The 56,372-nt window shown below is 71.9% G+C and carries 51 protein-coding genes, 1 pseudogene and 1 riboswitch (2 of these 53 only partly in view); of the genes and pseudogenes, 35 read left to right on the top strand and 17 right to left on the bottom strand.

Annotated elements, in window-relative coordinates; all coding sequences use genetic code 11:
• Window positions 1-232: the 3' portion of a DUF4233 domain-containing protein gene (locus ACQPXB_RS34980; RefSeq protein ID WP_366583892.1), read on the top strand. It extends 173 nt beyond the left edge of the window; only the last 232 of its 405 coding nucleotides appear in the window; its start codon lies off the left edge, out of view; the stop codon is at window positions 230-232.
• 7 nt (window positions 233-239) lie between these two features.
• Here ACQPXB_RS34980 and ACQPXB_RS34975 read toward each other — a convergent pair whose 3' ends face one another.
• A complete protein-coding gene (locus ACQPXB_RS34975) occupies window positions 240-785 on the bottom strand; it encodes a barstar family protein (protein ID WP_432845868.1) in 546 nt (181 codons plus the stop codon).
• Between the two features lie 18 nt (window positions 786-803).
• On the opposite strand from ACQPXB_RS34975, the gene ACQPXB_RS34970 reads away from it, so the two are divergent.
• From ACQPXB_RS34970 to ACQPXB_RS34930, 9 genes are all read left to right on the top strand, one after another.
• Entirely contained in the window at window positions 804-1,328 is a 525-nt protein-coding gene (locus ACQPXB_RS34970) for an SMI1/KNR4 family protein (protein ID WP_432845867.1), read from the top strand.
• A gap of 140 nt (window positions 1,329-1,468) precedes the next feature.
• The gene (locus ACQPXB_RS34965; RefSeq protein ID WP_432845866.1) at window positions 1,469-3,037 is read left to right on the top strand and encodes an alkaline phosphatase D family protein; all 1,569 of its coding nucleotides are present in this window, start codon (window positions 1,469-1,471) and stop codon (window positions 3,035-3,037) included.
• Window positions 3,038-3,107: 70 nt separating this feature from the next.
• On the top strand, window positions 3,108-3,518 hold the full coding sequence (gene ndk / locus ACQPXB_RS34960; protein WP_220242889.1) for a nucleoside-diphosphate kinase: 411 nt from the start codon (window positions 3,108-3,110) through the stop codon (window positions 3,516-3,518).
• Between the two features lie 85 nt (window positions 3,519-3,603).
• Window positions 3,604-4,332 carry a maleylpyruvate isomerase family mycothiol-dependent enzyme gene (locus tag ACQPXB_RS34955; RefSeq protein ID WP_432845865.1) on the top strand — a complete coding sequence of 243 codons (729 nt, stop codon included), beginning with the start codon at window positions 3,604-3,606 and terminating at the stop codon, window positions 4,330-4,332.
• Window positions 4,333-4,461: 129 nt separating this feature from the next.
• A complete protein-coding gene (locus ACQPXB_RS34950; RefSeq protein WP_432856909.1) occupies window positions 4,462-7,803 on the top strand; it encodes a phosphodiester glycosidase family protein in 3,342 nt (1,113 codons plus the stop codon).
• 53 nt (window positions 7,804-7,856) lie between these two features.
• Window positions 7,857-8,798, top strand: a complete 942-nt coding sequence (locus ACQPXB_RS34945; protein WP_366583884.1) for an ABC transporter ATP-binding protein — start codon at window positions 7,857-7,859, stop codon at window positions 8,796-8,798.
• Window positions 8,798-9,601, top strand: a complete 804-nt coding sequence (locus tag ACQPXB_RS34940) for an ABC transporter permease (protein ID WP_432845864.1) — start codon at window positions 8,798-8,800, stop codon at window positions 9,599-9,601. Before ACQPXB_RS34945 ends, ACQPXB_RS34940 begins: the two co-directional genes overlap by 1 nt.
• A complete protein-coding gene (locus ACQPXB_RS34935) occupies window positions 9,601-10,434 on the top strand; it encodes an ABC transporter permease (protein WP_366583882.1) in 834 nt (277 codons plus the stop codon). The genes ACQPXB_RS34940 and ACQPXB_RS34935 overlap by 1 nt, the downstream gene beginning before the upstream one ends.
• Window positions 10,435-10,518: 84 nt before the next feature.
• A complete protein-coding gene (locus ACQPXB_RS34930; protein WP_432845863.1) occupies window positions 10,519-12,459 on the top strand; it encodes a hypothetical protein in 1,941 nt (646 codons plus the stop codon).
• A 55-nt stretch (window positions 12,460-12,514) separates the two neighbouring features.
• Here the strand turns inward: ACQPXB_RS34930 and ACQPXB_RS34925 are convergent, their stop codons facing one another.
• The gene (locus ACQPXB_RS34925) at window positions 12,515-13,477 is read right to left on the bottom strand and encodes a LuxR C-terminal-related transcriptional regulator (RefSeq protein WP_432845862.1); all 963 of its coding nucleotides are present in this window, start codon (window positions 13,475-13,477) and stop codon (window positions 12,515-12,517) included.
• A gap of 77 nt (window positions 13,478-13,554) precedes the next feature.
• Window positions 13,555-14,996, bottom strand: a pseudogene (locus ACQPXB_RS34920) (S8 family peptidase).
• A gap of 507 nt (window positions 14,997-15,503) precedes the next feature.
• Between ACQPXB_RS34920 and ACQPXB_RS34915 the strand changes: the two are divergent.
• The 5 genes from ACQPXB_RS34915 (at window position 15,504) to proB (ending at window position 22,163) form a co-directional block, all read left to right on the top strand.
• The gene (locus ACQPXB_RS34915) at window positions 15,504-18,629 is read left to right on the top strand and encodes a translation initiation factor IF-2 N-terminal domain-containing protein (RefSeq protein WP_432845861.1); all 3,126 of its coding nucleotides are present in this window, start codon (window positions 15,504-15,506) and stop codon (window positions 18,627-18,629) included.
• Window positions 18,630-18,809: 180 nt separating this feature from the next.
• Window positions 18,810-19,124 carry a 50S ribosomal protein L21 gene (rplU, locus tag ACQPXB_RS34910; RefSeq protein ID WP_009081084.1) on the top strand — a complete coding sequence of 105 codons (315 nt, stop codon included), beginning with the start codon at window positions 18,810-18,812 and terminating at the stop codon, window positions 19,122-19,124.
• 41 nt (window positions 19,125-19,165) lie between these two features.
• Complete coding sequence (gene rpmA, locus ACQPXB_RS34905) at window positions 19,166-19,432, top strand: 50S ribosomal protein L27 (RefSeq protein ID WP_220242880.1); 267 nt, start codon at window positions 19,166-19,168, stop codon at window positions 19,430-19,432.
• 116 nt (window positions 19,433-19,548) lie between these two features.
• Window positions 19,549-21,060 carry a GTPase ObgE gene (gene obgE, locus ACQPXB_RS34900; RefSeq protein WP_432845860.1) on the top strand — a complete coding sequence of 504 codons (1,512 nt, stop codon included), beginning with the start codon at window positions 19,549-19,551 and terminating at the stop codon, window positions 21,058-21,060.
• Window positions 21,057-22,163, top strand: a complete 1,107-nt coding sequence (proB, locus tag ACQPXB_RS34895) for a glutamate 5-kinase (protein ID WP_432845859.1) — start codon at window positions 21,057-21,059, stop codon at window positions 22,161-22,163. The genes obgE and proB overlap by 4 nt, the downstream gene beginning before the upstream one ends.
• 48 nt (window positions 22,164-22,211) lie before the next feature.
• On the opposite strand, the gene ACQPXB_RS34890 is transcribed toward proB, so the two are convergent.
• Complete coding sequence (locus ACQPXB_RS34890; protein ID WP_432845858.1) at window positions 22,212-23,189, bottom strand: aldo/keto reductase; 978 nt, start codon at window positions 23,187-23,189, stop codon at window positions 22,212-22,214.
• Between the two features lie 44 nt (window positions 23,190-23,233).
• A complete protein-coding gene (locus ACQPXB_RS34885) occupies window positions 23,234-23,812 on the bottom strand; it encodes a DJ-1/PfpI family protein (protein ID WP_432845857.1) in 579 nt (192 codons plus the stop codon).
• A 91-nt stretch (window positions 23,813-23,903) separates the two neighbouring features.
• Here ACQPXB_RS34885 and ACQPXB_RS34880 point away from each other — a divergent pair, with 91 nt between their 5' ends.
• A complete protein-coding gene (locus tag ACQPXB_RS34880) occupies window positions 23,904-24,467 on the top strand; it encodes a TetR/AcrR family transcriptional regulator (RefSeq protein ID WP_432845856.1) in 564 nt (187 codons plus the stop codon).
• Window positions 24,468-25,142: 675 nt separating this feature from the next.
• Here ACQPXB_RS34880 and ACQPXB_RS34875 read toward each other — a convergent pair.
• A complete protein-coding gene (locus tag ACQPXB_RS34875) occupies window positions 25,143-25,859 on the bottom strand; it encodes an SDR family oxidoreductase (RefSeq protein WP_432845855.1) in 717 nt (238 codons plus the stop codon).
• 58 nt (window positions 25,860-25,917) lie between these two features.
• On the opposite strand from ACQPXB_RS34875, the gene ACQPXB_RS34870 reads away from it, so the two are divergent.
• Window positions 25,918-26,502, top strand: a complete 585-nt coding sequence (locus ACQPXB_RS34870) for a TetR/AcrR family transcriptional regulator (protein WP_432845854.1) — start codon at window positions 25,918-25,920, stop codon at window positions 26,500-26,502.
• Here the strand turns inward: ACQPXB_RS34870 and ACQPXB_RS34865 are convergent.
• On the bottom strand, window positions 26,492-27,106 hold the full coding sequence (locus ACQPXB_RS34865) for a TetR/AcrR family transcriptional regulator (RefSeq protein ID WP_432845853.1): 615 nt from the start codon (window positions 27,104-27,106) through the stop codon (window positions 26,492-26,494). The genes ACQPXB_RS34870 and ACQPXB_RS34865 overlap by 11 nt on opposite strands.
• 90 nt (window positions 27,107-27,196) lie before the next feature.
• Here ACQPXB_RS34865 and ACQPXB_RS34860 point away from each other — a divergent pair, with 90 nt between their 5' ends.
• On the top strand, window positions 27,197-28,390 hold the full coding sequence (locus tag ACQPXB_RS34860; protein WP_432845852.1) for an FAD-dependent oxidoreductase: 1,194 nt from the start codon (window positions 27,197-27,199) through the stop codon (window positions 28,388-28,390).
• A gap of 27 nt (window positions 28,391-28,417) precedes the next feature.
• On the opposite strand, the gene argS is transcribed toward ACQPXB_RS34860, so the two are convergent.
• The 3 genes from argS to ACQPXB_RS34845 form a co-directional block, all read right to left on the bottom strand.
• Window positions 28,418-30,145, bottom strand: a complete 1,728-nt coding sequence (argS, locus tag ACQPXB_RS34855; RefSeq protein ID WP_386952262.1) for an arginine--tRNA ligase — start codon at window positions 30,143-30,145, stop codon at window positions 28,418-28,420.
• Between the two features lie 70 nt (window positions 30,146-30,215).
• Window positions 30,216-31,505: an MFS transporter gene (locus tag ACQPXB_RS34850; protein WP_432845851.1), complete on the bottom strand. Its 1,290-nt coding sequence runs from the start codon at window positions 31,503-31,505 to the stop codon at window positions 30,216-30,218.
• 371 nt (window positions 31,506-31,876) lie between these two features.
• Entirely contained in the window at window positions 31,877-33,985 is a 2,109-nt protein-coding gene (locus tag ACQPXB_RS34845) for a RecQ family ATP-dependent DNA helicase (RefSeq protein WP_432845850.1), read from the bottom strand.
• 322 nt (window positions 33,986-34,307) lie between these two features.
• Between ACQPXB_RS34845 and nadD the strand changes: the two genes are divergently transcribed.
• From nadD to ACQPXB_RS34820, 5 genes are read left to right on the top strand one after another with little or no spacing between them, the layout of a single operon-like run.
• Window positions 34,308-34,907: a nicotinate-nucleotide adenylyltransferase gene (gene nadD, locus ACQPXB_RS34840; RefSeq protein WP_366189846.1), complete on the top strand. Its 600-nt coding sequence runs from the start codon at window positions 34,308-34,310 to the stop codon at window positions 34,905-34,907.
• Window positions 34,908-34,952: 45 nt separating this feature from the next.
• A complete protein-coding gene (gene rsfS / locus ACQPXB_RS34835) occupies window positions 34,953-35,372 on the top strand; it encodes a ribosome silencing factor (protein ID WP_364054799.1) in 420 nt (139 codons plus the stop codon).
• Window positions 35,369-35,983: a histidine phosphatase family protein gene (locus ACQPXB_RS34830; protein ID WP_360600462.1), complete on the top strand. Its 615-nt coding sequence runs from the start codon at window positions 35,369-35,371 to the stop codon at window positions 35,981-35,983. The genes rsfS and ACQPXB_RS34830 overlap by 4 nt, the downstream gene beginning before the upstream one ends.
• A 3-nt stretch (window positions 35,984-35,986) precedes the next feature.
• Complete coding sequence (gene octT, locus ACQPXB_RS34825) at window positions 35,987-36,715, top strand: diglucosylglycerate octanoyltransferase (RefSeq protein ID WP_432845849.1); 729 nt, start codon at window positions 35,987-35,989, stop codon at window positions 36,713-36,715.
• Between the two features lie 4 nt (window positions 36,716-36,719).
• A complete protein-coding gene (locus tag ACQPXB_RS34820) occupies window positions 36,720-37,568 on the top strand; it encodes a DegV family protein (protein WP_366583865.1) in 849 nt (282 codons plus the stop codon).
• Between the two features lie 22 nt (window positions 37,569-37,590).
• On the opposite strand, the gene ACQPXB_RS34815 is transcribed toward ACQPXB_RS34820, so the two are convergent.
• The 3 genes from ACQPXB_RS34815 to ACQPXB_RS34805 are packed head-to-tail and all read right to left on the bottom strand — an operon-like array spanning window position 37,591 to window position 39,479.
• Entirely contained in the window at window positions 37,591-38,154 is a 564-nt protein-coding gene (locus tag ACQPXB_RS34815) for a TetR/AcrR family transcriptional regulator (protein WP_366583864.1), read from the bottom strand.
• A 13-nt stretch (window positions 38,155-38,167) separates the two neighbouring features.
• Window positions 38,168-38,992 (bottom strand): oxidoreductase, encoded by an 825-nt coding sequence (locus ACQPXB_RS34810; RefSeq protein WP_432845848.1) that lies wholly within the window; start codon window positions 38,990-38,992, stop codon window positions 38,168-38,170.
• Between the two features lie 46 nt (window positions 38,993-39,038).
• Window positions 39,039-39,479 carry a nuclear transport factor 2 family protein gene (locus ACQPXB_RS34805; RefSeq protein WP_432845847.1) on the bottom strand — a complete coding sequence of 147 codons (441 nt, stop codon included), beginning with the start codon at window positions 39,477-39,479 and terminating at the stop codon, window positions 39,039-39,041.
• Between the two features lie 182 nt (window positions 39,480-39,661).
• On the opposite strand from ACQPXB_RS34805, the gene ACQPXB_RS34800 reads away from it, so the two are divergent.
• Both ACQPXB_RS34800 and ACQPXB_RS34795 read left to right on the top strand, forming a co-directional pair.
• Window positions 39,662-40,411, top strand: a complete 750-nt coding sequence (locus tag ACQPXB_RS34800; RefSeq protein ID WP_432845846.1) for a helix-hairpin-helix domain-containing protein — start codon at window positions 39,662-39,664, stop codon at window positions 40,409-40,411.
• Entirely contained in the window at window positions 40,411-42,792 is a 2,382-nt protein-coding gene (locus ACQPXB_RS34795; RefSeq protein ID WP_432845845.1) for a ComEC/Rec2 family competence protein, read from the top strand. The genes ACQPXB_RS34800 and ACQPXB_RS34795 overlap by 1 nt, the downstream gene beginning before the upstream one ends.
• A gap of 26 nt (window positions 42,793-42,818) precedes the next feature.
• Here ACQPXB_RS34795 and thrC read toward each other — a convergent pair whose 3' ends face one another.
• Window positions 42,819-44,084, bottom strand: a complete 1,266-nt coding sequence (gene thrC, locus ACQPXB_RS34790; protein ID WP_386952283.1) for a threonine synthase — start codon at window positions 44,082-44,084, stop codon at window positions 42,819-42,821.
• 13 nt (window positions 44,085-44,097) lie between these two features.
• Window positions 44,098-44,231: riboswitch (SAM riboswitch) on the bottom strand.
• Window positions 44,232-44,396: 165 nt separating this feature from the next.
• Here thrC and holA point away from each other — a divergent pair.
• Window positions 44,397-45,368 carry a DNA polymerase III subunit delta gene (gene holA / locus ACQPXB_RS34785; RefSeq protein WP_366583858.1) on the top strand — a complete coding sequence of 324 codons (972 nt, stop codon included), beginning with the start codon at window positions 44,397-44,399 and terminating at the stop codon, window positions 45,366-45,368.
• A gap of 213 nt (window positions 45,369-45,581) precedes the next feature.
• Here the strand turns inward: holA and rpsT are convergent, their stop codons facing one another.
• Window positions 45,582-45,842, bottom strand: a complete 261-nt coding sequence (gene rpsT / locus ACQPXB_RS34780) for a 30S ribosomal protein S20 (RefSeq protein ID WP_220242854.1) — start codon at window positions 45,840-45,842, stop codon at window positions 45,582-45,584.
• Between the two features lie 365 nt (window positions 45,843-46,207).
• Here rpsT and ACQPXB_RS34775 point away from each other — a divergent pair, with 365 nt between their 5' ends.
• Window positions 46,208-47,071 (top strand): EamA family transporter, encoded by an 864-nt coding sequence (locus tag ACQPXB_RS34775; protein ID WP_366583857.1) that lies wholly within the window; start codon window positions 46,208-46,210, stop codon window positions 47,069-47,071.
• 22 nt (window positions 47,072-47,093) lie between these two features.
• The gene (locus tag ACQPXB_RS34770) at window positions 47,094-47,468 is read left to right on the top strand and encodes a VOC family protein (RefSeq protein ID WP_432845844.1); all 375 of its coding nucleotides are present in this window, start codon (window positions 47,094-47,096) and stop codon (window positions 47,466-47,468) included.
• Here the strand turns inward: ACQPXB_RS34770 and ACQPXB_RS34765 are convergent.
• Entirely contained in the window at window positions 47,465-48,061 is a 597-nt protein-coding gene (locus ACQPXB_RS34765; protein WP_432845843.1) for a class I SAM-dependent methyltransferase, read from the bottom strand. The genes ACQPXB_RS34770 and ACQPXB_RS34765 overlap by 4 nt on opposite strands.
• A 117-nt stretch (window positions 48,062-48,178) precedes the next feature.
• Here ACQPXB_RS34765 and lepA point away from each other — a divergent pair, with 117 nt between their 5' ends.
• Entirely contained in the window at window positions 48,179-50,029 is a 1,851-nt protein-coding gene (gene lepA / locus ACQPXB_RS34760; RefSeq protein ID WP_366583854.1) for a translation elongation factor 4, read from the top strand.
• A 46-nt stretch (window positions 50,030-50,075) separates the two neighbouring features.
• Here the strand turns inward: lepA and ACQPXB_RS34755 are convergent, their stop codons facing one another.
• Window positions 50,076-50,522, bottom strand: a complete 447-nt coding sequence (locus ACQPXB_RS34755) for a pyridoxamine 5'-phosphate oxidase family protein (protein WP_432845842.1) — start codon at window positions 50,520-50,522, stop codon at window positions 50,076-50,078.
• A gap of 329 nt (window positions 50,523-50,851) precedes the next feature.
• Here ACQPXB_RS34755 and ACQPXB_RS34750 point away from each other — a divergent pair, with 329 nt between their 5' ends.
• The 6 genes from ACQPXB_RS34750 to ACQPXB_RS34725 form a co-directional block, all read left to right on the top strand.
• A complete protein-coding gene (locus tag ACQPXB_RS34750; protein WP_366583852.1) occupies window positions 50,852-51,616 on the top strand; it encodes a GntR family transcriptional regulator in 765 nt (254 codons plus the stop codon).
• Window positions 51,616-52,560, top strand: coding sequence for an ABC transporter permease (locus ACQPXB_RS34745; RefSeq protein ID WP_366583851.1), 945 nt, complete (start codon window positions 51,616-51,618; stop codon window positions 52,558-52,560). The genes ACQPXB_RS34750 and ACQPXB_RS34745 overlap by 1 nt, the downstream gene beginning before the upstream one ends.
• 56 nt (window positions 52,561-52,616) lie before the next feature.
• Window positions 52,617-53,510 carry an ABC transporter permease gene (locus ACQPXB_RS34740; RefSeq protein ID WP_432845841.1) on the top strand — a complete coding sequence of 298 codons (894 nt, stop codon included), beginning with the start codon at window positions 52,617-52,619 and terminating at the stop codon, window positions 53,508-53,510.
• Window positions 53,507-54,505 carry an ABC transporter ATP-binding protein gene (locus tag ACQPXB_RS34735; RefSeq protein ID WP_432845840.1) on the top strand — a complete coding sequence of 333 codons (999 nt, stop codon included), beginning with the start codon at window positions 53,507-53,509 and terminating at the stop codon, window positions 54,503-54,505. Before ACQPXB_RS34740 ends, ACQPXB_RS34735 begins: the two co-directional genes overlap by 4 nt.
• Window positions 54,505-55,446: an ABC transporter ATP-binding protein gene (locus tag ACQPXB_RS34730; RefSeq protein ID WP_432845839.1), complete on the top strand. Its 942-nt coding sequence runs from the start codon at window positions 54,505-54,507 to the stop codon at window positions 55,444-55,446. Before ACQPXB_RS34735 ends, ACQPXB_RS34730 begins: the two co-directional genes overlap by 1 nt.
• An 85-nt stretch (window positions 55,447-55,531) precedes the next feature.
• A protein-coding gene (locus ACQPXB_RS34725) for an ABC transporter substrate-binding protein (protein WP_366583847.1) crosses the window boundary here: on the top strand, window positions 55,532-56,372 show its 5' portion. It continues 770 nt past the right edge of the window; only the first 841 of its 1,611 coding nucleotides appear in the window; the start codon lies at window positions 55,532-55,534; its stop codon lies off the right edge, out of view.

Below are 56,372 nucleotides of genomic sequence, written 5' to 3'. Positions count from 1 at the left end.
GGCGCTGCTGGTGCTGTGCGGTCTGCTGAAGCACGTGTGGGCTGTGCCCGTGGTGCTGGTGTTGCAGGTGGCGTTGATCGCGATGGCTTTTGTGCTGCCGGCGATTGCGATCATCGGCGTGCTGTTCCTGGCGGCCTTCGTGTGGTTCCTGTACCTGCGCCGCGAAGTGGCACGGCGAATGGCGGCGGGGACGTTGCCGAGTCAGCAGCAGCAGTCTTCGCCGAAGAGTTGACGCTCGGCTAAAGCCCGCGTTTCGAGTTCAGCCACTCCGCGTCGTTCCACAGGACCGACGTCGCCCCGACCGCGGGAAAACTCAGCCGCGGATCATCGGACTGGACCAGGCACATCATCCGATGTCCGACCAGCAGGGCATTGCGCGCTTGGCTCGCGAAAATGTCCAGCAGCGCGTGGGCGAGGTCCTTCTCTACGCCCGCGAACCTGTCGTAGTGCCGCAGCACGAGCACGAACCCGGTCGCCCCGAGGTCGGCGCCGTAGCCACCCGCGGCGACGTCACTCAGAGAGTCGTTGAGGGCGTTGAGGTTGTTGCCGTAGTAGTCGGGCAAGCGAGGTTCAGGTCGATGCCGACGGTCGATGAGGTTGCGACGGCCGTGTCCGGACTGGTGTCGGCGCGGGTCACCGGCTCCGGCCGGACCGTGAACATCGCCGAAGTCGGTTTCGCCCGCGGCACGGTCGAAACGCGCCTCCACGCCCAGTGCCCGCTCCCTGTCCGGAAGCTGAGGATCGCTGACCGGGTCCATTGCCGGTCGCACGCGTTCGGCGAGCATGGCCCGTAAGGTGGGGGCGTGGCCGAGCCCGACGATGTGATGCCCGAAATGCTGGTGGAAGCTCATCGCGAGCCATTCGACCACCGAGATGGCTTGGGCGTGGACTTCGAGCCGTATCCGCAGTTCGAGAGCGAGACCGAAACAGCCGAGTGGTGGCGGGCGTGGACGGGAAACCCGGCCGTCGACGGAGCCGAGTTCCGGGTGTTCGGACAGGACGGCGCCGGCGGGCTGGCTGCGTTCTGGCTCGTGCGCCGTGGCAGGCCGGTTGTGCGGCAGCCGGTGGTGTTCCTCGGGTCCGAAGGGGAGACCGGAGTCGTCGCCGGTGATGTGGATGGATATCTGTGGCTGCTTGCAGGTGGCTTCGGGCCGTATGAAGCGATGTTGTACCCGCACCACGAGCATGAGCCGCGGGTTGATCCCCGCCTGACGCAGATCGCGGAGCGCTGGGCACCGTCCGGGAAGCAGGCCACGTCCGAGGTGATCACCAGTGCTCGGGAGGAGTTCCCGAACTTCGGCGAGATTGTGCGGTCGCAGTGTCGATGAAGTCGCGGCACGGGCAGCGGGTGAGTCACTCCTCGCGAAGTAGTCCGGCCCCCGTCGGACCGCCGCGGCGCTGACCCAGTTCACCGCCGCGTCGCCAGGAGTTGTCCGACCAGCCGTCAGGGCCGGATAGAACGTCCGGCATGACCGAATCGACCCACTCTCGCCGCAGTCTGTTCAAGGCCGGTTTTGCCGCGTCGGCCGTCGTGGGCGGGGCGTTGCTCCTGCCCGAAGGTACGGCAAGTGCCGCGGCCGCCGCGCCGTTGGTGCGCCGGGTGCGGCCGGTGCTCACGCACGGCGTCGCGTCCGGGGACGTCACCACCGGGTCCGGCATCATCTGGTCGCGGGCCGACCGGCCGGCGCGGCTGGTCGCCGAGATCGCGCGCGACGAGTCGTTCCGCCACGCGCGCAGAGTCGCCGGGGACATCGCCACGCCCGACACCGGCGGCACCGGCAAGGTGCGCGTCGCCGGCCTGCAGCCCGGGACCGAGTACCACTACCGCGTCACGGCCGTGGACCTCGACGGCCGCACGTCCAGCGAACCGGTCACCGGCCGGTTCTCCACCGCGCCCGTCGGCCGCAAGAACACGCGCATCCTGTGGAGCGGCGACGTCGCGGGCCAGAACTACGGCATCAACCCCGCGTTCTGCGGCATGACCATCTTCTCCGCCATGGCCGACCGCCACCCGGACCTGTTCCTGCACAGCGGCGACACCGTCTACGCCGACGGCCCGCTCACCGAGACCGTCACCCTGCCCGGCGACGGCGGCACCTGGCGCAACATCGTCACACCGGAGAAGGCGAAGGTCGCCGAAACCCTCGACGAGTACCGCGGCCAGCACGCCTACAACCGCCTCGACAAGAACTTCCTGCGCTTCGCCGCCCAGGTGCCGAGCTACACCCAGTGGGACGACCACGAGGTCCTCAACAACTGGTACCCCGGCGAAATCCTCAACGACCGTCCCGAATACACCGAGAAGCGGCTCAGCGTGCTGGCGCCCCGGGCGTACCAGGCGTTCCACGAGTGGCACCCCATCGACAGCCGCCGGGCGGTGGATGGGCGGGTGTACCGCAGTTTCCGCCACGGCAGCCGCGTGGAGGTGTTCGTGCTCGACATGCGCACCTATCGCAACGCCAACACCGCGGACCAGACCAAGCCCGGCTACATCCTCGGCGACAAGCAGGCCCGCTGGCTCGCCGACGCGCTGGACCGCAGCACGGCGACGTGGAAGATCGTGCAGGCGGACATGCCGATCGGGCTCGTGGTGCCGGACGGCACGGACATCGAGGCCGTCGCCAACAACCGGCCGGGTGCGCCCGGCGGTCGTGAGACCGAGCTGGCGTGGGTGCTGCGCGAGATCTCGCGCCGGAAGGTGCGCAACGTCGTGTGGCTGACCGCCGACGTCCACTACACCGCCGCGCACCACTACTCGCCCGACCGCGCGGCCTTCAAGGACTTCGACCCGTTCTGGGAGTTCGTGTCCGGGCCGCTCAACGCCGGCGCGTTCGGCCCGAACCAGCTCGACCCGACGTTCGGCCCCGAAGCGGTGTTCGTGCACGCGCCGACGACGCAGAACTCCTCGCCCGCGCAAGGGTTCCAGCACTTCGGCGAGCTGAACGTCGACGGTGGCAGCGGCGACCTGCGCGTGGACCTGCGCGACGCCACCGGCAAGTCCCTGTGGTCCAAGACCCTGCACCCGCAGGGCCGCTGACCGCACCGCAACCGACCCCGCGCTAGGCTCGCGCCCGATAACACGAATCCGCACAAGGAGAAACACCGTCGTGACTGAACGCACGCTGGTCCTCGTCAAGCCCGATGGCGTCGCGCGCGGCCTCGTCGGCGAGGTCGTCTCGCGCATCGAGCGCAAGGGCCTGAAGCTGGCCGCCCTCGAGCTGCGCACCGTCGAGCGCTCGCTGGCCGAGGAGCACTACGCCGAGCACAAGGAACGTTCGTTCTTCGGCGACCTGCTGGAGTTCATCACGTCGGGTCCGCTCGTCGCGATCGCCGTGGAGGGGCCGCGCGCCATCGCCGCGTTCCGCCAGCTGGCCGGCGGCACCGACCCGGTCGAGAAGGCCACGCCGGGCACCCTGCGCGGCGACTTCGCGCTGGAGACCCAGTTCAATCTGGTGCACGGCTCCGACTCCCCGGAGTCGGCCGAGCGCGAGCTGAAGCTGTGGTTCCCCGACCTGTGAGCCGGGACTGAAAGCCGGGGCGGGGCCGAGCGGCTCCGCCCCGGCTTTCCCTTCTCCACCAAGTGTTCCGAGGGGCGACACGACCATGCCGACGCTGCCACTGACGGCCCGCGACTACCTCGCGCACCTGCGCGCGCTCACCGCGTCGTTCACCGACCTCGCCCGCTCCGCCGACGTCGGCGTGGCCGTGCCGGCCTGCGCGGGCTGGACGTGGCCCGACCTCGTGACCCACACCGGCAACGTGCACCGCTGGGCCGCCGAGGTCGTGCGCACCGGCGAACCGCGGAAGCAGGCGTTCGAGGAGCCGGCGGCGGGTGACCTCGCCGGCTGGTACGCCGAGAGCGCCGCCCTGCTGCTGGCCGCCCTCGGAGAAGCCGACCCCGAGGATCGGTGCTGGCACTTCTGCGGCACCGCGAAGACGAAGCTGTTCTGGTTCCGCCGTCAGGTCCACGAGACGGCGATGCACCTGGTCGACGCCCACGCGTGCGCGGGCACGACCCCGGTCCTCGATCCGCTCGTGTCGGCCGACGGCATCGACGAGGTCCTCGGCGCGATGTTGCCGAGGATCACCCGCTGGCACGCCGTGCCGCCGCTGCCCGTGCCGCTCACGGTGCGCGCCACCGACACCGGCCACGAGTGGACGGTCGTGCCGGGGGAGCCGCCCGTGCTCGGTGAAGGCGAGGCCGCCGCCACCGTCGAGGCCCCCGCGCAGGACCTGCTGACGCTGCTGTGGAAGCGCGGCGAAGCCACCCCGCGCATCACCGGCGACGAGGAACTGGCCCGCACGTTCCTGAAATCCCCGCTCACCCCCTGACCGAAACCGCCCGTTCTGAGCCATTCAGGCGGCGTTCATCCCGAATCCTTCCGCCGGCCGGGCTGCTCCACTTTGCTGAGCGAAGTTACCAACTCGATACTGGGGTGCCTGGTGAAGAAGTCACGCTCCGTGCTGCTCTGCGCCCTTTGCGCATTGTTCGCCACTGCCGTCACCGCGCCGGCGTACGGCGACCCGCTCGCCGCACCGCTGGGTACGCGGCCGGTGGAGGGCGCGCCCGCTGCGTCGTCGGCCCGCGAAGCCCCGGTCACGGCCGCGGCGACGACCGACGACGGCCTCGAGACCAGCAGCGCCACCTCGGCCATCGCGCCCGGGCTGCAGCTCACGCAGTTCGACCGCTTCGACCCGGCCGGCTGGATCCGCGGCGACACCCTCAGCGTCGACCTCACCAGCAAAGTCCTCGAGCCCACATACCTCAGCCCCGGCACGGTTTCCGCGCGTACGCCGCTGTCGCAGCAGGTCGCGCGCACCGGCGCAGTGGCCGGGGTGAACGGCGACTTCTTCGACATCAACGCCACCGGCGCGCCCGAGGGCGTCGGCATTTCCGACGGGCAGCTGCAGACCGCGCCGGCCGCCGGGCACAACGCCACCGCCGCGATCACCGACGAGGGTCGCGCGAAGCTGGCCGACATCTTCCTCGAAGCGTCGGTGCAGCTGCCGGACGGCCGCAGCGTGCCGGCCACGAACTTCAACAGCCCGGTGCTGGGCAAGGACGCGCTCGGCGTCTACACGCCGCTGTGGGGCGCTTCGGCGCGCGCGACTTCGGTGGCCGGCGCCGCGCGGGTGGCCGAGGTCGAGGTGCGCGACGGCGTGGTCACCCAGGTGCGCGCGCAGCCGGCCGACGGGCCGATCCCCGCGGGCAGCACGCGGCTGCTGGGCCGCGAAGCGGGCGCGGACACCCTCGCCGCGCTGAAGGTCGGCGACCACCTCGGTGTGTCCTACGCACCGCGGTCCGACGCCGGGAAGATCACCGTCGCCGTGGGCGGAAACGAGGCCCTGCTGAAGGACGGTGTGCTGCAGCCGGTCGACGACACCACGCTCGCCCCGCGCACCGGCGTCGGCTTTTCCGCCGACGGCAAGCACCTGTGGCTCATGACCGTCGACGGCCGGCAGGCCGACAGCCGCGGCATGACCGAGGCCGAGCTGGGTCGCCGCCTGAAAGCCCTGGGTGCCGACGACGCCATCAACCTCGACGGCGGCGGCTCCTCCACGCTCCTCGCGCGGGGCGAGGGCGAGGCCGCGCCGAGCGTCCGCAACGCGCCGTCGGACGGCGGGGAACGCCTGGTGCCCAACGGGATCGGCATCAAGACCGTGCCCGGCAGCGGCCGGCTGACCGGCTTCGCCCCGGCGCCCGCGCAGAACACGACGAACGCCACGCGAGTCCTTTCCGGACTGTCGCGCGTGCTCGTCGCCGACGGGCACGACGAGACCGGCGCGGCCGTCGCGGCGCACCCGCGGTGGAGCACGTCGGACCCGGGCCGCGCGACCGTGACGGACAACGTGCTCACCGCCCACGCCGACCGCAAGCACCCGGAAGCGCGCGAAGACGTCTCGGTGGTGGCCCGCGATGGCAAGGCTTCCGGCAAGACGACCATGTCCGTGCTCGGCGCGCCGGTGCGGCTGGGCACGAGTACTTCGCAGGTCGCGCTGTCCGGCGCGGGCGCGCACAGCACGTTCCAGGTCTTCGGCTACGACGCCGACGGCTACGGCACCTGGGTGGAGCCGCGCGACGTGAAGCTCGAGTTCGACCCCGCCGTGGTGGACGTGCGGCCCGCCGCCGACGGGTTCGAGGTCACGGCGAAGACCGCTTCGGGCGCCTCGGCGATCACGGTCCACGCGGGCGGGCTGACCGAGCACCTGGCCGCCTCCGTCGGCACCGAGCCGCAGGTGGCGTCTCCTTTGGACGGTCCGGCGGGCTGGAGCGCCAGCGTGTACCCGGCGGTGGTCGGGGCCGCGTTGTCGCCGGCCGAAGGGCGGGACGGCGGGCAGGGCCTGGCGCTCGACTACCGGCTCACCGGCACCACGGCCACGCGCGCCGCGTACGTCACCGCCGCGACGCCGCTGCCCGTGCCGGCCGGCACGCAGAAGATCGGCCTGTGGGTCGACGGCGACGGCAAGGGTGCCTGGCTGCGCGCGGAGCTGCACGACCAAGCCAACGTGGCGTCCATTGTGGACCTCTCGCTCAGCGTCGACTGGACGGGCTGGAAGTACGTCACCGCCGCCGTGCCGGCCGGGCTGCCGGACGGCCAGCGCCTCACCCGCTTCTACGCGGTGGAGAACGTGCCGGACCAGCAGTACGAAGGTCACCTCGTGTTCGACGACCTCACCTTCGAGGTCGCGCCGTCCACGTCCGTGCCCGCCGACCCGGCCGCGCACGACCCGGCGCTGGTCACCGACGGCACGCTCGGCACCGGCGGCCTGCGGATCGCGGTGATCAGCGACGCGCAGTTCACCGCCGACGCGCCCGACGGCCCGCTGGTGGCGCAGGCGCGCCGCGCGATGCGCGAGGCCGTGGCCGCGAAGCCGGACCTCGTGCTGATCAACGGCGACCTCGTCGATCGCGGCACCGCGCCCGACTTCGTGCTGGCGCGCAAGGTCATCACCGAGGAGCTCGACGGCAAGGTGCCGTGGTACTACGTGCCCGGCAACCACGAGGCCGAGGGCGGCAACGGCCTGGCCGACTTCGAGACCGCGTTCGGCGCGACGCACCAGGTCGTGGACGTGCACGGCATCCGGCTGGTGCTCATGGACTCCTCGCGTGGCTCGCTGCGCGCCGGCGGCTTCGACCAGGTGCGGATGCTGCGCGACGCGCTCGACGGCGCCGCCCGCGACCGGTCGATCCGCGGCGTCGTCGTCGCGATGCACCACCCGGTGAAGGACCCGAGTCCCACGGGCAACTCGCAGCTGGGCGACCGCAAGGAAGCCGACCTGCTGCAGACGTGGCTGACGGGGTTCGAGCAGTCCTCGGGCAAGCAGGCGGCGGCGATCGCGTCGCACGCGGGCGTGTTCAGCCTGTCGCGCACCGACGGTGTGCCGTACCTGGTCAACGGCAACTCGGGCAAGACGCCCGCGGCCGCGCCGGGTGACGGCGGGTTCGTCGGCTGGACGCTGGTGCGCGTCGACCCGTCGGCGAAGGACCAGCCGGTGCGCTTCGAGACGCGGCCGAACGTCGACGCGCTGACGCTGTCCGGTCCCGCCTCGCTGCGGTGGGGCGCGAAGGCGCAGCTGACCGCGACGCTCACGCAGGCGGGTCGCGCCGTGCCGGTCGCGTACCCGGTGAGCGCGGACTGGAGCGGCTTCTTCGCCCACCTCGGCGCCGGCCGTCCGGCACCGTGGGACGTGGTGTCGTACGACACGGCGAGCGGCGTGCTGACCGCGTTGCACCCGGGTGTCGCGCGGATTTCCGTGACGGTGAACGGCGTTTCGAAGGACCTGACGGTCACCGTCCGCTGATCGATCGGGAAACCGGTCGAAAACTGTCGGTGCCCGCGCCTAGTGTCGTCGAGGTGGCAGAGGCAACGGCGGAACCGGCACTGGTGCAGGCGAAGGCACTGGTGAAGCGGTTCGGTGAGTTCGAAGCGGTGCGCGGCATCGACGTCGAGGTGCGGCCGGGGGAGGCGTTCGGCTTCCTCGGGCCCAACGGCGCCGGGAAGTCGTCGACGATGCGGATGATCGCGTGCGTGTCGCCACGCACCGACGGCGACCTGCGGGTGCTGGGCATGGACCCGGACGTCGACGGGCCGCGCATCCGCGCGCGCCTGGGTGTGGTGCCGCAGGAGGACAACCTCGACGTCGAGCTGTCGGTGCGGCAGAACCTGCAGATCTACGGGCGCTACTTCGGCCTGTCGCGGGCGCACGTGCGGGCGAAAGCCGAGGAACTGATGGAGTTCGCGCAGCTCAGCGACCGTGCGGAAGCCACCGTCGACTCGCTCTCGGGCGGCATGAAGCGGCGGCTCACCATCGCGCGCTCGCTGGTGAACGACCCGGAGCTGCTGCTGCTCGACGAACCGACCACGGGCCTCGACCCGCAGGCCCGCCACCTGCTGTGGGACCGCCTGTTCCGGCTCAAGGCGCGCGGCACCACGCTCATCGTCACCACGCACTACATGGATGAGGCAGAACAGCTCTGCGACCGGCTCGTGGTCATGGACGGCGGCCGGATCGCCGCCGAGGGCTCGCCGGCGGAGCTGATCGCGCGGTACTCCACGCGCGAGGTCGTGGAGCTGCGCTTCGCGCCGGGTGAACAGCAGACCGCGGCCTCGGCCGTCGAAGACCTGGCCGAGCGCGTCGAGGTCCTGCCCGACCGCGTGCTGCTGTACACGATGACGGGCGAGGCGACGCTGGAACGCGCGCACGAACGCGGCCTGCGCCCGGTCTCCAGCCTGGTGCGGCGCAGTTCCCTGGAAGACGTCTTCCTGCGCCTGACCGGCCGGACGTTGGTGGACTGATGACGATCTCCGCGACGGGCCGGGTCGTCGGCAGCTGGCGGGGCGCCTGGCTGCGCGTCGAGGGCCACTGGACGTGGTACCGACGGCACTGGGTCAGCACGCTGTACTCCACGGGCCTGCAACCGGTGCTGTTCCTGGCCGCCATGGGGCTGGGTTTCGGCTCGCAGGTGCAGGCCGGCCCGGCGACGGGCGGGGTGTCCTACCTCGTGTACGTCGCCCCGGCGCTGCTGGTGGCCGGCGCGGCGCAGCAGGGCGTGGGCGACTCGACGTACCCCGTCCTGTCGGGGTTCAAGTGGCAGAAGGACTACGTCGCCGTCACGGCCACGCCGGTCTCGGCCGGGCAGCTGCTGGGCGGGCACTTCATCTGGACCACGCTGAAACTCACGCTGGCGGGCGCGATCTACGCGGTGATCGCGGTGTTCTTCGGCGCCTGGCAGAACTTCGGCGCCGTCCTGGTGGTCCTCGTCGGCACGCTGACCGGGCTCGCCTGCGCGGCCCCGATGACGGCGCTGGCGGCGAAGACGTTCGACGAGGGGCAGCGCTTCGGGCTGCTGTTCCGCTTCGTGGTGATGCCGATGACGTTGTTCTCGGGCACGTTCTTCCCGATCACGCAGATCCCGCTGTACCTGCGCTGGCTCGCGTGGCTGTCGCCGCTGTGGCACGGCACGCAGCTCGCGCGCGCCGGCACGCTCGGCGGCGTCGGCGGGCTCGCGGTGCTCGGGCACACGGCATACCTGGTGGCTCTCGTCGTGGTGGGCTGGGCACTGGCCCACCGCTGGTTCTACCGCCGGCTGGTGGCGTGATGACCGACGTGCGAGCCACCGAGTTCCAGCGCCGCGGTCTCCTCATCCGCGTCCTCCCGCCGGGCATGTACAGCGGGCGTGCCGGCGCGCTGATCGAGCGGGCGATCACCGTCTACGGGCGGTCGTGGACGATCCTGCTCTCCGGCGCGCTCGAGCCGTTGTTCTACCTGCTGGCGTTCCAGGTCGGGTTCGGCAAGCTGGTGCAGACGGTGCCGGGGCCGGACGGGCGGCCGATGAGCTACGTCGCGTTCGTGGCACCGGCGCTGCTGGCGTCGTCGGCGATGAACGGGGCCGTGTTCGAGAGCACCTACAACCTGTTCTTCAAGCTGCGCTACGCGAAAACCTACGACGCCATGCTCGCCACCCCCATCGGCCCGCTCGACGTCGCGCTGGGGGAGATCGGCTGGGCGATGCTGCGCGGCGGGCTGTACTCCGTGGCGTTCATGGCCGTCACGGGCGCCATGGGGCTGCTCACGTCGTGGTGGGCGCTGCTGCTCCTGCCGGTGGCGCTGCTGGTGTCGTTCACGTTCTCCGCCATCAGCATCACGCTCGTGAGCTACCTGAAGTCGACGTCGCAGTTCGACTACATCCAGCTCGTGCTGATGCCGATGTTCCTGTTCTCCACCACGTTCTTCCCGATCACGGTCTACCCGGAGGCCATCCAGTGGGTGGTGCGGGTTTTCCCGCTGTACCACGGCATCGAGCTCATGCGCGGCCTCGCGACCGGCTTCTTCTCGTGGAGCATGGCGGGCAACCTCGCCTACCTGCTGGTGCTCGCGGCGATCGGGGTCTGGGGGTCGACGCGGCGGATCGCGAAGCTCCTGCTGACCTGACGCTGGTGTCCAAAGTGCGACCTGTCGTATTTCGGCCACGGCGAAGATCGTGACGCCGCGCCCGGCCTGCCCCAGGCTGACCGGATGCACGGAAGACCTCTGAAGCTGGCCGCGCTCACCGCCGGCTTGTCCCTCGCCCTGGCCGTCCCCACTGTTTCCGCCTCGGCCGAGCCCGCCCACGCGCAGCCGTGGCAGCTCGTCGGCCCCAACAGCTCCGGCGGGCACCTCGCCTTCACGCCCGATGCCCCGGCGCGGCTGTACGTGCTGCCCGACAGCGGCCGCGCTGTCTACCGCACCGACGACCACGGCGACACCTGGACCACACCGGGTCCCTTGGGCGCCAACGGCACCGCGATCGCGGCCGACCCGCGCGACGGGTCCGTCGTCTACGTCACCGCCACCGACCCCGCCACGGGCACCGGCGAGGTGCTGCGCAGCGACGACGCGGCGCGCACGTTCCGCGCCGCCGCCACGAGTCCCGGGCTGTTCACGTCCGTGGTGGTCTCGCCCTCGGGCGAGGACGTGTTCGCGGCCGGCGACGACGGCGTGCTCACCAGCACCGACCACGGCCGCCACTGGGCGAAGCTCCCGGGCGCGCCGGCAGGGGTCACCGACCTCGCCCTCGACGGCGACCACCTGTTCCTGGCCACCGGCAGCGAAATCCACGTCGTCGACAACGCGCTGAGCCACCCGCGCGCGCCGCGCGAGCTCGCGGTGCCCGGCACGCCGTACCTGTCGAACCTGGCCGCGGCCGACGGCATGGTGGTCGGCTCGGGCGTGCTCGGCAGCGCCGTGTTCTCCACCGACGGCGGCCGGACGTTCCGCACCCTGACCGGACCGTGGGGCGCCGACGACGCGATGGCGTTCACGGGGCTGACCCCCGCCGGTGAGCTCGAGGTCCAGTCGATCGCCTCGCCGCGGCCCGACGGCAGCGCGGGCGCCCGCGACGTCTGGGTCAGCCGCGACCGCGGCCGCACGTGGACCGACCACCCGGCCGCGACCGGCGCGATCGACCTCTACTCCGAGGTCGGCGGCTTCCCGGACCGCCCGCGCGAGCAGGTCGTCGCCGCGGCCGCGGGGATCTTCACCACGGCCGACTCGGTGACGTTCCGGCGCATCGGCGTGCCCGACACCGAGGTCAACGCGCTCGCGAGCGTCGGCCCGGCGCTCGTCGCGGCCACGCGCAGTGGCACCTACCGCTCGACGGCGCCGTTCGCGGCGCACCTCCCGCGTGGCTACCAGGACTGGGGCTGGACCGGCCAGGCCCCGGACACCTTGGGCAACTCCGTCGGGGCGCTCGCGACGGTGTCGGCCAAGGCCGTGCTGCGCGTGCGGCAGGGCTACTGCGAGGTCGACTGCTTCACCGTCGAAAGCTCCGGTGACGGCGGCAAGACGTGGCAGCAGTTCGCGACCGTGCCGGGCAACTCCCGCGCGCTGGCCGTGGATCCGCACGACGCCGGCACGGTGTACGCGGGCAGCTACCTCACACCCGCCGTCTACACGAGCCACGACGGCGGCCGCACGCTGACGCAGCACGTGCTCGCCGGCCTGGACGGCGTGCAGTCGGTCGCCGTCGACCCGCGCTCCCGGGGCGCCGTGTGGATCGGCGACGTCACCGGCCTCTACCGCAGCACCGACGGCGGCGCCACCGCGCGCAAGGTCTTCGACGGCGAGGTCGCCCACGTGACCGTCGACCCGCGCGACGCCCGCCACGTCGTGGTCACCGGCGCCGGCTTCGTCAAGGTCACCACCGACGGCGGGGCCACCTTCCGCCCCGCGGCCGGCCTCGGCACCGCCGGCTACTCCGACGCCACCTTCACCGGCGACGGCGCCCTGTACGTGTCCTCCGCCGACAAGTACGAACCCGGCGCCGGGGTCCTCGTCAGCCACGACGGCGGCCGCCGGTTCACCTCGCTGCCCACCCAGCCGGCCGACCGCGACGTGCGCACCCTCCTGCCGTCGGCCGACGGCCGCTGGCTCCTCGCCGGCACGGGCGCGGGCGTCTACCGCCTGCCCCTGCGGTGATCCGCGGGGCCGGGTGTCCGCAGTGGACACCCGGCCCCGGGTCCTCAGTGGACGTTCAGTCGTCGAGCCAGCCGAGTTTCGCGACCTGCCACGCCAGCTGCATCCGGCTCTGCGCGTCGGCCCGCTGCATCAGGTCCTGCAACCTCCGCTGCACCGTCCGGTGGCTCACCCCGAGGTGCTTCGCTATCGACTTGTCGCTCACGCCGCCGACGAGGAGCGACAGCAGCCGGCGCTCGTCGGCCGACAACGGCGCGTCGGCGGGGACGCCGTCGACGCGCAGGGGAGACGCGCGTTCCCAGTAGCTCTCGAACAGCGCCACCAGCGCGGTTACCAGGCTGCTGCCCAGCACGAGCGCGGCGGTCGGTTCGCCCGTGGCCTCGTCGTCGGCGAGCGGGCACAGCGCGAGCGCCCGGTCGGCCACGGCGAGGCGCACGGGCAGCTTCGCGATGGTCCGGGCCCGTTCGCCCAGGCGGATGCCCTCGGCGAGGCCCGCGATCGCGCCCGGTTCTTCGAGCAGCGCGGTCTCGTAGAGCACCCGGAAGCGCACGCCGCGGGCCAGGGCGCGGAACTCCTCGTCGTTCTCGGCGGCCGGCATGGCGATGGGCGCCTCGCGGCAGAACCACAGCACCTCCTCGCGCGCGTCTCGCTGGAGGCTCAGCGCCTGCTGCCGGATCGCCTCCGCGCCGGTGACGACCTCGACCAGCCGCGACGAATCGCGCCGCCGCGCGCTGTCGCGGTACTGCTCGGCCAATTCCGTCAGGGCGGCGCGGGCGCGTTCGAGCTCCGACTGGCCGTGGCGCAGCAACGGCCCGAGCGAGACGTCGGGCGGCGCCGGCACGTAGTGCTCGCCGGTGCGGCTCACGAGGCGCTTGGCCACGAGCGAGCCGAGCACCCGCTCGACCTCGGCCACGGCGAGCCCCAGCCGCGTGCTCACCTCACCGGCGGCGGCGCGGTAGCCGCCCACGAGCACGCGCAACACCCGCTCCTCGTCGGCGGACAGGCCGAGCGCTTCGAGCACCGGACCTCCTCGGGCGTCGGCGAACTGCGACCGGTATCCAACCCGGACGAGGTGTCGAAACGATCACGGGCGGGGCCCTACCGCGCGGGATTCGGCGGACCCGTCTCCGGCGGGGCCACGGCGGCGAGCGCGTCGACGAGGCCGTGGCCGTAGAAGCCGTTGTAGCTGTCGTAGCCTGCGCAGTAGGCGTCCTGGGCGCCGTCGCCGGTGAGGTCGTAGTCGTCGGGGCACGGCATGGGCGTGGCCCGCGTGTCCAGAGCGTGGCGCAGGTCCGCCGCCGACATGCCGGGGTGCGCCGACTTCAACAGCGCCAGCACGCCCGCCACGTGGGGCGCGGCCATCGACGTGCCGCACAGCGGCGCGTAGCCCCCGGGCACGGTCGACACCACGCAGCGCCCGGCTTCGCCGCCCGGGCAGTGACATCCACCACACCGAGGCCGTACGAGCTGTAGCCGGCCTTCACGCGGTCCGCGCCCACGGCCGACACCGCCACCACGTCACGCAGGCCGGCCGGCAGCGCTTCGCACTTCGTGGCCCCCGCCGTCCGCACGCCCGAGTGGGCCGACGGCGTCAGGTCCACGGCCTCGTTGGTCGCCGCCGCGACGTTCAGCGTCCCGGCCGCAGTGGCGTACTCCACCGCGCGCGCCAGCACCTCGTGGACGACGCCGCGGTCGTCGCCGCGCACGCACGACAGCGACCACGGGTTCACGAACCAGCTGCTGTTGGTCACGGGCAGGTGGTGCGCCGCCGACCACATCAGCCCGCACACCGCGGCCTCGGGATCGGCGTAGCCGCGGTCGTCGATCACCTTCACCGACGCGATCCGCACGCCGGGCGCGACGCCCGTCACGCCCTTGCCGTCGTCGGCCGCGGCGATGATGCCGGCCACGTGGGTGCCGTGCACCGAGGTCGTCGGCTGCCAGGCCGCCGGCCGCGGGTCGGCGACGCCGGTGAGGCAGCCGGCGGAGTCGGCGGGGTCCATCGCGGCGGCGAGATCGGGGTGGTCCGGGTCGACGCCGGAGTCGAGCACGCCGACCACCACGTCACGGCTGCCTTCGCTGACCTGGTGCGCGGTGGGCGCGCCCACCATCTTCATGTCCCACTGCTCACCCGACAGGTCGGCCGTCGACACCTGCGCCGGATCGCTCAGGTGCAATTCGGCCCGCGCGGGCTGCGGCGGCACGGCGTCGCCGCTCGCGCGCTGCGCCGCGAGCCGGGTGCCCTGCGCGCTGAACGCGCGGTCCAGCCCGATGTGCGACCCGAAGTCCGGATCGTCGGAAGTGACGACGCCGACCGCGATCTGCGGGTAGTACCCGGACGAGTGACCGCAGGCGGCTTCGACCTGTTCGCGTGCGGAGTCTTCGGAGGTGCCCCGGTCGAAGGCGACGACGTAGCGCAGGGTCCGCCCGGACGGGTGGCAGCTCGGCGCGTCCGCGCTCGCCGGCCCGGCGGCGAGGCACCCGCAGAGCACCGCGACGAGGCACACGGCCGCGCGCAGTGGCCGCGCCAGCAGGGACACCGGACCTCCTACCGAATGCAGGAAACGCCGGGCACCCGCGCGCACGCGTGCCCGAGCCGCACGGTAACCAGGCTCGCGCGGCGGGACAAGCGGAACCGCCGAGTTCGCCCCGCGACGGCACGCCCGGGTGGCTGCGCAAGGCACCGACTACACCGGGTGCACCCCCGGGTGTGGGATACTCACGTCGACCGCCTCGACGACGGGCATCCTGCCTGCGTCGGGAGTGGTCCGGAGGAGTGCCGGACCGGCACCACTCGCGTCGCCCCCGGGAGGCCGGGCAGCTCGACGTGGTGGGGCTGGCCCGCGAGGGGTCGGAGCCAGGCCGGCGCGCCGCCGAGGAGACCTGACCGTGCCCGGTTCGCCGAACCCGGTGGACCGCACGGTTTGCCACGCAAGGATTCCCGCCGCTGGTCACCACCACGGCGGGCACGGAACAGAAAGGGCCCCTGCGCGGCCGCGTCGTGACCGGTGAGAACCGGCAGACGCGCCCGGGGGCGGAGGAGACACATGTCGAACGCGGAAACACCCGCCGATCAGACCGGCGGGAATACCGCCGCACCCGTGACCAGTCAGTTGGGGGAGCTGCCGCCGCGCATTCGCGTGCACGCGCTGGCCAAGCTGCTGGGCTCCAGCAGCCGCGACCTGCTCGCCAAGCTGGCCGAGCTGGGCGAGAGCCCCCGCAGCGCTCAGTCGAGCGTGACGCGCGAGGTCGCGTTCAAGGTGGCCGAGGCGCTCGCCCCGGCCGAGAGCGCGCCCGAGGTCACCGCGGCCACCGAGAGCACCGCGACTTCTGAGGTCGCCAAGGCCGCCGAGGTCGCCGAGGTCACTGAGCAGCCGGCTCAGCCCGAACCCGTCCGGGCCGAAAGCACCGAAAGCACCGAAAGCACCAAAAGCACCAAGGCCGCCGAGGCCCCCGAAGCCCCCGAGGTCGCGGAGCAGCCCGCCGAAGAGCAGGCCGCCCGCGAGCCGCGCCGCCGCGTCCGCCGGGCCGCCGTGCCCGCGGTCGTGGTGAGCGACCCGCCCGCGGAGGTGGAGGCCGAGGAGCCGGCCCAGGCCAAGCGCCCGGTGCACGTGCCGGTGTTCGCCGCGCCCTCGCCGGTCTTCCTGCCGCCGGAGCCCGAGCCCGCCGGCGAGCGGCCCGCCCGCAGCCGGCCCGAGCCGGTGTTCGGCGTCGGCCCGAAGCCGGTCACCGAAGAGGCCCCGGCCGAGGACGAGCAGGCCGAGGACACCACGGGCGAGGACACCGACGACCGCTCCGAGGACGACGAGGACGGTGCGGCCGGCCGTCGCCGGCGTCGTCGCGGCCGTCGTGGCCGCGGCCGGGGCAAGGGCGGCGACGAGGGCGGCGCCGAAGACGACGAAGCCACCGACGAGCCGGACCGCAAGCGCGGCTCGGCGAAGCAGGACGACAAGCAGGCCGACAAGCCGGAGAAGCAGGCCGACAAGGCCGACAAGGCCGACTCCGAGCAGGGCGAGCAGACCGAGTCCGAGGACTCGTCCGGCGAAGCCGAGGCCGACGGCGACTCCGACGGTGAGGGCGGCAGCCGCCGCCGGCGCCGTCGCCGCCGTCGCAAGGGCGGGGACGACGACGGGTCCGACGCGACCACCGACGACCCGCCCAACACCGTCACCCACGTGCGCCAGGCCAAGGCGGAGCAGCCCGAGCGCCCGGCGCGCGACGAGGTGCGCAGCGTCCGCGGCTCCACGCGCCTGGAGGCCAAGCGCCAGCGCCGCCGCGACGGCCGCGAGGCCGGCCGCCGCCGCGCCCCGATCCTGTCGGAGGCCGAGTTCCTCGCCCGCCGCGAGTCGGTGGAGCGCACGATGGTCGTCGCCGAGAAGGGCGACTCCACGCAGATCGCCGTGCTCGAGGACGGCGTGCTCGTGGAGCACTTCGTCACCTCGGCCGGCACCGGCTCGATCGTGGGCAACGTCTACCTCGGCCGCGTGCAGAACGTGCTGCCGAGCATGGAGGCCGCGTTCATCGACATCGGCCGCGGCCGCAACGCCGTGCTCTACGCCGGCGAGGTCGACTGGGACGCCGCCGGCCTGGAGGGCAAGGCCCGCAAGATCGAGCAGGCCCTGTCCACCGGCGACAGCGTGCTCGTGCAGGTCACGAAGGATCCGGTCGGGCACAAGGGCGCCCGGCTGACCACGCAGATCTCGCTGCCCGGCCGCTTCCTGGTCTACGTGCCGGCCGGCGGGGCCACGGGCATCTCGCGCAAGCTGCCGGAGAACGAGCGGCGCCGCCTCAAGGACATCCTCAAGCGGATCGTCCCCGAGGACGCGGGCGTGATCATCCGCACCGCGTCGGAGGGCATCGCCGAGGAGGAGCTCGACCGCGACGTCCGGCGCCTCAAGGTGCAGTGGGACGTCATCAAGGAGAAGGCCGACGCCGGTGCCGCCAAGAAGGGCGGCGCGCCGACCATGCTCTACGAGGAGCCCGACCTGCTGGTGAAGGTCGTGCGTGACCTGTTCACCGAGGACTTCGCCAAGCTCGAGGTCCAGGGCGGCAAGTCCTTCGACACGATCCACTCGTACGTGGAGCACGTGGCCCCGGACCTGGCCGACCGCCTCAAGCGCTACACCGGCACCGGCGACGTGTTCGCCGACCACCGGATCGACGAGCAGATCACGAAGGCGCTCGACCGCAAGGTCTGGCTGCCCTCGGGTGGTTACCTCGTCATCGACCGCACCGAGGCGATGACGGTGATCGACGTCAACACCGGCAAGTTCACCGGCTCGGGCGGCAACCTCGAGGAGACGGTGACGCGCAACAACCTGGAGTCGGCGGAGGAGATCGTCCGCCAGCTGCGGCTGCGCGACATCGGCGGCATCATCGTGATCGACTTCATCGACATGGTGCTCGAGTCCAACCGCGAGCTGGTGCTGCGCCGCCTCACCGAGTGCCTGGGCCGCGACCGCACGCGGCACCAGGTCGCCGAGGTCACGTCGCTGGGTCTCGTGCAGATGACCCGCAAGAAGATCGGCACGGGCCTGCTCGAGGCGTTCTCCACGCCGTGTGAGCACTGCAAGGGCCGTGGGGTCATCGTGTCCACCGAGCCGCAGCGCACCGGCGGTGGCGGCAACGGCAACGGCAACAACGGCCACAACCACGGCAACGGCGGTGGCGGGGACACCAAGAGCTCCCGGCGCTCGCGCGGCCGCGGCAAGGGCGACGAGCAGCAGGCCGAGCACACCAAGGTCGTGGAGCCGGTCCCGGCGCCCACGCCCGAGCAGCGCGAGTCCGTGGTGTCGGCCGTGCAGGCGATGGTGAACGCGTCGAAGGCGGCGTCCCACAAGGGCGAGCACGAGCACGAGCCGCACGTCGAGGACGAGCCGAAGCCGCTGGCCGAGGCCGTGAAGACGGTGGAGACGGCGCAGGAGACGGCGGCTCCGGCCGTCGAGGAAGCGGCTCAGCCGGCTGAGACGGCTGAGAAGACCGAGGTTCCCGAGGTTGCCGAGACCGCTGAGGCGGCCGCGTCGACTGTGCCGGCTGTGCCGGATTCGGGGACTTCGGAGACCGAATCCGAGGTCGACGTGCCGCCCCCGGCCACGCGGCCCGCCCGGCGCCGGTCGCGCCGGGCGGCGTCGCGCCCGGCGGGTCCGCCGGTGCACGCCTCGGAGCAGAGCTGAAAGACCACGTAGGGGACCCCGGTGTCCATCCACCGGGGAACCTCACGTAACCTGTAGTACGGCCTGCCACCAGAGCAGGCCGCTGCGCGAGCACTTGGACCGCCTCCGGGCGGGCCGTCCGCGCCAGCCCCCACCCGATTGCCTAGTAGTTACAGGGCCGAGTTAATGCAGGAGACTTCCGTGTCGGCGTACGCGATCGTCAAGACCGGCGGCAAGCAGTACAAGGTGGCCGTCGGCGACGTCGTCGAGGTCGAGAAGCTCGAGGGCGAGCCGGGCACCGAGCACACCTTCCCCGCCGTGCTGTTCGTGGACGGTGGCGAGGTCACCACGGACGCCGACGCGTTGGCGAAGGTCTCGGTCACCGGCAAGGTCGTGGAGCAGACCAAGGGTCCGAAGATCCGGATCCACAAGTTCAAGAACAAGACCGGCTACCACAAGCGCCAGGGTCACCGGCAGAAGCTGACCCGCGTCGAGGTCACCGGTATCTCCAAGTAGTTCTTCGGATCTTCGTAGTCTTTCAGAAAGAGGCTTGAGCGATGGCTCACAAGAAGGGTGCGTCCAGCTCCCGCAACGGTCGCGACTCCAACGCCCAGCGACTGGGCGTGAAGCGCTACGGCGGCCAGGAGGTGAACGCCGGCGAGATCCTGATCCGTCAGCGTGGCACCAAGTTCCACCCCGGCGTGAACGTCGGCCGTGGCGGCGACGACACGCTGTTCGCGCTCGCCGCCGGTGCGGTCGAGTTCGGCACCAAGCGTGGCCGCAAGACGGTCAACATCGTGCCTTCGGTCGCCGCTGAAGCCTGATCTTCAGGTTTTCTGCACCACGACTTTCCGACGAGGGGTGGAGCCGGAATATCCGGCACCACCCCTCGTTTGTGTTGTCCGACAGTTTTTCTTCGCGAGTGAAGTGAGGCAGTGCCATGGCGTCCCGGTTCGTGGACCGCGCGGTGATCCACCTGACCGCCGGTGACGGGGGCAACGGCTGTGCCTCCGTGCACCGCGAAAAGTTCAAGCCCCTGGGCGGCCCGGACGGTGGCAACGGCGGCAACGGCGGCGACGTCACGCTCGTCGTCGACCCCAACGTGCACACCCTGCTCGACTTCCACTTCCGCCCCCACGCCAAAGCGGGCAGCGGCAAGATGGGCATGGGCAGCAACCGCAACGGCGCCGCCGGCGAACCGCTGGAGATGCGCGTGCCGTCCGGCACCGTCGTCTTCACGGAGGACGGCGAGCTCGTGGCCGACCTCGTGTCGCCCGGCACCACGTTCATTGCGGCCCAGGGCGGCCGCGGCGGCCTGGGTAACGCGGCGCTGGCGTCGAAGGCCCGCAAGGCCCCCGGCTTCGCGCTGCTGGGCGAGCCCGGCGAGTCGCGCAACCTGGTGCTGGAGCTGCGTTCGGTCGCCGACGTCGGCCTGCTCGGCTTCCCGAGCGCGGGCAAGTCGTCGCTGATCTCCGTGCTCTCGGCCGCGAAGCCGAAGATCGCCGACTACCCGTTCACCACGCTCGTGCCGAACCTCGGCGTGATCACCGCCGGCTCCACCGTGTTCACGATGGCCGACGTGCCGGGCCTGATCCCGGGCGCGTCGGAGGGCAAGGGCCTGGGGCTCGATTTTCTGCGCCACATCGAGCGGTGCGCCGTGCTGGTGCACGTGGTCGACTGCGCGACGCTGGAGCCGGGCCGCGACCCGGTGTCCGATGTGGACGCTCTGGAAGCGGAGCTCGCGAAGTACACCCCGGGCCTGGGCGGCAAGCTCGACGAGCGCCCGCGCGTGGTGGTGCTGAACAAGATCGACGTGCCGGAGGCGGCCGAGCTGGCGGAGTTCGTGCGGCCCGAGTTCGAGGCCCGCGGCCTGCAGGTGTTCGAGGTCTCGACGGCTTCGCGCAAGGGCCTGCGGGAGCTCACGTTCGCGCTGGCGAAGGTCGTGGAGGAGTACCGCGAGGCGCAGCCGGTGCTGGAGCAGCAGCGGATCGTGCTGCACCCGCTGGCCGTCGACGACAGCGGCTTCACCGTCTCGGCCGACCCGGAGGAAGAGGGCGCGTTCATCGTCCGCGGTACGCGCCCCGAGCGCTGGATCCGGCAGACGAACTTCGCCAACGACGAGGCCGTCGGCTACCTCGCCGACCGGCTCAACCGGCTCGGTGTCGAAGACGCGCTCGCGAAGAAGGGTGCGAAGCCGGGCAGCCCGGTCACGATCGGCGACGTGCAGTTCGAGTGGGAGCCGTCGTCGCCCAGCGTCGCGGTGCACCTGTCCGGGCGCGGCACGGACGTGCGACTGGAGAAGAGCGACCGCATCGGTGCCGCGGAGCGCAAGGAAGCCCGCCGGATCCGTCGCGACGGGACCGGCGAGGACGAGCCGTTGTCCGGCGAGGACTCCGACGACGCCGGCTTCGCGGACGATTTCGACGACGATCTGGAGGAACTGGACCGGTGAGCGGCACGCGCGTCGAGATCGCCGAAGCCCGCAGGCTCGTCGTCAAAGTCGGTTCGTCGGCGCTGACGACCGCCGGCAGCGGCCTGGACGTCAAGCGGCTCGGCGCGCTGGTCGACGCCATCGCGGCGCGCGTGGCCCGCGACTGCCAGATCGTGCTCGTGTCCTCGGGCGCGATCGGCGCGGGGCTGGCGCCGCTGTCGCTGGGCAAGCGCCCGCGTGACCTGGCCACGAAGCAGGCGGCGGCGAGCGTGGGCCAGCTCGCGCTGGCCCACGCGTACGCGGAGTCGTTCGGCCGGTACTCGCTCACCGTCGGCCAGGTCCTGCTGACGTCCGACGACGTGGTGCGCCGCGCGCACTACCGCAACGCGCAGCGCACGTTCTCCCGGCTGCTCGCGCTCGGCGCCGTGCCCGTGGTGAACGAGAACGACACCGTAGCCACACAGGAAATCCGCTTCGGCGACAACGACCGCCTCGCGGCCCTCGTCGCCCATCTCATCGGCGCCGACGCGCTGATCCTGCTGTCTGATGTGGACGGTCTCTACGACGGCGACCCCCGCGACGGCGCCACCCGCAAGATCGCCGAGGTGATCAGCGAGTCCGATGTGGAGGGCATCTCCGTCGGCATGTCGTCCTCGGGCCTGGGCACGGGCGGCATGGTCTCGAAGCTCGCGGCCGCCCGCACGGCCGCAGGCGCCGGCATCCCTGTGCTGCTCGCCGCCGCGGTCGACGCCGCGGGCGCCCTCGGCGCGGCCGACGTCGGCACAGTCTTCGCCCCGGCCGACACCCGCCTGTCCGCGCGCCGTTTCTGGCTCGGTTACGCCGCCGACTCGTCCGGCCGCCTCCGGCTCGACGACGGTGCCGTGGCCGCGATCGTGCGCCGCCGTTCGCTGCTGGCGGCCGGCATCACCGGCGTGATCGGCAAGTTCGAGGCGGGCGACGTCGTGGACCTCGTCGACGCCAAGGACGTCCCGGTCGCGCGTGGCGTGGTGGCGTTCGACGCGAGCGAGCTGCCGGACCTGATCGGCCGGTCGAGCCACGAGGTTCCCGTGGAGCACCGCCGTGAGGTCGTCCACGCGGACGATCTCGTGCCGCTGCGTCGTTGATTTCCGCGCCCCGGTGTCACCGCGTTTTCCGGCGGCACCGGGCCGCCCTCAGCCGTTCGTCTTCGCCAGCCCGTCGGGCGTGTCGCGATCTCCCGCCACCGCCGTGCGCGGCACGGCGGCTTCGCGCCGGGCGAGGTCGGCTTCGCTGAGCGACACGTCCGCGGCGGCGGCGTTCTCGTCGAGGTACTTCCGGCGTTTGGTGCCCGGGATCGGCACGACGTCGTGGCTCATCACCCAGGCCAGCGCGACCTGGCCGGGCGTCACGCCCTTCTCCTCGGCGAGCTCGCGAACCCGGTCCACCAGCACGAGGTTGGCCGCGATGTTCTCCGGCGAGAACCGCGGGAGCCCGCGCCGCGCGTCGCCGGGGGCGAGGTCGTCGACGCTACGGATCGTGCCGGACAGGAAGCCGCGGCCGAGCGGGGAGAAGGCGACGAAGCCGATGCCCAGCTCGTCGACGACGGCCTTCACACCGTTGGTCAGGGCCTCCTGGCTGAACAGGGAGAACTCCGACTGCAGCGCGGTGATCGGGTGCACCGCGTGGGCGCGGCGGATCGTCGCCGGCGCCGCCTCGGACAGCCCGAGGTAGCGCACCTTGCCCTCCTGCACGAGCGCGGCCATGCCGCCGACGGTGTCCTCGATCGGCGTCGCCGGGTCGACCCGGTGCAGGTACAGCAGGTCGATGCGGTCGGTCCCGAGGTGGCGAAGGGAGCGTTCGACGGCCTTGCGGGCGTACCGGGGGCTCCCGTTCGGGCCGTGGAAGGTGCCGTCGTCGTCGATCTCGGTGGCGAACTTGGTCGCGAGCACGAGCTCGTCGCGCCGGTGCCCGAGGGCGCGGTGGATCAGCTTCTCGTTCTCGAACGGGCCGTACGCCTCCGCGGTGTCGATCAGCGTGATCCCGAGGTCGGCGGCGTGGCGGAGCGTGGCGATCGACTCCTCGTCGTCGCGCTCCCCGTAGAACGCGCTCATCCCCATCGCGCCGAACCCCTCGGCCGAGACTTCCAGACCGCCGAGTTTCCTCATCCGCATGGGCTTCGCTCCTGTTCGCTCACTGTCCTCAATGTACGGTCCGGTCACTGCGCGCGCAGCCGCTCGATGATCACGGCCAGCTCCCGCGGCAGGTCGCCGGGGCGCCGGGAGGTGACGATGTGGCCGTCGGTGACCACCGGCTCGTCGACGTAGGTCCCGCCGGCTTCGGCGATGTCGCTCTCGACGTGGTGGAAGCCCGTCATGGCGCGGCCGTCCGCCAGGCCCGCCTTGGCGAGGACCCGCGGGCCGTGGCACACCGAGCCGATCGGCTTGTCGCGCTCCGCGAAGGTGCGCACGAACGCCACGGCGGCGTCGTTCGCCACGAGTTCCTCGGGCGCGAGCCCGCCGGGCACGTACAGCGCGTCGTACGCCTTCGGGTCGGCGTCGGCGAGGGGGAGCGTGTCCTGCAGGGTGGTGCCGCGGTAGCCGGTGAGCAGACCGCCGGCCGGGGTGATCACGTCGACGTCGTAGCCCTCCTCGACGAAGCGGTAGTAGGGGTAGAAGAACTCGACGTCCTCGACCTGGTCGGCGGTCAGGATCGCGACCCGGCCTGTTTTTCGCTGCGCCATCGGAACGGGCTTGCGGTTGTCGACTCCGGGAACGGCCGTCTCACGCGTGGTCATGTCTGAACTCCAAAACGAACGAACTGGATGGTTCGGTATCGACTATAGCACCGAAAGAACCAGATGGTTCGGAACGCTCTATGCTGGCGGGATGCCACGCGACGCGACGGAGACCAAACGCCGGGTCCTGGAGGCCGCCTACCGCGAGTTCGCCGCGTACGGCCTGGCCGGCGCCCGGGTCGACCGCATCGCCGCGAACGCCGAGGCCAACAAACGCGCCATCTACGACTACTTCGGCTCCAAGGAGGAACTGTTCGACACCGTCGTCGTCGAACGGCTCCTGACGGGCATGGAAACCGTCCCCGAAACCTGGGACGACCTGGCCCGCTTCGCCGGCGCGGTGTTCGACTACTACGCCTCCGACCCCGACCGCGCCCGCCTCACCCTCTGGCGGCAGCTGGAACGCCCGGAACCCACCACCCGCGAACTGGAGTCCTTCGGCGCCAAACTCGCCGAGATGCGCGCTGCCCGCCCCACCGACGAGGCCATCGACACCGCCGACCTCTACGCCCTCATCTGGGCCCTCCACCACACGGCGATCCTGTACCCCAGCGCCCTGCGCCCGGGCTCCACCACGGACCACGCGCGGCTGCGCTCCGCCGTCGTGGCCGCGGTGGGCCGCCTGAGCCTGCCCTGGCGCGACCCCCTGGCCTGACGGCACTGCTTCGGGCGGCCGACGTCGGTGCAGGGCCTCGCCGGTCTCCGGCGCTCGGTCGGCGGCCGCACGCCACGGTGGGCGGGCTGAGTATTGGCGCGGGCCGCCGGGCTGGCGGCGCTGCTCCGGCTGGTCGACGTTCGGCGAGGTTCGCCATGCAGATGGCCTTCTCGTTTGCGTGGCTGGGGCCGATGGTGCCGAGCTTGGGTGGCTGTCATGGCCGTGGTGGGCCGCTGAGGGTTGGCGCGAGATGCGAGCCGACGGCGCCAGTCGGGTCGCATCGGCGGGCGTTCGCGCGAGGGTCTTTTCAAATGGCCGAGCTTCCCCGTTGGCTGCCGACGATCTCCGGTGCGAGTAGGCGTGGCACGGGCCGCCGCGGGCAGCTTGGCTGAGCGTGCCATGGCGGGGGAGTCAGAACTGACGGCGTCAGTCGATGCGGTCAGCGGGTGTGGGCGGCGCGCCGGGCTGGGCGGGCCCGTTGCGTTGCGGGGTCTCCGGCGCTGCGCAGGTGTGGCTCCGGCCCGCTGCTGGCCGGGCGAGCATGCCGCGGGAGCTCGCCCATCGGCGAACTGGGCGCGCCGCTCTCGGAGGTCGAGTGCGGCGACTGTCCGGCGGCCGAAACCCGTGTCACAGCGGGACTTGAGCCGGGATCACGGCCCAAGTCCCGCGGGGGCGTCAGAGCGTGATCAAGCGCGCGCCGCCGTCGGTTTCCAGGACGGTGCCGGTCGTGGTCGGGTTGGTGGCGGCGAAGACCACGGCGTCGGCGACGTCGTCGGCGGACGCGACCTGCCGGGTGGGCAGGGCGGAGGCGACCTGCGCGAAGTAGGCCGCGCGTTGGTCGGCTGGGAAGGAGCTCCACCAAGCCGTGTCGACCACGCCGGGTGAAACGGCGTTGACGCGGATCGGTGCCAGTTCCGCGGCCAGGGGTTTGATCGCGGCCTCCAGTGCGCCGTTGATCGCCGCCAGGCCGGTCGTGCCCGGCATGCCGGTGCGGGCGCTGATGGCGGTGACCAGGGTGATCGACCCCGTCGGCGCGAGTCTCGGCAGTACGGCCTGGATGGTGGTGAGGTGCGCCCAGAACTTCGCGTCGAAGGCGCGCCGCAGCATGCCCAGGTCGAGGTCCGCGATCGGGCCCAGTCCTTCGCTGCCGCTGAGGCTGACGACGAGGGCGTCGTTCTGCCCGATCGTCTCGGCGAGCGTGGCCATGGCGGCCGCGTCGCCGCCGTCGGCCTGGTGGCCGGTGAGGCCGGGGTCGCCGGCCGCCAGGTCGTCGAGCCGCTCTTTGCCGCGGCCGGTGACGTGGACGTCGAACCCGCGTGCGTGCAGCTTGCGCGCGGTCGCGAGCCCGATGCCCGAAGTGCCCCCAGCGACGAGGGCCTTGTGGATGCTCATGTGATCTCCTATTTCGAACCGTGACGTCTCGTCTCGAATTACGCTACCATCGGTTCCCGTGACCGACCAGCCCCTCGGCAGCCGCCCCGGCCGCAAGCGCAGCGCCGCCAGCCGCGACGCGATCCTCGTTGCGACCTTGGAACTCATCGCGGAAGTCGGGTACGCCGGCCTGACCATCGAAGGCATCGCGGCGCGCTCCGGCTCGGGCAAGCAGACCGTCTACCGGTGGTGGCCGTCCAAAGCGGACGTGCTCATGGAGGCGCTCGCGACCAAGGCCGACCTGATCGTGCCGGTGCCCGACCACGGTGACCTCGCGGCGGATCTGAGCGAGTTCCTGCGTGACACGTTCGCGCTCGGCGGCAAGCAGACCGTCGCCGACACGCTGCGCGCGCTGATGGCGCAGGCGCAGGTTGACCCCGCGTTCGGCGACCGCTTCCGCGAAGACTTCCTGCTGCGCCGCCGCGAGGTGCTGGGCCGGATCGTCGACCGCGCGGCCGAGCGGGGCGAGCTCCCCGCCGGTGTCTCCCGCGAAACCTTGATCGACGTCGTGTTCGGCACCCTCTGGTACCGCCTGCTCGCCACTCGCACGGCGGTGGGCCCCGAGCTGGCCGACGAGCTGGTGGCCCTGATCGTCAGGGCTTGAGCGCCCGCACGATCCGGGCCAGCTGCTCCGCGTAGCCCTCGGCGAACTCCGCCGAGCCCGGGTCCTGGCCGGTGAGCGCGCGGGCCACGCGCGGGAATGCCAGCGACGCGCTGGCCGCGGCCATCAGCACGAGCATGAGCGCCGCCGGATCGACGTCGGCCGGGAAGTCGCCGGCCTCCTGGCGTGCGCGGACGTAGCCGAGCTGGCGCTGCAGGAACTCGCGCTGGGCTTCGACGCCGACCGCGTCCGGCTCGCCGTCGGTGAGGTTCTCCCAGAGGAACAGGCGGCCGAGGTCGGCGTCGGCGAGACCCGAGCGCACGAACTCGGCGGCGACGTCCGCGAGCTCGCGATCCGGCGCGGTGATCGTGGTGAAGCCGTCGAACACCGGGCGGTTCAGCTCGGTGTAGAGGCCTTCCTTGCCGCCGAAGTAGTACGAGATCAGCTGCTTGTTCACGCCCGCCCGTGCGGCGATCTCGCCCACGCGCGCCGCGGCGTAGCCCTTGCTGCCGAACTCCGCTTTGGCCGCCTCGAGGATGCGCGCCTTCGTGCGCTCGGGGTCGCGCTGACGTTCGCGCGGCGCACGGCGGGGGCTGTTCTCGGGCACGGGATCAGCCTAGTCGATGACTCAATCATCTCCACGGTTGACTTAATCATCCATGCGGATAATTATGGAGTGATCCGAGAGGGGAAGACCATGAACTTGCGAGTTGCCGTCGTCGGCGGCGGGACGGGTGGCCTGTGCCTGGCCCACGGCCTGGTGCGGGCCGGCGTCGAGGTGGCCGTGTACGAACGCAGCCGCACGCGGACCGAGCGGCTGCAGGGTTACCGCGTGCACATCGATCCGCACGGGGCGGCCGCGTTGCACGAGTGCCTGCCGCCCGTCGCGTGGCAGAGATTCCTTGCGGCGACGGGGGAAAGCGCCCACGAGTTCGCCTTCGTCACGGAGCAGCTGCGCGAGCTCGCGGTGATGCGCGAACCCGCCGCCGCGGATCCGGCCGCCGCGCACCACTCCGTGAGCCGGATCTCGCTGCACCAGGTGCTGTCGACCGGACTCGACGGAATCCTGTGGCACGACAAGGAGTTCGTGCGGTACGAGACCGGGCCTAAGGCCGTGACGCTGCACTTCGCCGACGGCACCACGGCCGAGGCCGACCTGGTGATCGGCGCGGACGGCGCGAGCTCGCACGTCCGCGCTCAGCTCCTGCCGCACGCGCGACGCGTGGACACCGGCATCGTCACGATCGTCGGCAAGACCCCGGTTTCCGAGGCGGCAGAACGGTTCAAGGCCGGACCGGTCTACGTCGTGGGGCCGCCCGGGTGCGGCATGTTCACGGCGCCGCACCTGTTCCCCGAGGTCGCGGTCAACGACGAGACGGCCGAGGTGGACCCCGTGCTGTTCGACAACACCGGCAGCTACGTGATGTGGGCGTACGGCTTCCGCCGTCTGTCCACATCGGACGAAAGCTTGCGCGACACGGCGCTGTCGGCGATCCGCGGCTGGCATCCCGACCTGGTCCGCCTGGTCGAGAACTCACCCGACGCGTCCGTGAGCCGGCTGCCGATCCTCACGTCGCTGCCGGTCAAGCCGTGGGAGCCGGGCCCGGTGACGTTGCTCGGCGACGCGGTGCACAGCATGACGCCGTTCCGCGGCATCGGGGCCAACACGGCGTTGCGTGACGCGCAGTTGTTGTGCCGCAAGCTTTCCGCGGGTGATGACGTGCGCGTGGCCGTGGGGGAGTACGAGCGCGAGATGCGGAAGTACGGGTTCAAGGCGGTGCGCACGTCGGCCCGCAGTGCCGAGCAGTTCGTGTCGGAGAGCCGGCTCGGCCGCGTGGCGACGCGGGGGATGTTCCGCGCGCTGGGTGCGGTGGCGAAGCTGCGGGGTTGAGGCCGGGTGCCCCGACCCCGCCGTCGGTCAGAGCCGGCGCGGTGCTTCGATGCCGAGCAGTTCCAGGCCGAGCACGAGCGTGCGCGACGTGAGCGTGGCCAGCTGGACCCGCGACGCCCGCAGCTCCGGCGTCTCCGCGGTGAGGACCGGGCACTGCTCGTAGAAGCGGGAGAAGGTCACGGCCGTCTCGTAGAGGTACGTACACAGCTTGTGCGGCGCGTACGCGCTGGTCGCCGAGCGGAGGGCTTCGCCGAAGCGCAGCAGCGTGAGGGCGAGGGCGCGTTCGGCCGGCTCGGCCAGGGTCACCGGCGCGGCCACGCTCTGGTCACCGGCCTTCGCGAGGATCGACTCGATCCGTGCGTGCGCGTACTGCAGGTAGACCGACGTATTGCCGTCCTTGGCCAGCATGCGGTCCCAGTCGAAGACGTAGTCGCGCTCGCGGTCGCCGGAGAGGTCGGCGTACTTCACCGCGCCGATGCCGACGGCGCGCGCCACCTCGCGCTGTTCGGCCTCGCTGAGCTCACTGCGTTCGGCGACGACGCCGGCGGCCTGCGCGACGGCCTCGGCCAGCAGGTCGGCGAGCTTGATCGTCTCGCCGGCGCGCGTGCGCATCACCTTGCCGTCTGCGCCGAGCACGGAGCCGAAGCCGATGTGCTCGGCGTGCACGCCGTCGAGCCAGCCTGCGGCGCGGCAGACGGCGAAGAGCATCGCGAAGTGCTGCGCCTGCGGCGTGCCGACGACGTAGAGCAGGTCGGTGGCGCCGCGTTCGGTGGTCCAGTACTTCGCGGTGGCGAGGTCGGTGGCCGCGTAGCCGTAGCCGCCGTCGCGCTTGCGCACGATCAGCGGCAGCCGGTCGCCTTCGCGGTTGTGGAAGCCTTCGGGGAACACGCAGACGGCGCCGTCGCTGAGCTCGGTGAGCCCGTCGGCCTCCAGCTCGTCGACGACCTTGGCGAGGTAGGGGTTGTAGAAGCTCTCGCCGTAGATGTCTTCGTCGGTGAGCGTGATGCCGAGCAGGTGGTAGACCTCGTTGAAGTGGCGGGTGGACTCGTCGACGAGCCCCTGCCACGTGGCGAGCGTCTCGGCGTCGCCGCTCTGCAGTTTCACGACGCGCTCGCGCGAGCGCGTGGCGAACGCTTCGTCGGAGTCGAACTTCCGGCGCGCGGCCTGGTAGAACTCGTTGAGGTCGCCGATGCCGCTGGGCCCGGCGGGCGGTTCGTCGAGCAGGTGCTCGATGAGCATGCCGAAGGGGGTGCCCCAGTCGCCGAGGTGGTTGTGGGGCAGCACTTCGTGGCCGGCGAAGCGCAGCAGCCGCACGATCGCGTCGCCGATCACCGACGAACGCAGGTGCCCGACGTGCATTTCCTTCGCGACGTTCGGGCTGCTGTAGTCGAGCGCGATGCGCTTTCGGTGCGTGGCGGGCTCGACGCCGAGTCGTGGGTCATCGCTGAGCGCGTCGACGCCGGCTTCGAGCCATTCGCGGCGGAGCACGAAGTTGAGGAAGCCGGGGCCGGCGATCTCGGGCGGCTCGGCGAGGTCGGTGATCTCGAGGTGTTCGACGATGGCGGCGGCGACCTCGCGCGGCGGGCGGCCGAGGCGTTTGCCCAGGCTCATCGCGAGGTTGCACTGGTAGTCGACGCCGTCGCGGGTCGAGACGGCGATGAGCGCGTCGGCCGGGGCGATGTCGACGTCGAGCGCGCGGTGGAGGGCGTCCACCACGCGTCGGGCGAGTTCCTCACTAACCTCGGGCTTGCGCACGGTGTCCCTCCTTCTTCGCGTAGCCGGTTCGCCGCAGCGTAGCGACTCGGCCGGAGCGCGCTCGAAGGGATTACCGCAGTTCGCTGCCCTTCGTCTCGGGCAGGCGCAGCACCACGAGGAACGCGATGGCCGCGGCGACCGCGACGTACCAGAAGAACGCCGTGGCCGCGCCGGCCGCGGACAGCGCGCTGAGCACGAGCGGCGCGGTCCCGCCGAACAGCGCGACGGTGAGGTTGTACCAAGCCCCGATGCCCAGCCCGCGCAGCTCGGTGGGGAACAGCTCGCTCATGATCGCGGGCGCCAGCGACGTCATCGCTGTGTACAGGCCCAGGCCCACGCAGAACACCACGAGCAGCCCGCCGAGCCCGGGCCGCACGAGGAAAGACAGCGGCACGATCACCAGCGCCGTCGCGCCCGACCACACGAGCAGCTGCGGCCGGCGCCCGACGCGGTCGGCGAGTGCGCCCATCGGGTACTGCAGCGCCACGAACAAGGCGGTGGCGATCGAGAGCGCGAGGAACACGTCGACGTCGCTCGCCCCGCGCGTCTTCACGGCGAAGGAGGTGAGGGCGCTGAAGAAGGTGTAGTAGCAAAGCGTGGACAGCATCGTGAAGCCCACGAGCTGCCCGACGGCCTTGGGGTGGTGCGTCAGCGTGGTCAGCAACGGCCGCTCGACGCGCCGGGCCTGCTCCTTTTTCTGTTCGAACAGCTCGGTTTCCGCGAGGCTGCGCCGCAACCAGAGGCCCACGAGACCCAGCACCCCGCCCAGCAGGAACGGGATCCGCCAGCCGAACGACGCGAGCTGCGCCTTGTCCATCGTCCGCGCCAGCACGAACCCCAGCACGGTCGCGACCAGCACCGCCGATCCGGTCGAGATGTAGAAGAACGACGAATACCGCCCGCGCCTCTTCGCCGGCGCGATCTCCCCGAGGTACGCCGACGCGTTCGACACCTCACCACCCAGCGACAGCCCCTGCGCGACCCTCGCGACCAGCAACAGCACCGGCGCCAGCCACCCCACCTGCGCGAACGTCGGCAACACGCCGATCGCCACCGACCCGCCCGCCATGAGCGCGATGGTCAGGATCATCGCCGGCTTGCGCCCGTGCACGTCCGCGAACCGCCCGAGCAGCACCCCGCCCAGCGGCCGGAAGAAGAACGCCAGCGCGTAGGTGGCGAACGTGTTGATCAACGCCAGCGCATCGTTGCCGGAAGGGAAGAACGCGCCCGCGAAGTAGATGCTGAACGTCGCGTAGATCGTCCAGTCGAACCACTCCAGCGCATTCCCGGCACTGGCGGCGAACAACTTCCGCACCGGCAACCGGTGCCTCGTCGCGACTTCCGCCGTCGATCCGCCCATCGCGACCTCCACGTCCCGCTCGGGTGGAACGGCACTGTGCCAGAAATGCCCGGAGATCGGTAGTTCTTCACCGACCGGAAGTGGGTTTGGTTGGTGGCTTCGGCGGTCTGGACCCCTGCGCGGGTGGGGTGGCGACGGTTCGTGTCACCGCCGTCGCCCAGTTCGTTGCGCGTGCTCCGAGCCAGTCGGCGCCGCGAGGCAGCGGACCATGTCGTGCGGTCGCAACGGAGTCGCCACGGTTGCCGTTGGCGGTGGCCGAGCGACTGTCGACCCCGGGCAGGCCGGGGCCGTGCGCACGGCCGCCGTTGCGGGTGGGGTGGCGGGGCCGCGTGTCGCGGTCCGCGGGTGGTTCGGCGGGTCGTGCGGCGGGGTCAGGAGGTGCTGGCCAGACCGAAGGGCAACACCGCCTTCGCGCCCGCTTTGCGGAGGAGGCGGGACGCCAGGGTCATGGTCCAGCCGGTGTCGATGACGTCGTCCACGAGGAGGATGGGGCCGGGGGTCTCGGCGACGCGGGTGGCGACGTCGGCGGGCAGGGAGAGGCGCTGCCAGAGGTCGGCGAGGCGCTGGGCGCTGTTGGCCTGGCGCGGGGGCGGGCCGGCGGAGTCGAGCGTGCCCAGGTGTTCCAGCCGGCCGATGGTGGCGAGCCGCTCCGCGAGGTTGGCGACCAGGACCGGCCGCGTTGCCGACGGCACGGCCACGACGGCCGTCGGGCGTTCGGCCCAGGGCCAGGCCGCCAGGACCTTCACGCAGGCCTGGAACACCGACTCCGGGACCACGTCGTCCACCGCGCCCGGGCCGACGAGTTCGCGCAGCCGCGAGCCCCAGCCGACGTCGGTGAGGCGGCCCAGCACCTGGCCCGGCTCGGCCTGCTCGGTGGCGGCGATGCGGCCCGACAACGGCACGTCGAGACCCTTCATCCCGCTGGGCCACTGCTTGCGCGGCGCCACCTCGACGCCCGGCCGGTCGAGCCGCTCGCGCGTGGCGCCCACGACCTCGTCCGACACCGCCGTGTCCCAGTGCTGCCCGGTGCAGTTGTCGCAGCGGCCGCACGGCGCCGCGTCCGGGTCGTCGAGCTGACGGCGCAGGTACTCCATGCGGCAGCCGGGCGTGGAGAGATAGCCGAGCATCGCCGACTGCTCAGCCTCGCGCGCTTTCGCGACCCGGGCGTAGCGGTCGCGGTCGTACTGCCACTCCTGGCCCGTGCTCTCCCAGCCGCCGCGCACGCGCCGGACCGCGCCGTCGACGTCGAGGACCTTCAGCACCATCTCCAGCCGCGAGCGCGACAGCTCCACGGTCGGCTCCAGCGCGGCAGTCGACAGTGGACGGTCGGCGTACGCGAGCGAGTTCAGCACCTGCGACACCCGCAGCTCGTCGGGGAACGCCAGCGAGCCGAAGTACGCCCAGATCGCCTTGTCCTCGCGGCCCGGAAGCAGCACGACCTCCGCGCGCTCCACACCGCGGCCCGCGCGCCCGACCTGCTGGTAGTACGCGATCGGCGACGACGGCGCACCCAGGTGCACCACGAACCCGAGGTCCGGCTTGTCGAACCCCATCCCGAGCGCCGACGTGGCCACGAGCGCCTTGACCCGGTTGGCCAGCAGGTCGTCTTCCGCGGCCTGGCGGTCGGCCGGGTCGGTCTTGCCCGTGTACGCCGCCACCGGGTAGCCGCGCTCGCCGAGCAGCGCCGCGACGTCGTGGGCCGCCGCGACCGTGAGGGTGTAGATGATGCCGGACCCCGGCAGCTCGGCCAGGTGCTCGGCGAGCCAGGCCAGGCGCGCCTGGTCCGTCGGCAGTTCGGCCACGGCCAGCCGCAGGCTCTCGCGGTCGAGCGGACCGCGCAGCACGAGCGTGTCGCCGCCGGTGCCGATGCCCAGCTGGTCGGCGACGTCGGTGGCCACGCGGTCGTTGGCCGTCGCCGTGGTGGCCAGCACCGGCACGCCGTCGGGCAGGTCGCCCAGCAGTGTGCGCAGCCGGCGGTAGTCGGGCCGGAAGTCGTGGCCCCAGTCGGAGATGCAGTGCGCCTCGTCGACCACGAGCAGCCCGGCGCTTGCGGTGAGCTTCGGCAGCACGGCGTCGCGGAAATCGGGGTTGTTGAGCCGTTCGGGGCTCACCAGGAGCACGTCGACGTCGCCGGCGACCACCGCCGCCTGCACCTGGTCCCACTCCTGCGCGTTGGCCGAGTTGATGGTGGCCGCGTGGATCCCGGCACGCGCGGCCGCCGAGATCTGGTTGCGCATGAGCGCGAGCAGGGGCGAGACGATGACGGTCGGGCCGGCGCCCTGCTCCCGGAGCAGGGCTGTGGCCAGGAAGTACACGGCCGACTTGCCCCACCCGGTGCGCTGCACGACGAGCGCGCGCCGGTGGTGGGCGACGAGGGCCTCGATCGCCGTCCACTGGTCTTCGCGCAGGGTCGCGGTTTCGCCGGCGAGCGACCGCAGCAGGGTCTCGGCACGCTCGCGAAGGGCTTCGGTGGTGTCCACGTCCCCGGTCTACCCCATGCGACCGACAGAACGGGAGCCGGACGCGGCACGAACGGACCGTTCGCGACCGAATACCCGCAGTTATGTGACTCACATCACAATCAAGACTCGCGTAAGGCGCCCCGGGTTCCTGGCTCTCCTCGGACAACCGGTGCCTCTCGGGGGAGGTGACCGGTCGCCCGGCGATGCCCCCTTGACCGCCGGAGCGTGGCGCGCGGGCTCGGCCTCCTCCTGGGGAGCGGGCAGGCCGGGTTCGCGCGTTAGCGACATCGCAGGCCGAACGGGGAGCCCTCGCGCGCCCGCGCGTATAGGCTCACCGGCTATGTCACCACGCCGGATCGGGGTCATGGGCGGCACGTTCGACCCCGTGCACCACGGTCACCTCGTCGCGGCCAGCGAGGTCCAGTCGCGCTTCGCGCTGGACGAGGTCATCTTCGTCCCGACCGGGCAGCCGTGGCAGAAGTCCGAGCGCGTCGTGACCCGGGCCGAGGACCGCTACCTGATGACGGTGATCGCCACCGCGTCCAACCCGGTGTTCTCCGTGAGCCGCGTCGACATCGACCGCGGCGGCCAGACCTACACCGTCGACACGCTGCGGGACCTGCACGAGGAGTACCCGGACGACCAGCTGTTCTTCATCACGGGCGCCGACGCGCTGGAGCAGATCCTCACCTGGCACAAGGCCGACGAGCTGTTCGACTTCGCGCACTTCATCGGCGTCACGCGGCCCGGCTACCGACTCAACTCCCACCACCTGCCGAGCGGCAAGGTCAGCCTCGTCGAGGTCACGGCGATGGCGATCTCGTCCACCGCGTGCCGCGAACGGGTGGAGCGCGGCGAGCCCGTCTGGTACCTCGTGCCCGACGGCGTGGTCCGCTACATCGCCAAGAAGGACCTGTACCGCAAAGACCGAGGTGAGTGACCGGGTACCCTCGTCCGGGCGTACCCCGAACCCTGAAGGAGCACTGTGGCAGCGACGTCCGAGGCACGAGAGCTGGCCGTCGCGGCCGCGCACGCGGCAGCCGACAAGCTGGCCAGCGACGTGGTCGTGCTGGACGTGTCCGACCAGCTCGTGATCACCGACGCGTTCGTGATCGCGTCCGCGCCCAACGAGCGGCAGGTCGGTGCGATCGTCGACAACGTCGAGGAGAAGCTGCGCATCGGCGGGCACAAGCCGGTCCGCCGTGAAGGGGCCCGCGAGGGCCGCTGGGTGCTGCTGGACTACGTCGACGTCGTCGTCCACGTGCAGCACCAGGAAGAGCGCTCGTTCTACGGCCTGGAGCGGCTGTGGAAGGACTGCCCGCGCATCGAGGTCGAAGGGCTCGAGCCCGCCGCCGCGGCCGATCGCGACGCCGCCGCGGACAGCGCGGACGGTCTGGACGCGTGAGCCTGAAGCGGCTGCTGCTCTGGCGGCACGGCGAGACGGACTACAACGCCGCCGGCCGCATGCAGGGCCACCTCGACTCCGCGCTGACCCCGGTCGGCTGGAACCAGGCGCGCTTCGCCGTACCCGCGCTCGCGCGGTTCTCACCCGACCTCGTGATCGCGTCGGATCTGCACCGCGCCACCGACACGGCCACGGTGCTCACCGAAGCGATCGGCGTGCCGTTGCGCATCGACAAGCGCCTGCGCGAGACGCACCTGGGCGAGTGGCAGGGCATGACCGGCCCCGAGGTCGACGCCGCGTATCCCGGAGAGCGCGACAAGTGGCGCACCGACGCGGCGTGGGCGCCTCCGGGCGGGGAGTCCCGAGTGGACGTCGCCGGCCGCGCGGGCGAGGTCGTGAACGACCTGCTGCAGCCCAATTCCGACGCCGGCGAGTCGGTGCTGCTCGCGTCGCACGGCGGCCTGATCGTGGCGCTCACGGCGAAGCTGCTCGGCCTGCCGATCGAGATCTGGCCCTCGCTCGGCGGGATCATGAACTGCCACTGGGTGGAGCTCGGCCGCCGCGACGACGCCTGGCGGCTGTATGCCTACAACGCGGGGATCACCGGCTGATCGATGGGCCCGCACCTGCTCGTCTTCGGTGATTCGCTGAGCTTTCACGGACCGGTCGGTCCCTGTGCCGCCGACGAACCACGCCTGTGGCCCAACGTCGCGGCCACCGCGCTCGACGGGCACGCCGACGTGGTCGCCGGCATCGGCTGGACCGCGCGCGACGTGTGGTGGTCGCTGACCGGAGATCCGCGCGTGTGGGCCGATCTGCACCACGCGGACGCCGTCGTGCTGGCGATCGGCAGCATGGACACGCTCCCGTCGCCGCTGCCGACCTACCTCCGCACCGGCTTGCGTTACCTCCGTCCCGACGGCGTGCGCCGCGTCGTGCGCGGTGCGTATCTGGCCGCGCAGCCGCGGTTGTCCGTCGTGTTGCGGGGCCGGCCGGTGGTGCTGCCCGCGAAGCTGACCGTGCACTACCTGGACCTCGCTGTGGAGGCGTTGCGCGTGCTGAGGCCCGAGCTGCCGATCTTCGGGATGCTGCCGTCGGTGCACCGCGCCGACGCGTACGGCCGCGTCCACACCGCCCGTCCCGCCGCGGCCGCCGCGATGGCCGAGTGGGGCGTGCGCCTGGACGTGCCGCTGCTCGATCTCCCCGCTGTCGTGGGTGATCACGTGCTCGGCGGCGAGGGCAACCCCGACGGCATGCACTGGGGCTGGGCGGGCCACGAAGCAGTCGGCACGGCCATGGCGAAGCTGATGACACCGGCTTTGCGCCCCGGCCACGTAGGCTGACGGCGTGTCGGTCGCCGTGGTCACGGACTCCACCGCCCACTTGCCGGAGGGCTTCGCCGACCGGCACTCGGTGCGTGTGGTGCCTCTGCACGTCCTCGTGGACGGCGCCGTCTCCTACGACGGCACCGAGATGGGCCCGGCCGCCCTCGCGGAAGCGCTGGGGGAGCGCAAAATCGTCACCACGTCACGGCCCACGCCCGCCGAGTTCGCGACCGTCTTCCGGGCCGCGCTCGACGACGGCGCCGAGTCCGTGGTCTCGGTGCACTTGTCCAAAGAGCTCTCCGGCACGTGGGAAGCCGCCGTGCTCGCCGCGCAGGAGGTCGGTCCCGACCTCGTGCGCGTGGTCGACTCGCGCACCACGGCCATGGGGCTCGGGTTCGCCGCGTTGCACGCCGCGATCGCCGCCACCGCGGGAAAGTCGGCGGTCGACGTCGAGGCGGCCGCGGTCGACGCCGCCGGGCGCTCGTCCACGCTCTTCGTGGTCGAGACCCTCGAGCACCTGCGCCGAGGTGGCCGGATCGGGCCCGCCGCGGCGCTGCTGGGCACGGCGCTCGCGGTGAAGCCGGTGTTGCACATGTCCGAAGGCCGCATCCTTCCGCTGGAAAAGGTCCGGACCATGAACCGGGCCATGGCACGGCTGGTCGAGCTGGCCGTGGCGGCGGCCGGCGAAGGCCCGGTCGAGCTCGCCGTGCACCACCTCGCCTCGCCGGAACGAGCCGTCGAGCTGGCCAACCGCCTGGAGGAAGCCGTGCCCGGCTGCGCAGGCGGCTGCGTGGTCTCGGAGCTGGGTGCCGTGATCGGCGCGCACACCGGACCGGGCGTGCTCGGCGTGGTCGTGCAGCGCGAGCGGTGATCCTCCTTGGCCGGTAAGGGTTTCAGCCCTTACCGGTGGTGAAGCCCGCGAGGAACAGCTCCAGCCACCGCGCCCGCACTGCCGGCTCGACGTCCGTCGGCGCCGTGAGGATGAGCAGGTAGAAGTCGTCGGCCGTCACGTCGTCGCGCAGCTTGCCGTCGCGCTGGGCGGCCTCGATCATCCGAGTCGTGGCCGCGCGGCTGCGGCTTTCCTGCTCGGGCGTGAGGTATTCCGCCCCCACGTTCTGCGCCGCGGCCTTCACCGCCCGGTCCGCGGCCGCCGCCTCGACGATGTGGCTGACCAGCGCCGAGATCTCGCCCATCGCGTCGGCCCCGCCGGCCACCCGTTGCGCCGCCGCCTCGATCGCCTCGGTGATCAGCTGGCTGTGCTCGCCGATCACCGCCGTGACGAGGTCGGTTTTCGTCGGGAAGTGCCGGTACAACGTGCCGACGGCGACCCCCGCGGCCTCGGCGATCGTGTCCATCGGGACGTCGGGGCCGAGCCGGGTGATCTGCTCCCGCGCCGCGTCGAGGATCTTCGTGCGGTTGCGCACCGCGTCGGCGCGCAGCGGGCGGGACGGCTCCATCGGTTCTCCGGGGTCAGCTCGCGAGCGCCCTCGTGATCAGGGTGTCGAAAGCGCGGTCGGGCAGGGCGCGGCGCAGGAAAATCAAGGGCTTCGCGCCGAAACCCGCAGCGTAACGTGTGCGCGGGCGCCGGGCGGTCGCAGCCTTGGCGACGGTCTTCGCGATCACGGACGGCTGGGACATCATCCGCGCGTTGATGCCCGAGTTCATGCCCTTCGCCAGCTTCCCGGCCAGGTCCGAATACGCGCCCTTGCCCGAGACCTCCGTCATGTGGTCCACGGCGATACCGCCCCACTCCGTCGCGATCCCACCGGGCTCGACCACGACCACGTCGATCCCGAACGGCCGCACCTCCATCCGCAGCGAGTCGGAGAACCCCTCCAACGCGAACTTGGTGCCGTGGTACCAGGCGCCCAGCGGGGTGTAGATCTTGCCGCCCATCGAGGAGATGTTCACGATCCGGCCCGAGCGTTGCGCCCGCATCACCGGCAGCACGAGCTGGATCAGCCGCGCGGCCCCGAAGACGTTCACCTCGAACTGGTAGCGGGCCTCCGACAAGGGCACGTCTTCGACGGCGCCATACGAGCCGTAGCCGGCGTTGTTCACCAGCAGATCGATCCGGCCGGACTCCGCGACGATCGCCGCCACGGCCTTCTCCACCGACTCCTCGTCCGTCACGTCCAGCGCGAGCGTCCGCACCCCACGTTCGGCGAGGTCCGCCATCCGCTCCACCCGCCGCGCGGCGCCGTAGACCGTGTAGCCACGCTCCAGCAGCTCCCGCGCGGTGGACTCTCCGATACCCGACGACGCGCCCGTGACCAGGGCGACCTTGGGGGCCATGACCAACACCTCCTGAAAGTGAACCAGGACTCAGGTTTATCATGAGTCACCGTTCACTTTCAACCGGGCGGATTTCACCGGGGTCGTTCTCGGCGGGGTCTCCGTCGACGGCGGCGAACGAGTGGTGCTCGTGCGTCACCACCCAGCGGCCCTGGTCCTTGCGCAGGCCGATGGTCAACCGCAGGTGGTGGTCCGGTGGATCGGCGGGGGTGCCGCAGCGCAGGAGTGCCCAGGCGAACGCCACGTCGTCACCAGCGGTCACGTCGAGCTCCAGGATGGTGAACGTCGCGCCTTCCGCCTGCCAGGCGAAAAACGGCGGCCAGGTCTCGCGGTACGCGTCGATCCCGCGGACGCCTTCGTGGGGCGGCGGGACGTCGAACATCACGATGCCGTCGGAGTGGCCGGTGAGGACGCCGTCGAGATCTCCCGTGTGGACGGCGGTGGCCCAGTTTTCGATCAGGGTGCGGATCTCGGTTTCGTTCGTCACGGTGGGGCCCTTCCCGGTGAGCGCCGTCGAGAGCGGCGATGGGCGACAGCATCGCACCGAGGGCGGACCGGAACGGGCGTTCCGCCGCCGCGGAGGCCGAGTTGTCCACAAGGGGGCAGTTATCCACAGGTCGCCGGATTCGGGCTGGTGGCCGATGTCGATCAGCGCCTAGCGTCGCACGTGTGTTCGAGCAGACCGCCCGTGATCCGGGCACTCCCGTGAACGCCAGGCTCGCCTGGCTGGCCGACCAGCTGGCGGCGGGCCCCCGCACCGTCGGGCCCGGCGGCCGGCTGGTCCGGCGCTGGCTGCCCGGTGGTGCCGACCCGGCCCACCCCGGTCTGCCCGGCGTGCTGAAAAGCCCGCGTGTCCTCGTCGGACTGGGGCTGGTGGTCGTGGCCGTGCTGATCGCCGCGGGGTTCGCGGTGTTCAGCGGGTCGCCCGCGACGGAGGTGGCGCCGTCGCTGCCGAGTGCGAAGGCGCACCCTTCCGTCGCGGCACCGGCGTCCTCGACCTCGGCGAAGCTGGTGATCAGCGTGATCGGCCACGTCCGCGCGCCCGGCCTCGTCACCGTTCCGGCCGGCTCACGCGTGGCCGACGCGGTGCGGGCCGCCGGTGGCGCGGACCCCGGCACCGATCTCTCCAGCCTGAACCTCGCCCGCAAGCTCACCGACGGCGAGCAGCTCGCGGTCGGCATCACGGTCGCGTCCTCGGCCCCGGCCGGCGCCGGCGCGGCTCCGGGCAAGCTCGACCTCAACTCGGCCACGCCTGAGCAGCTCGACACCCTGCCCGGCGTCGGCGAGGTCACCGCCGGCCGCATCATCGACTGGCGCACCCAGCACGGCGGCTTCTCCAGCGTCGAACAACTTCGCGACGTCGAAGGCATCGGCGAAAGCAAGTTCGAGAAATTGCGCGAGCAGGTGACGGTCGGATGATGTTCGTCCAGCAGGACGCCGCGCCGTCGTGGCGTGACCACGACCTCCGGCTCGTTCCGGCGGCACTGGCGGCGTGGGGTGGCACCCTGGCGGGCCTGCGGCTCGGGTGGTGGGCGGCCGAGGTTTTCGGAGTGGTGGCGGCGGTTTTGTCGGCCGTGCTGCTCGCGCGGCGGCGTGGGCGGTGGCTCGGCGCGGCCGGCGCGCTGCTGGTGCTGGGGCTCGTCGTGGCGCTGCCGACGGCGTGGCGCATCAGGGGAGCGGAGCAGGACCCGCTCGGCCAAGCCGCGGCGCACGGGGTGACCGCCACGGTCCGTGTCGAGGTCACCGAGCGACCGCGGCCGATCCACAGCGCCGGCTACGCCGATCAGCAGGCGGGCACGCGGTCGGTGGCCATCGACGCCCGGGTGGAATCGGCCACTGTGGACGGTCGGCCGGTGGTGTCCACCGGCCGGGTCCTGCTGCTCGCGCCGGTGGCCGGGTGGGGCGCTCTCCTGCCGGGCCAGGAGGTCACGGCGGCGGGCCGCCTGGCGCCGGCGCGCGGGGGTGAGCTGACGGCCGCGGTCGTCTACCTGCAGGGCGCTCCGGTCGGGGTCACGCGGGCGCCGTGGTGGCAGCGGGCGGCCGCGGCGTTGCGGGTGGGGCTGCACGAGCTGTGCGCGGTGCTGCCGGAAGAGCCGGCGGGGCTGCTGCCCGGACTGGTTCTGGGTGACACGAGTGCGTTGCCGGAGCAGGTCGAGCAGGAGTTCACGGAGTCGGGGCTCACGCACTTGATGGCTGTCAGCGGGGGAAATCTCGCGATTCTGTGCGGCTCGGTGTTGCTGTTGTGCCGGTTGCTGCGCATCGGGCCGCGGGTGTCGGCCGTCGCGGCGGGGTTGTGCCTGGGTGGCTTCCTGATTCTCGTCGGTCCGGCGCCGAGCGTGCTGCGGGCGGGAGTGATGGGCGGGGTGGCGCTGCTGGCGCTGGCTTTGGGCCGGCGTGGCTCCGCGTTGCCGGCGCTGGCGTTCTCGGTGTGCGTGCTCGTCGCGTGGGATCCGGTGATGGCGGCGGACTTCGGGTTCGCGCTGTCGGTGTTCGCGACGGCGGGGCTGGTGCTGCTGGCGCCGAGGTGGGCGGATTCGCTGGTGCGCCGGGGGATTCCGCCGGGGTACGCGGAAGGGATCGCGGTGCCGCTGGCGGCGTTCGTGGTCACCGCGCCGGTGATCGCGGGCATGGCGGGCACGGTGAGCCTCGTCTCGGTGGTGACCAACGTGCTGGCGGCGCCCGTCGTCGCGCCGGTCACGGTGCTCGGGGTGCTGGCCACGGTGGTCGGGCCGTGGTGGCCCGGGGCCGGGCACGTGCTGGTGCACCTGGCCGATCCGGAGGCGCGCTGGCTGATCACCGTCGCCCGGCACGGCGCCCGGGCGCCGGGTGCGGTGCTCACGTGGCCGGGTGGCTGGTGGGGCGGGGTGTGCGCGGCCGGGGTGCTGGTCGTGGTGGTGGTCGCGTTCCGGTTCCGGCGCGCGCGGCTGGTGGTGGCGATGGGACTGGTGGCGGTGCTGCTGATCGTGGTGCCACCACGGGTGCTTTCGCCCGGCTGGCCGCCGAAGGGCTGGGCGATGGTGGAGTGCGACGTCGGCCAGGGCGACGCCGTGGTGCTGGCCACGGCGGAGGCCGGGCGGGCGGTGGTCGTGGACACCGGGCCGGAGCCGGGGCCGGTGGACGAGTGCCTGCGGCGGCTCGGCGTGGATCGGATCCCGCTGCTGGTGCTCAGCCACCTGCACGCCGACCACATCGGCGGGCTGTCGTCGGTGTTCGACGGCCGCGCCGTGGGGGCGATCGCCGTCGGGCCCGGGCGCGCGCCGGCGTGGGCGTGGCAGCAGGTGTCGCAGGAGGCGGCGACGCACCACGTTCCGTTGCTGGAGCTGAGCGACGGGCAGCGGCTCGACTGGCCGGGGCTGTCGCTCGACGTGCTCGGGCCGCGCTACGTCACGGCGCGGGCGGCCGCTCTGCAGGACGGCACGATGATCAACAACAGTTCCGTGGTGCTGCGCGCGACCACGGCGGCCGGGAGGGTGCTGCTGACCGGAGACGTGGAGCTGGCCGCGCAGGCCGACCTGCTGGCCGAGGGAGTGGACCTGCACGCCGACGTGCTGAAAGTTCCGCACCACGGCAGCAGGTACTCGTTGCCCCAGTTCCTCGAGGCGGTGGGCGCGCGGGCGGCGATGATCAGCGTGGGTGCGGGCAACAGCTACGGGCACCCGGCGAAGTCCACAGTGGACGTGCTGGGCACGTTGGGTGTACTGGTGACGCGGACCGATGTGGACGGTGACACGGCCGTGCTGCCCGGTGCCGGCGGGCCGGCGGTGGCGCGCCGGGGTGAGCCGCGCGGGCCGCCCCGCTAGGGGTGCGGCCCGCGGGCCCGGTCAGCTCAGAGGCCGAGGGCCTTGCTCACGGCCTCGGCCGACGGGGGCACGGTCGCCTTCGGGCCGATGCGGCCTTCGAGGGCGTCGAGCGTCTTGAGGCCGTCGCCGGTGATGAGCAGCACGGTGTCGGCCTCGGGGTCGAGCTTGCCGGTCTCGATGAGCTTCTTCGCCGTCGCGACGGTGACGCCGCCGGCAGTCTCGGTGAAGATGCCTTCGGTGCGCGCGAGCAGCCGGATGCCCTCCACGACCTCCTCGTCGCTCACGTCCTCGATCGCACCGCCGGTGCGGTTGACGACGTCGAGCACGTAGGGGCCGTCGGCGGGGTTGCCGATCGCGAGCGAACGGGCGATGGTGTCGGGCTTCACGGGCTGGACCACGTCGTGTCCGGCGCGGAAGGCGGCCGAGACGGGGGAGCAGCCGGTGGCCTGCGCACCGAACACCTTGTAGGGGCTGGCTTCCACGAGACCGAGCTGGCCGAGCTCGCGGAAACCCTTGTCCACCTTGGTCAGCTGCGAGCCCGAGGCGATCGGCACCACGATCTGCTCCGGCAGGCGCCAGCCGAGCTGCTCGGCGACCTCGTAGCCGAGCGTCTTGGAGCCTTCGGAGTAGTAGGGGCGCACGTTGACGTTGACGAACGCCCACGTCGGGTGCTCGCCGGCGAGCTCGGTGGCGAGGCGGTTGACGTCGTCGTAGTTGCCGTCGACGGCGATCAGGTCACCGTCGTAGACGGCGGTGGTGAGGATCTTGGCGCGCTCGAGCGACTTCGGGATCAGCACGACCGACCGCCAGCCGGCGCGGGCCGCGGCGGCGGCCGTCGCGTTGGCCAGGTTGCCGGTCGAGGGACACGCGAGGACCTCGAAGCCGAACTCGCGGGCCGCGGCCAGCGCGACGGCGACCACGCGGTCCTTGAAGGAGTGCGTGGGGTTGCCGGTGTCGTCCTTGACCCACAGGGACTTCAGGCCCAGGGCCTTGGCGAGGCGGTCGGCCTTCACCAGACGGGTGGCGCCGGGTTCGGTGTTCGGGATCTCCTCGACGGTCGAGGGGACGGGAAGGAGCTTCTTGTAGCGCCAGATGTTCTTGGGGCCGGCCTCGATGTCTTCGCGGCGCACGCGGCCGAAGTCGTAGGCGACCTCGAGCGGCGAGAAGTCCTCCGCGGACACGAACTCCGGGGCGAGCGGCTGCCGGTGGCCCTCTTCCTTCGACACCAGTTCGACGGCCGGACCGAGGTCCAGGGTCTTCTTGGTGGAGGTCGTGCCGAGGGTAACGGTCATCGCGAGGTTCCTTTCCTCATCTGCCCCGCAAACGCGGGCCGGAATTGGCACCGTGGTCGTCAGCTATCCCGCAAATTCGGGAAGACAGGCTGTACGCCGGTTGCCGGGGCTTCGTCGGGCCGTTCCCTCTGCCCCTCTGGATGAGCGGTGTTCAGTTGTCGGCGCGCCGCGGTGTTTCCGGTGGAGCTGTGTTTCCGGCGGAGCGGGGCGCTGCCTCGGGTACACCGTACGACATGGCGATCACCTCGTGCCACGGTGGCGGCGCACATCACCGGAGCGGGCGCGGGGCCGGGCGGGTGAGAGGATGGCGGGGTGACCACCGCACCCGCGCCGCTCCACCTCGTCCTCGGTGAGGAAGAACTGCTCATCGAGCGGGCTGTCCGCGCGTCGCTGGACGCCGCGCGGGCCATCGACTCCACGGCCGAGATGACGCGCAACCGGGTGTCCGAACTCACACCGCCCGTGCTCGCCGAGCTGGTGAGTCCTTCGCTGTTCAGCGAGGGGCGGGTCATCGTGCTCGACTCCGCGCACGACATCTCGCAGGAGCTGGCGGACGCGGTGATGGCGTACCTCAAGGCGCCCGCCGACGGGATCGTGCTCGTGGTCGTGCACAACGGCGGCGGGCGCAGCAAGGCGGCCAAGGCGCTGCCCGCGGCGCTGAAAAAGGCGGGCGCGGAGATCACCGAGTGCCCGAAGCTGACGAAGCCGGCCGAGCGCGAGTCGTTCGTGCGCAACGAGGTGCGCCGCGTCGGCGGCAAGATCGACGCCGCGGGCGTGATGGCGCTGATGGACACCGTCGGCTCCGACCTGCGTGAGCTGTCCTCCGCGGCGACGCAGCTCGTCGCCGACACCGGTGGCGTGGTCGACGAGCAGGCCGTGCGCCGCTACCACACCGGCCGCGCCGACGTGACCGGCTTCGCCGTCGCGGAGAAGGCCGTGGGCGGCGACCGCGCGGCGGCCCTGGAGTCGCTGCGCTGGGCCATGCAGCTGGGCGTGCCGCACGTCCTGGTCGCCGACGCCCTCGCCGACGCCGTGCGCACGATCGCCCGCGTGTCCGCCGCCGGCCGCGGCAACCCGAACCAGATGGCCGGCGAGCTGGGCATGCCGCCGTGGAAGATCCGCAAGGCGCAGGGCCAGTCCCGCGGCTGGGGCCAGGACGGCCTCGCCACCGCCATGCGCGTGGTCGCCCGCCTGAACGCCGAGGTCAAAGGCGTGGCAGCCGACGCGGACTACGCCCTGGAACGCGCGGTCGTCGAGGTCGTCGCCGCCAAGGGCGAACGCTGACCCTGCTCGCCTCGGCAGGCCCCGAATCGCCGAACGGTGAGGCTGAACCCGTCGCTCCGAAACGGGCAACGCGCCGGACCGGTACGCAGCCGTGAGGGCGCGCCAGTCCAGGCAACTGTGTGCGTCGAGAACGGTCGAGAACACACGAAAAAGCCCGGCGACCAGGCGGTCACCGGGCTCTTTCAGGTCTGGCAGGGTGTCGCTGCGATCAGCTCAGAGCTGGTTCGCGCGCTTCGCGAGAGCCGACTTCTTGTTGGCGGCCTGGTTGGCGTGGATGACGCCCTTGGTGACGGCCTTGTCGAGCTTGCGGGCGGCGTCGCGCTGGAGTTCGAGGGCCTTGGTCTTGTCGCCGGAGTCGGCGGCCTCACGGAACTTGCGGATCGCGGTCTTCACCGAGGAGCGGATGGCCAGGTTGCGCTGGCGGGCCTTCTCGTTGGTGGTGATGCGCTTGATCTGGGACTTGATGTTGGCCATGAAGGCGTCCTGCTTTCGTCTCTGTGAAGGTCGCTGCCGCGTCGAAGTGGCTCCGGGCGCCTGGCGTCAAGACAGGCGCGGCCGGGTTTCCTCCCTGACGGAATGCCGCACGGCAACGACGGGAAAGCCTAACAGGCCTGCTCGCGGCCCCCTCGGGCGGCCTGCAGTGATCGGTTCGGCTACCGTGGAGACGGTAGTGCCTAGGGTTCGCCACCGGTCCGCACGACGCGACCCACCACAACCAGGGCCGGCGGGACAGGTCCGAGCGGCACCATCGGCGCGGCCCGACGCCCGCCGTTCATCTGACGGGACAAAAGCCTGGAGGACCCGGCCTTCCGCGTGCGCGGAAGACCCGAAGGGGTCCGGTGAACACCACAGCTCTGTCGTTCGTCCTCATCGCCGCCGTCGTGCACGCGGGGTGGAACCTCGCGGCCAAGCGCGTCACCTTCGGCGGGCCGCGGTTCGTGTGGCTGTACTACACGGTCTCCGCTGTGGTGTTGCTCCCCGTGACAGTCATCGCACTGCTGGTCGAACCCGAGCGTCCACAGTGGACGTGGCTGCTCGCCGCCGTGGTCACGGCCGTGCTGCACGTGTCGTACGGCACGGTGCTGCAGCGCGGGTACGCCGTGGGCGACCTGTCGATCGTCTACCCGCTCGCGCGCGGCACGGGGCCGCTGCTGTCGGTGCTGGCGGCGGTGCTCGTGCTGCACGAGCACCCCGGCGTGCTGGGCCTGATCGGGGCGTTCCTCGTGGTGGCGGGCGTGCTCGTGATCAGCCTCGGCGGCAGCCAGGCCGACGTCAAAGCGCGCCGCGCCGGCGTGTTCTACGGCGTACTCACCGGGGCGACCATCGCGGCCTACACGCTGTGGGACGCCCACTCCGTGACGACGCTCGCCGTACCGCCGCTCGTGTACTTCGGCGGCGGCGCGCTGGTGCAGAGCGTGCTGCTGGCGCCCGCGGCCCTGCGTGACCGGGCCGAGGTCGGGAAGCTGTGGCGCGAGCACCGCAAGGAGACGCTGATCGTCGGGCTCGCCTCGCCCGCGGCGTACCTGCTGGTGCTGTACGCGCTGCGGATGGCCCCGGTCAGCCTGGTCGCGCCGGCGCGGGAGCTGTCGATCGTGCTGGGCGGGCTCGCGGCGTGGTTCGTTCTCGGTGAGCGGAACGCGGCACGCCGGCTGGTGGGCTCGGTGGTGGTGCTGGCCGGGATCGTCGCGATTGCGGTGGCCTGAGCCACTCGGGTAGGCAGGACGCATGGACGTACTGAGCAGCCGGGTGCTGATCCACCCGCGCGACCTGGAGGCCTCGACCGCGTTCTACCGGGACACGCTCGGGCTGGCGATCCAGCGCGAGTTCCCCGGTGGCACGGTCTTCTTCGCGGGCGGCGGTTCGATCGAGGTCGTCGGCAGCAACGACGCGACGCCTTCGGCGGCCGTCGACCTGTGGCTGCAGGTGCGTGATCTGCCGGCGACGCTCGAGGAGCTGGCCGGGCGCGGCGTCACGCCGGTCCGCGGGGCGCAGCGCGAGCCGTGGGGGCTCGACGAGGCCTGGATCACCGATCCGGACGGCCTGCGCATCGTCCTGGTGCAGGTTCCGCCCGACCACCCGCTGCGCAGCGACCTCCGCTAGGGCTTGCGGGCCCGCAGCTGCGCCGCCAGGGCCGCGAAGCCCGGGGGCTCCCACGTCCACGTCTGCAGGTCGGTGAAGCCCGCTGCGGTGACCTCGGCGGCCAGGTCGTGGCGGGGGACCGGCAGCCACTTCTCGTGCGCGGACAGCAGCAGCCGGCCGCCGGGGCGCAGCACGCGGAACAGCTCGGCGAAGCCGGCCGTGCGGTCGTCCCAGAGCTGGACGTTGTTCACGCTCAGGACCACGTCCACGGACCCGGGAGCGCAGCCGGTGCGCGCCGCCGTTCCGTCACGCAGCGTCACGCGGTCTCCGCAGCGTTCGCGGCACAGGGCGCGCATCTCGGCCGACGGCTCGACGCCGACGACCTCGCTCGCCAGGCGGCTCGCCGCGTCGAGGCCGACGCCCGGGCCGGGGCCCACGACCAGCACGGTTTCGTCGGGTTCCAGCCGCGCCAGGTCGACGAGCCGGTGCTCGGTGGCGGCGTTGCCGCGGGACATCAGCCGGCCGCCGACGCGGCCCAGCAGGCCGCTGGGGTGCCCGAACGCGCGGTCCAGCGCGGTGTCGAACGTCCCCGGGGGAGGGTGTGGAGTGCTCATCCTTCGAGGTCACCACGAGCCCGGCGCGCTCGCATCGGGGATGACCCCCAACCGCACCCGGAGGTCCATGGGACGATAGGAAGCGGCCACCCCCGACCTTTCCCGAGGACCACACGAGTGACAGCGCCCAAGACGTTCGCCGACACCACCTTCACGCCGCCGGAACTGATCCGCAACTTCTGCATCATCGCCCACATCGACCACGGCAAGTCGACGCTGGCGGACCGCATGCTGCAGCTCACCGGCGTCGTCGAGGAACGGGCGATGCGCGCGCAGTACCTCGACCGGATGGACATCGAGCGTGAGCGCGGCATCACGATCAAGGCCCAGAACGTCCGCCTGCCCTGGCAGGTCCAGGGCCAGGACCACGTGCTGCACATGATCGACACGCCCGGCCACGTGGACTTCACCTACGAGGTCTCGCGCGCCCTGGAGGCGTGCGAAGGCGCGATCCTGCTGGTCGACGCCGCGCAGGGCATCGAGGCGCAGACGCTGGCCAACCTGTACCTGGCGCTGGAGAACAACCTCCAGATCATCCCGGTGCTCAACAAGATCGACCTGCCCTCGGCCGACCCGGACAAGTACGCGGCCGAGCTCGCGCACATCATCGGCTGCGAGCCCACCGACGTGCTGCGGGTCTCGGCGAAGACGGGCGTCGGCGTCGGCGCGCTGCTCGACGAGGTCGTGCGCCAGGTCCCGGCTCCGGTCGGCGACGCGGACGCCCCGGCGCGCGCGATGATCTTCGACTCGGTCTACGACACCTACCGCGGCGTCGTCACCTACATCCGCGTGGTCGACGGCAAGATCACCCCGCGCGAGAAGATCCGCATGATGTCCACCGGCGCGACCCACGAGCTGCTGGAGGTCGGCATCATCTCGCCGGAGCCCAAGCCCAGCAAGGGCCTCGGTGTCGGCGAGGTGGGTTACCTGATCACCGGCGTGAAGGACGTGCGCCAGTCGAAGGTCGGTGACACCGTCACCTCCGAGCGGCACGGCGCCACCGAGCCGCTGGCCGGCTACCGCGAGCCGAAGCCGATGGTCTACTCGGGCCTGTACCCGGTCGACGGCTCCGACTACCCGGAGCTGCGCGAGGCGCTGGAGAAGCTGCAGCTCAACGACGCGGCGCTCGCCTACGAGCCGGAGACGTCGGTCGCGCTGGGCTTCGGTTTCCGCTGTGGCTTCCTCGGCCTGCTGCACCTGGAGATCACGCGCGACCGCCTGGAGCGCGAGTTCGGCCTCGACCTGATCTCCACCGCGCCCAACGTGGTCTACCGCGTGGTGCTGGAGGACCGCAGCGAGGTCGTGGTCACCAACCCGTCCGACTGGCCGACCGGGCTGAAGATCTCCGAGGTCCACGAGCCGGTGTCGAAGGTGAGCATCCTCGCGCCGAGCGAGTTCGTCGGCACGATCATGGAGCTGTGCCAGAGCAAGCGCGGTGTGCTGCTCGGCATGGACTACCTGTCCGAGGACCGCGTGGAGCTGCGCTACAACATCCCGCTCGCGGAGATCATCTTCGACTTCTTCGACACGCTGAAGTCACGCACCCGCGGGTACGCCTCGCTCGACTACGAAGAGGCGGGCGACCAGGTCGCCGAGCTGGTGAAGGTCGACATCCTGCTGCAGGGCGAGACCGTGGACGCGTTCTCGGCGATCGTGCACAAGGACGCCGCCTACGGCTACGGCAACCGCATGGCCACGCGCCTGCGCGAGCTGATCCCGCGCCAGCAGTTCGAGGTGCCGATCCAGGCGGCCATCGGCTCGCGCATCATCGCGCGCGAGACGATCCGCGCGATCCGCAAGGACGTGCTCGCCAAGTGCTACGGCGGCGACATCTCGCGCAAGCGCAAGCTGCTCGAGAAGCAGAAGGAAGGCAAGAAGCGCATGAAGACCGTGGGCCGGGTCGAGGTCCCGCAGGAGGCCTTCGTCGCGGCTCTGTCCACTGAGGACAGCGGCAAGGCCAAGAAGTAGCCGGCCGGCGAGCCCGCGCCGCACAGCACGGGCTCGCCGTCGGGCTTCAGCGGTTGCCGATGATCCTCTCGGCCGCCACGAACACCGCGACGCGGCGCTCCTCGGCCATCACGCGGTCGTACTCGGCCCAGTCGTCGTGGGTTCCGGTGGCGGCCTTGAAGACGTCGCGCAGCAACGTCGGCAGGCCGGCCGGGTCGAAGGCCGCGTCGGGGTCGTCGGGGCCGATGAGGTGGGTCTTGCCGGTCACCGACACCCAGTCCCAGCCGCGGCGGAACGTGAGGGTCGCGTGGCCGGTGGTGCGCAGCAGCTTGAGCTTGTGGGCCCCGCCCATCGCCACGAGGGCGACGCCGGGTTTGCCGGTCACGGGGTCGTCGAAGACCCCGGCGTTGACGACGGACGAGTGCACCGTCCCGTCGGCGCGGGTGGTCGAGATGGTCGCGAGGCCGTTCTCCTGCAGGGACAACGCGCGGGCGTGCTCCAGATCGGCGGTCATGCCGCACAGTAACGCCGTGGCGGGTGTGCGTCTTCCCGGCTCACCCGCCCGAGCGCGTCACCGGAAGTGACACCCTGGCCGCGTTGCCGGCGGGTCCCGGTGATCATCCGGTCCGGCGCCGGGGACGAGCGACGCCGGCCGGTCGCGAGATCGACTTCGGTGCCAGTGCGGGGAAACTTCCGGCCGGACGGCGCGCCGATCCCGCGTATCGAAGCTCCGCAGCGGGTTACGCGCAGGTCAGGCCGATTCCCGCCCCGAGGCTTCCGGCTTAACGACGGCGTTACGCTTCCGGCCTTCCGGACAAACGGCGGCGAGCGCACGCTTCCTGCATGAAGCAGGCCAGGATCGATCCGCGGACCAAGCGTCGTCTGAGCGCCGCCCGCCGGGTGCGGGATCTGCTCCGGGCGGCCATCGTGCACGAGGAGTTACCCGCCGGGGCGCTGCCCGGCGAAGCCGAGCTCATGTTGTCCTTTTCGGCCAGCCGTCAGGTCATCCGGGACGCGCTGGCCCTCCTGCGCGAGGAAGGACTCGTCAAGCGCGTGCAGGGGACCGGCACGTTCTCCGTCGCGTCCAAGGTGCGCCACGCCTTCAGCCACCTGCACGGCCCCGAACCGGCGCTGGAACGGGTGTCGCACCGGATTCTCGCGATCAGCCAGGAGGTGGCCGCGCCGCGCGTCGCCGATCGGCTGGGACTGCCGGTGGGCGCCGACTGCGGCGTGATCGAGTACCTCGCCGTGCTGGGCACCGAGCCGTATTACGCCTGCACGGCCTACGTGCCCATCCCTCTGCTCGGGGTGGTGCGGCACGGGCGGACCGTGACCGAGTGGTATTCGGTCTACGAGGCGGCCGGGTTCGAGCTCGGCGTGACCGACCAGGCGGTGGAGGCGATCGTCGCCGACGACGAGGCCGCCGCCGTGCTCGACGTGCCGGCGGGCGCACCGCTGATGCTGTTCGAACGGCTCGTCCGCGACCGCCGCGGACGGCCTCTGGAATACGCGTTCGCCAGGGTGCGGGGTGACCGCATCGCGCTGCTGGCCCAACTTCCCCGCAACTGCCGGCAACGACGCCTGCCTCAACTCGCGCAGGAGGCGTGATGCCCGGTTATCTCGGCCGACGGTTGCTGATGACGATCCCGATCCTCATCGGCGTCTCGATCGTCATCTTCATCACCATCAAGATCATCCCCGGCGACCCGGTCGCGTCGATGCTCGGCCCGACCGGCAGCCCGGAGGCCAGGGCCGCCCTGCACGCGCGGCTGGGGCTCGACAACCCGTTGCCAGTGCAGTACTTCTCGTGGCTCGGTCACACCCTCACCGGCGACTTCGGCACCAGCATCACCCGCCACGACGCGGTCGCGCCCATCGTCCTGGACGCGCTGGTGAACACGCTGATCCTCACCGTCGCGGCCGGCGCGCTCGCCATCGTGCTGGGACTGCTCGTCGGCGCGCTGACCGGCCTGCGCCGCAGCGGCATCGCGGCCCGGATCGGCAACGCGTTCGCGCTGTTCTCGATTTCCGTGCCGCAGTACTCCATCGGGCTGCTGCTGATCATCTACCTCGCGTCGAACGCCGGTCTGTTCCCCGTCAGCGGCATGCACAACCCGAACGGCGACGGCGGGTTCGCGGATCTCGTCGACCACCTCATCCTGCCCGCGGTCACCGCGGCGCTGGTTCCCGCGGGGATCATCGCGCGGATGTTCCGCTCGTCCGTGCTCGACGTGATGAGCATGGACTTCGTCGAGGCGCTCACCGCGCGGGGTCTGTCGCGGGCCCGGGTGATGCGCCACGCCTTCCACAACACCGTGCCGTCGCTGCTGACCGTCGCGGGCCTGCAGGTCGGCTACCTGCTCGGCGGTGTCGTGTTCGTCGAGGCGGTGTTCCAGTGGCCCGGCATCGGGCTGCTGGTCTACCAGTCGATCACCCAGCGCGACCTGCCGGTGATCCAGGCGGGCGTGCTGGTCTCCGCGTTCGCGTTCGTGCTGATCAACCTCGTGGTCGACGCACTGCACGGCCTCGTCGACCCGCGCATCCGCACCTGACGGCAGCGTCGCCGGTCCCCGTCCCCACCGACCGAACTCCTCGAGGAGTGTCTTCGATGACCGCACTGACCGAACCGGCACCGGCGACGTCGCTGCCCGATGCCGCACCGGCCGCCGCCCCGGCGCGCCGCCGCCGCAGGATGACCGTGAGCGCCACCGTCGCCGCCGCGGTGGTCCTCCTGATCGTGCTCACCGCCCTCGTCGGACCCCTGCTGGCGGGCGACCCGGTCGCGGGCGACACCGCGCACCGGCTGCTGCCGGCCGGCACCCCCGGCCACCTCCTCGGCACCGACGGCCAGGGCCGCGACGTGCTGGCCCGCCTCGTCGACGGAACCCGCCTGTCGCTGCTGGCCGGCCTGGTCCCGGTGGCGTTCGCCGCGCTCGTCGGCACCGGGCTCGGCGTCACCGCGGGCCTGTCCGGCAAGTGGGGCCAGCGAACGATCATGCGCACGCTGGACGTGTTCTACGCGTTCCCGGCGGTGCTGCTCGCGGTCGCGATCGCCGCCGCGCTCGGGTCCGGGCTGTCCAATGCGATCATCGCGCTCGCGGTGATCCTCGTCCCGCCGGTGGCGCGCGTCGCCGAGACGGAGACGCGGCGACTGGTGGATCTGGACTACATGGAGGCGGCGCGGGCCAGCGGTGCCACCCGCTCGGCCATCGCGCTGCGGCAGGTACTGCCCAACGTCGCCCCGCCGGTGATCGTGTACTGCACCGCGCTGATCGGACTGTCCATTGTGTACGCGGCGGGGCTGAGTTTCCTCGGCCTGGGGATCTCCCCGCCGACTCCGGAGTGGGGTCTCATGGTCAGCGAGCACACGCAGTACATCTACTCCGCGCCGTTCCTGGCCGCGATCCCCGCGCTGGCGATCCTCGTCGCGTCGGTCGCCTTCAACGTCCTCGGCGACGGCCTGCGGGATCTGCTCGACGTGCGAGGGGAGGCGCGGGCATGAACGCGGCCGTGACCCCGCCCCTGGCGGTCGAGGACCTCACCACCACGTTCGTCTCCCGGCACCGCCGGATCGAGGTCGTGCGCGGGGTGTCGTTCACGATCGGCCGCGGCGAGACGATGATGCTGCTCGGCGAGAGCGGCAGCGGCAAGTCCGTGACCGCCCGCTCGATCATGCGGCTCTACGGATCCGGCGCCGAGCTCGGCGGCAGCGTGCGGCTGAGCGGCCGCGAGCTCACCGGGCTCGCGGAGGCGCAGCTGCGCGACGTCCGCGGCGGCCAGATCGCGCTCGTGCCCCAGGACCCCACGGGTGCGCTCGACCCCTTGCGCCGCATCGGCGCGCAGCTGGCCGAGACGCTGGCCGTCCACGGCGTGGAGCGCGTGAAGACCGCGGCGCGGCGGCGGGCCGAGGCGCTGCTGGCGATGGTCGGCATCCCCGACCCGAAACGCGTGGCCGGCAGTTATCCGCACGAGCTGTCCGGCGGCATGCGCCAGCGCGCGGTGATCGCGATCGCGGTGAGCTGCGACCCGCAGGTGCTCATCGCCGACGAGCCCACCACGGCGCTCGACGTGACCGTGCAGGCGCAGATCCTCGAGCTGATCGCCGACCTGCAGCAGCGCCTCGGCATGGCGGTGCTGATGGTCACCCACGACGTCGGCGTCGCCGCGGACTTCGGCGGCCGGGTCGGGGTGATGTATGCGGGCAAGCTCGTGGAGGAAGGGCCGGCGCACGAGGTGCTCTCCGCCCCACGCCACCCGTACACCGCCGGGTTGCTGAACTCGCTGCCCACGCCCGGGGTCGCCCGGGGCACGCTGCACTCGATCGTCGGGGCACCGCCCGCGGTCGGCGCGTTCCCCGGCGGCTGCGCCTTCGCCCCGCGCTGCCCGCAGGCCCGGCGCGCGTGCACCCGAACCGATCCTCCGCTGACCGCGGTGGCCGAGGACCGGTCGGCGGCCTGCCCCGTGGTGAACCCGGAACCGGCGTCGGTGGTGGCGTGATGGCCGACGAGCTGCTGCGGGCCGAGGGCCTGACCAAGATGTTCGGCAACGGGGTGCGGGCCGTCTCCGACGTGTCCCTGACCGTCCACAAGGGAGAGACGCTCGGCGTGGTCGGCGAGTCCGGCTGCGGGAAGTCCACCACCGGGAAGATGCTGCTCGGCCTGCTGTCGCCCGACAGTGGCGCCGTGACCTTCGACGGCGAGCCCTTGGCCGGGCTCAGCCGCTCCCGGATGCGGGCGCTGCGGGCCCGCCTGCAGGTGGTGCCGCAGAACCCGCAGACGTCGCTGAACCCCCGGCTGCGCGTGCGCCAGTCGATCGAGTTCAACCTCCGGGCGCACGGCGTCGAGCGCGGTGCGCGCCTGCCGCGCGTGCTGGAGCTGCTGGAACGGGTGGGGCTCACCGCGGCACAGGCCGAACGCTTCCCCCACGAGCTCTCCGGCGGCCAGCTGCAGCGCGTCGCGATCGCCCGCGCACTGGCCACCGGGCCCGATCTGGTGGTCTGCGACGAAGCGGTGTCCGCTTTGGACAAAAGCGTGCAGGCGCAGGTGCTCAACCTGCTCGCCGACCTGCAGGCCGAGACCGGCGTCGCGTTCCTGTTCATCTCCCACGACCTGGCCGTGGTGGAGCACATCTCCGACCGGGTGGCCGTGATGTACCTCGGCCGGGTCGTGGAACTGGCCCCGGCGCGCGAGCTGTGGGCCACCCCGCGCCACCCGTACACCCAGGCCCTGCTGTCGGCGACCCCGGGACAGGGCCGCGAGCGGATCGTGCTCTCCGGCGACCTGCCCAACCCGGCCGATCCACCGTCCGGCTGCGGGTTCCGCACGCGCTGCCCGGTCGCGGAACCGGCTTGCACGACCGAGTGGCCGGCGCTCGCCGAGGCGGCACCCGGTCACCGGGCCGCCTGCGTCCACGTGAGCCCGGTGCCCGTACCGGGCTGATCCCGCCACCCAGCCAGCCCAGCGGCCGCGCCGGCCGCCGGGCCGACCCCGCACGCCCTCGACCCCCCTGCCGAGAGGAAAACCCTTGTCCCCCAACCGTTACTTCGCGCGGCGGAGAGGCCGGACCGCGCTGCTCGGCGCGTTCGCCGCCGCCGTGTCGCTCCTGCTGTCCGCCTGCGGCGGCAGCGCCACCGCCGGCGGCTCCGGCGGCAACACGCTCACCATCGGCATGACCGCGTCCGACATCCCCGTGCTCGACACCGGCCTCGCGCAGGGCCAGGGCTACGAGGGCCTGCGCTTCGTGGCGAACCAGCTGTTCGACGGGCTGACGAAGTTCGACCTGACCAAAGCCGACCAGATCCCGAAGATCATCCCCGACCTCGCCGAATCGTGGACGCCCAACGCCGACCTGACGAGCTGGACCTTCAAGCTGCGGCCCGGCGTGACCTTCCACGACGGCACCCCGTGGAACGCCGACGCGGCGATCTTCAACCTCGACCGCTACACGAACAAGAACAGCCCGCAGTACTACCAGGAGCTCAACGCCCAGGGCGGGTTGTCGATCGCCGGGATCAAGACCTACCACAAGGTCGACGACCTGACGATCGTGATCGACACCAACGGCCCGTGGGCCTACCTGCCCAGCGATCTCGCGACGGTGTACTTCGCCAGCCCCACGGCGGTGAAGGCCGAGGGCAACCAGGGCTTCGCCGAGAAGCCGGTGGGCACCGGGCCGTTCAAGTTCGACTCGCTCGTGCGGGGCCAGCGCATGGTGATGCTGGCCAACGACAAGTACTGGGCCGGCCGGCCCAAGGTCGACAAGGTCATCCTGCGCCCGATCCCCGACCCGACCGCCCGCGTGGCGGCCCTGCGGTCCGGTGAGGTCAACTGGATCGAGGTGCCGCCGCCGGACGACGTGCCCAACC

It is taken from the genome of Amycolatopsis sp. CA-161197 (assembly GCF_050942255.1).
GTDB lineage: Bacteria > Actinomycetota > Actinomycetes > Mycobacteriales > Pseudonocardiaceae > Amycolatopsis.
The sequence above is the reverse complement of the archived record's forward strand: the minus strand, read 5'-3'. Positions and strand labels throughout refer to the sequence as shown.

Bases quoted from the DNA above. Each gene is read 5' to 3' on its own strand.
- obgE (WP_432845860.1), top strand. From the start codon at position 19,549: ATGGCGTCCCGGTTCGTGGACCGCGCGGTGATCCACCTGACCGCCGGT.
- ACQPXB_RS34745 (WP_366583851.1), top strand. From the start codon at position 51,616: ATGCCCGGTTATCTCGGCCGACGGTTGCTGATGACGATCCCGATCCTC.
- ACQPXB_RS34935 (WP_366583882.1), top strand. From the start codon at position 9,601: ATGACCGACGTGCGAGCCACCGAGTTCCAGCGCCGCGGTCTCCTCATC.
- ACQPXB_RS34815 (WP_366583864.1), bottom strand. From the start codon at position 38,154: ATGGAGCCGTCCCGCCCGCTGCGCGCCGACGCGGTGCGCAACCGCACG.
- ACQPXB_RS34755 (WP_432845842.1), bottom strand. From the start codon at position 50,522: ATGACCGCCGATCTGGAGCACGCCCGCGCGTTGTCCCTGCAGGAGAAC.
- ACQPXB_RS34850 (WP_432845851.1), bottom strand. From the start codon at position 31,505: ATGGGCGGATCGACGGCGGAAGTCGCGACGAGGCACCGGTTGCCGGTG.
- ACQPXB_RS34890 (WP_432845858.1), bottom strand. From the start codon at position 23,189: ATGCGGATGAGGAAACTCGGCGGTCTGGAAGTCTCGGCCGAGGGGTTC.
- ACQPXB_RS34885 (WP_432845857.1), bottom strand. From the start codon at position 23,812: ATGACCACGCGTGAGACGGCCGTTCCCGGAGTCGACAACCGCAAGCCC.
- ACQPXB_RS34880 (WP_432845856.1), top strand. From the start codon at position 23,904: ATGCCACGCGACGCGACGGAGACCAAACGCCGGGTCCTGGAGGCCGCC.
- ACQPXB_RS34915 (WP_432845861.1), top strand. From the start codon at position 15,504: ATGTCGAACGCGGAAACACCCGCCGATCAGACCGGCGGGAATACCGCC.
- ACQPXB_RS34965 (WP_432845866.1), top strand. From the start codon at position 1,469: ATGACCGAATCGACCCACTCTCGCCGCAGTCTGTTCAAGGCCGGTTTT.
- ACQPXB_RS34735 (WP_432845840.1), top strand. From the start codon at position 53,507: ATGAACGCGGCCGTGACCCCGCCCCTGGCGGTCGAGGACCTCACCACC.
- ACQPXB_RS34770 (WP_432845844.1), top strand. From the start codon at position 47,094: ATGGACGTACTGAGCAGCCGGGTGCTGATCCACCCGCGCGACCTGGAG.
- ACQPXB_RS34740 (WP_432845841.1), top strand. From the start codon at position 52,617: ATGACCGCACTGACCGAACCGGCACCGGCGACGTCGCTGCCCGATGCC.
- ACQPXB_RS34810 (WP_432845848.1), bottom strand. From the start codon at position 38,992: ATGGCCCCCAAGGTCGCCCTGGTCACGGGCGCGTCGTCGGGTATCGGA.
- ACQPXB_RS34955 (WP_432845865.1), top strand. From the start codon at position 3,604: ATGCCGACGCTGCCACTGACGGCCCGCGACTACCTCGCGCACCTGCGC.
- ACQPXB_RS34930 (WP_432845863.1), top strand. From the start codon at position 10,519: ATGCACGGAAGACCTCTGAAGCTGGCCGCGCTCACCGCCGGCTTGTCC.
- ACQPXB_RS34765 (WP_432845843.1), bottom strand. From the start codon at position 48,061: ATGAGCACTCCACACCCTCCCCCGGGGACGTTCGACACCGCGCTGGAC.
- octT (WP_432845849.1), top strand. From the start codon at position 35,987: ATGGGCCCGCACCTGCTCGTCTTCGGTGATTCGCTGAGCTTTCACGGA.
- rpmA (WP_220242880.1), top strand. From the start codon at position 19,166: ATGGCTCACAAGAAGGGTGCGTCCAGCTCCCGCAACGGTCGCGACTCC.
- ACQPXB_RS34860 (WP_432845852.1), top strand. From the start codon at position 27,197: ATGAACTTGCGAGTTGCCGTCGTCGGCGGCGGGACGGGTGGCCTGTGC.
- ACQPXB_RS34975 (WP_432845868.1), bottom strand. From the start codon at position 785: ATGCTCGCCGAACGCGTGCGACCGGCAATGGACCCGGTCAGCGATCCT.
- ACQPXB_RS34750 (WP_366583852.1), top strand. From the start codon at position 50,852: ATGAAGCAGGCCAGGATCGATCCGCGGACCAAGCGTCGTCTGAGCGCC.
- ACQPXB_RS34940 (WP_432845864.1), top strand. From the start codon at position 8,798: ATGACGATCTCCGCGACGGGCCGGGTCGTCGGCAGCTGGCGGGGCGCC.
- ACQPXB_RS34795 (WP_432845845.1), top strand. From the start codon at position 40,411: ATGTTCGTCCAGCAGGACGCCGCGCCGTCGTGGCGTGACCACGACCTC.
- ACQPXB_RS34730 (WP_432845839.1), top strand. From the start codon at position 54,505: ATGGCCGACGAGCTGCTGCGGGCCGAGGGCCTGACCAAGATGTTCGGC.
- ACQPXB_RS34875 (WP_432845855.1), bottom strand. From the start codon at position 25,859: ATGAGCATCCACAAGGCCCTCGTCGCTGGGGGCACTTCGGGCATCGGG.
- rpsT (WP_220242854.1), bottom strand. From the start codon at position 45,842: ATGGCCAACATCAAGTCCCAGATCAAGCGCATCACCACCAACGAGAAG.
- nadD (WP_366189846.1), top strand. From the start codon at position 34,308: ATGTCACCACGCCGGATCGGGGTCATGGGCGGCACGTTCGACCCCGTG.
- thrC (WP_386952283.1), bottom strand. From the start codon at position 44,084: ATGACCGTTACCCTCGGCACGACCTCCACCAAGAAGACCCTGGACCTC.